Below are 57161 nucleotides of genomic sequence, written 5' to 3'. Positions count from 1 at the left end.
GTCGGGTTCCGGGTGGATGCGCAGGATCTTGCCGTTGAGGTTGTTGGTGTTGCCGGCGGTGCGGCGCGCGTCGGCGAAGGAGACCCCCTTGTAGTTGGGCTGCGGGTTGTTGCCGGAGTAACCGTCGCTGAAACCACTGGAGTTGTTGTCACCGGTCGCGATGTACAGGTTGTCCTGGGAGTCCCAGGCCATCCCGCCGCCCGCATGGCAGCAACTGTGGATCTGCACCGGCCACTTGAGCAGCACCTTCTCGCTGTCGAGGTCCAGCCTGTTGGTGGCGGGGTCGAGGGTGAAGCGGGAGACGCGGCGCTCGGCCATCCGGGTGTCGCGGTCGATCCGCGCGTGCGGCGTGTAGTGCAGATACACCCAGCCGTTCTGCTCGAAGCGCGGGTCGAGTTCGATACCGAGCAGGCCCTCCTCGACCTTCACCAGCTCGTCGCCGCCGCCCTTGTTGCCGAAGACCGTCAGCGCACCCGCCAGGGTGACCTTCTTGGTCGCCGGGTCGTAGACGTGGATCTCGCCCTTGCCCTTGCCGATGTCCGGGTTGTTCCAGTCGGTGATCACGGGCTGGGAGGAGTCGGCGCCGCCCCGGCCGATGTAGAGCACGCGGCCGTCGGGCGCGGTGACCAGGCCGTGCGGTTCGCCGATCTGGTCGTTCTGGCCCGGCTGGTTCGGCTGGGTGAGCCGCTCCGCCTTGTAGTTGCCGTTGATCGTCGCCTTGCAGTCCGCCCGCACCAGCCGGGTGGTCCACAGGAGCGCGCCGCGCAGATGCGCGCGGAAGTCCGTCTCGTCGTACGACGACACCGTGCCGCCCATGCCGGTGTAGAAGGAACGGCCGCCGTCGTAGTCCCGGCACCAACTGACCGGGTGGTCCCAGCCGTTGGCGCTCGCACCCGGCCGGTATGTCGACTCCCGTACACGGGCGACCGTATGCACGTCACCCGACGGGTTCTTCGCCCAGTTGAGCCACTGGTCGGGGCGCTTCCACTGGAGCGGCAGGTCCTTGGTGGCCGGGTGCTGCCGGTCGCCGACCTCAACGGTCGCCCGCTGTACGGTCGTTGGACTGGAGGCGGCCGGACGGGCGCCGACGAGGCCGGTGAACCAGTCCGAGTACGGCTCCGCGCGGGCGGCGTCATGGATGCCGAGGAATCCGCCGTCGGCCTCCATGTAGGCCTCCAGGCCCGCTTCCTGCTCGGGGTCGAGCACGTCGCCGCCACCGGTCAGGAAGACGATCGCGTTGTAGCGGCCGAGCTTGGTCTCGTCGGTGAAGACCGAGGAGTCGTCCGTGGCCTCGACCTTGAAGCGCTGGTTCGCCGGTCCGGACAGGCCGATCCGCTCGATCGCACCGATCCCGGCGTTGACGACCGGCGACTCGTCCCCGGCCGCCGCGGACCCGTAGAAGATCAGCACCCGCACGTTCGCGCCGCCCGGCGGCGACTTGACGGACATCGTTGTCGGCGAGGGCTCCGGCGCCGGGCGGGCGGTGGCGGCGGGACCCGACAGCAGCCCTGCGGCGACGATCCCGGCGACCACGGTGGCCGCCCAGGCCCGTCTTCTCGTTCTTCTCGTGCTTCTTGCGCTCAACCCTCGTAAGTGCATGGGCACCTCCTCGGTCACGGCAACAGCGCCAAGGAAGCTAGACCCCTTTGCATGACTCGCCAATACCTATGACCGCAATGACGCTAACTTTGTCCTGAGCGTGGATAAACGGGCGCGGGGCCGGTACCGTCTCACCGGTTCATCACAGGTACGTCTCCGCAAATTCCGTATCAGGGTGGGGAGTTCCGCATGGACAGACGCGGATTCAACCGGCGGGTGCTGCTGGGCGGCGCGGCCGTCGCGACCTCGTTGTCCCTGGCCCCCGAGGCCGTCGGCGCCGACACACCGGCGAAGACGGCACGGGCCGGCGGCGAGGTCAAACGCATCAAGCTCTACGCCGAGCGGCTCGCCGACGGGCAGATGGGCTACGGCCTGGAGAAGGGGAAGGCGACGATCCCCGGACCGCTGATCGAACTCGACGAGGGAGACACCCTGCACGTCGAGTTCGAGAACACGACGGAGGTCGCGGTGAGCCTGCACGTGCACGGACTGGACTACGAAATCTCCAGCGACGGCACGAAGTCGACCAAGAGCGACGTCGAGCCCGGCGGCACCCGCACCTACACCTGGCGCACCCACGCCCCCGGTCGCCGCAAGGACGGCACCTGGCGGGCGGGCAGCGCGGGCTACTGGCACTACCACGACCACGTCGTCGGCACGGAACACGGCACGGGCGGCCTCCGCAAGGGACTGTACGGCCCGGTGATCGTCCGGCGCGCGGGCGACATCCTGCCGGAGAGGACGTACACGATCGTCTTCAACGACATGACGATCAACAACAAGCCCGCGCACAGCGGCCCCGACTTCGAGGCGACGACGGGCGAGCGCGTCGAGTTCGTGATGATCACGCACGGCGAGTACTACCACACCTTCCATCTGCACGGTCACCGTTGGGCGGACAACCGCACGGGCATGCTCACCGGGCCCGACGACCCCAGCCAGGTCATCGACAACAAGATCACGGGGCCGGCCGACTCCTTCGGCTTCCAGGTGATCGCGGGGGAGGGCGTCGGGGCGGGCGCGTGGATGTACCACTGCCATGTGCAGAGCCACTCCGACATGGGGATGGTGGGGCTGTTCCTGGTGAAGAAGCCGGACGGGACGATCCCGGGGTACGAGCCGCACGAGCACGATCACTGACCGATCATGGGCGGGTGACTCTTCTCCTCACCCGCGGTGACCTGGAAGCCGTACTGGACCCCGTGGACTGCCTGGCCGCGCTGCGCGACGGCTTCCGCGCGGCGGACGCCGTACCGGTCGCCGGGCAACGGGTGCGGACCGACCTGCCGTTCCCCGGCACCGCCACGGCGCTGATCCCCGGCCTGCTGCCCGGCATCGAGGCGTACACGGTGAAGGTCAACGCCAAGTTCCCGGGCGCCCGGCCCGCCCTGCGCGGGGTGATCTGCCTGCACAGCGGCCGGGACGGGGAACTGCTCGCACTGCTGGACTCGGCGACGGTCACGGCGTGGCGCACGGGACTGGCCGCCGCACTGGGCACCCAGGTGCTCGCCGGACCGGGGACCGTGCTGGGGGTGATCGGCGCGGGCGCCCAGGCCGAACTCATGGTGCGCGGACTGGGCGTACTGCGGCAGCACCGCGCGCTCGTCGTCCACGACACGGACGGCGACCGGGCCGCGGCGTTCGCAGCGCGGCACGGCGGGCGGGCGGTGGCCTCGCCGACGGAGGTCGCCGCAGCCGCCGACATCGTCCTGCTGGCCACCTGGTCCCGCGCGCCGCTGCTGTCCCTGGCCGACACCCGGGAGGGGCAGCACTTCACCAGCCTGGGCGCCGACGAGCCCGGCAAGCGGGAGCTGGCCGCCGACCTGCTCGCCGCGTCGCTCCTCGTCGTGGACGACCGTCAACTGGCCGCCACCATGGGAGCTTTGACGCCCGCAGGCCTCGACGCCGATGCCACCTTGGGCGAGATCCTGCGTGGCGAACACCCGGGGCGGGTGAGCGCCGGGACCCGTTCCGTCTACGCCCCCGTCGGCCTGCCCTGGCAGGACCTGGCGCTCGCGTGGCGGGCGTATCGGCGGGCGGAGCGGGAGGGGGTGGGGCGGCGGGTGGATCTGCTGGGGTGAGGGGGCGTCGTCCGGTCCTGGTGTGTTGTGTGGCGGAGGCCGGGTTGCGGGTGTGGGCCGTCATCGCCCAGCTCTGGTGTGCTGTGTGGCGGAGGCCGGGTTGCGGGTGTGGGCCGTCATCGCCCAGCTCTGGTGTGCTGTGTGGCGGAGGCCGGGCCGCGGGTGTGCGCCGTCATCGCCCAGCTCTGGTGTGCTGCCCTGCAGAAGCCGGACTACCGGCGTGACCCGTCATCGCCCGCTCCGCGCCCACTGCCGTGCCAGAAGCCGGATTTCGATGACCCGAGAGCGCTCTCATCCTCGCTCTCCGCCCACGGCTATCCTGATCCGCACCCGCCGGTGAGGAGCCCCGAAGTGACCGAGACAGCGTCGCGTCCCACGCTGGAGGCCGTGGCCGCGCGCGCCGGGGTCTCGCGGGCCACCGCCTCCCGGGTGGTCAACGGCGGGGACGGTGTGCGCGAAGCTCTCGTCGAGCGGGTCCGGCGGGCGGTGGAGGAGCTCGGGTACGTGCCCAACCAGGCCGCCCGCAGCCTCGTGACGAGGCGGCACGACGCCGTCGCCGTCGTGGTCGCCGAACCGGAGACCCGGGTCTTCGCCGACCCCTTCTTCGCCCTGCAACTTAGGGGAATCAGCAAGGAGTTGACGGCCCACGACAACCAACTCGTGCTGCTGCTCACCGAAGGCCGCGACGACCACGCCCGAGTCGGCCGCTATCTCGCCGGCGGACACGTCGACGGAGCGCTCGTCTTCTCGCTGCATCTCGACGACCCGCTGCCCGGACTGATCCGGCGCGCCGGAGTCCCGACCGTCTTCGGCGGACGCCCCGGCTGGGACGACGGCCACAGCGGCGACGTGGTGTACGTCGACAGCGACAACCGCGGCGGCGCCCGCCAGGCCGTACGCCACCTCGTGGGCCTCGGCCGCAGCCGCGTCGCGCACATCACCGGCCCGCTCGACCAGACCTCGGCGGCGGACCGGCTCGACGGGTACCGGGACGTCATGACCGACGCCGGCCCGAGGCTGGTCGTCCAGGGCGACTTCACCCCGGCCGGCGGCGAGCGGGCGATGCGCGAACTCCTCGACCGGTGCCCCGACATGGACGCCGTGTTCGCCGCCAACGACCTCAGCGCCGCCGGCGCCCTGCGGGTGCTGCGCGAGCGGGGGCGGCGCGTGCCCGAGGACGTCGCGGTGATCGGCTTCGACGACATGCTGCCCGTCGCCGAACAGACCGATCCACCGCTCACGACGGTCCGTCAGGACATCGAGGAAATGGGCAGGTTGATGGCCCGCCTGCTGCTGCGCGGCCCGGACCGGGGCACCACAGCAGAAGAGGGAGTGACCCCCTCGGGCGTCGTCCTGCCGACGACACTGGTCCGCCGCGCCTCGGCGTGACCCCAGTCTTTATGAGTCTTTATGTCTGCGGCATGAGTCTTTATGTCTGTGGCGGCGCGCTCTTGATCACCGCGAAGCGGGCGCCGTACGGATCGGCGAGTTCGGCGATCCGGCCGACGTTCTCCAAGTCCGTCGCCGGCAGGCGCACGGTGCCGCCCCTTTCCTGGGCCGCGCCGACCACCGCGTCCGCGTCCGGAACCTCGAAGTACGGCAGCCAGGCGCCGGCTTCCGCCTTGGTCGGATCGTCCTCCAGCGGGACCATGCCGCCGAACATGGCATCCGGCTCGGTCCCCAATGGGTGGACGGTGGTGTACGTCTCCCCGGCGAACGTGACCGCGGAAGTCTCCCAGCCGAACACCGCGTTGTAGAACCCGGCGGCCGCGGGAAGGTCCGGCGTGTACAGCTCCAGCCAGCACAGCGAGCCCGGTTCCCGCACGACGTCGAGGCCCTTGTTGGCGCCGGGCTGCCAGATGCCGAAGGACACCCCCGCCTGGTCGGCGAGGATCGCCATCCGGCCCAGTTCCATGACGTCCATCGGCTGCATGAGCACCGAGCCGTGCGCCTGTTCGGCGGCCTTCGCCGTGGCGTCCGCGTCCGGGGTCTGGAAGTACACGGTCCAGGAGGGCGGGCCCTGTTCCGGGGTGGTCTGCATGCCGCCCGCCGCGGTCCTGCCCTCGAGCTGGAACAAGCCATAGCCGCCCACCTCGGGCCCGCCCGGCTGGAACTGCCAGCCGAAGAGCCCGCCGTAGAAGGAGGCGGCTCCGTCGATGTCGGGTGTGCCTAGATCCAGCCAGTTCGGAGCGCCGGTGACATAACGGGTGGTGAGCATCTCTGCCCTCCTTTGAGGGGTCCCGTTGCCTGCACTGCCGAGTCTCGCACCGCCCACTGACAATCGCGCGGGGTTGGACCAACTGATCGGATAACCCTGGGTGATCGGCCGCATTCATTTTGTCGTACGGCGTTCCGCGTGCCGTCGTGCGCTCGGGCGCCCGCCGCGTCATCATCGGATGGCCGGAGGCCTTTGGCCACGGCGTTGATCCCGCGTTGATGGAATGTTTTTCGCGGCCCGGCAGGATCTCGGTCATGCACATAGAAACGATCACCCCGGCCGACCTCGCCTGGCAGGCCCAGGCACTGTGTGCGCAGACCGGGGCGGACTTCTTCTTTCCCGAACCGGGCAGCTCGGTGCGTGAGGCGAAGCGCATCTGCGGCATGTGCGAGATGCGCTCCGCCTGCCTGGAGTACGCCCTGGACAACGACGAGCGCTTCGGCGTCTGGGGCGGCCTGTCCGAGAAGGAACGGCTCCACCTCAGGCGTACGACCGACTAGGTCTCTTGCCCTGCCGCCGACCAGGTCTACTGCGCTGCCGCGCGAGCCGCCATCCGCTCCTTGCGCGCCGCCAGCTTCTCGTCGAACTTCGAGGCCTCCGTGTCCAGGCCGCCCATGTACAGGCCGAGTTCCTCCTGGGCCTTGAGGCCCTCCGGGCCGAGGCCGTCGATCTCCAGGACCTTCAGGAAGCGCAGGACGGGCTGGATGACGTCGTCGTGGTGGATGCGCATGTTGTAGATCTCGCCGATCGCCATCTGCGCGGCGGCCCGCTCGAAGCCGGGCATGCCGTGGCCGGGCATCCGGAAGTTGACGATCACGTCGCGCACCGCCTGCATCGTCATGTCGGGCGCGAGGTCGAAGGCCGCCTTCAGCAGGTTCCGGTAGAAGACCATGTGCAGGTTCTCGTCGGTCGCGATGCGCGCCAGCATGCGGTCGCAGACCGGGTCGCCGGACTGGTGGCCGGTGTTGCGGTGCGAGACGCGGGTCGCCAGCTCCTGGAAGGCGACGTAGGCCACCGAGTGCAGCATGGAGTGGCGGTTGTCCGACTCGAAGCCCTCGCTCATGTGGGACATGCGGAACTGCTCCAGCTGGTCCGGGTCGACCGCGCGCGAGGTGAGCAGGTAGTCGCGCATCACGATGCCGTGCCGGCCCTCCTCCGCGGTCCAGCGGTGCACCCAGGTGCCCCAGGCGCCGTCACGGCCGAAGAGCGAGGCGATCTCGTGGTGGTAACTCGGGAGATTGTCCTCGGTCAGCAGGTTCACGACCAGCGCGATCCGACCGATCTCGGTGACCTTGGACTGCTCCTTGCCCCACGCCTCGCCGTCCTCGAAGATGCCCGGGAAATTGCGGCCGTCGCTGAACGGTACGTACTCATGGGGCATCCAGTCCTTGGCGACCTTCAAGTGCCGGTTGAGCTCCTGCTCGACGACTTCCTCCAGCGCGTACAGCAGCCGGGCGTCGGTCCAGGCGGAGGACGCGCTGCCGAGGTGAGGGGAAGTGATCGTCACGGGTACTCCAGGGGGCGCGGAAACATAGGAAGAGGCGCCGGCGAGCGGTGCCGGGCCGGTACCTACGGAATCGTAGGCTACGTCTCCGTAGGTTACGAGACCGTAGGTTAAGCGAGGTGTAAAGATCCCTGATCAGCCGTGTTCCCCGAGCATGACAAGCCATTCCAGGAACCGCAGGTCGCGGCCGAAACGGAAAAGTTCGCGTCCGCTCAGGCGTACAGCTCCCGCATCCGCACCGAGAGGCATGTCACACAGCCTTCGAGCTTCTCGAACTCGCTGATGTCGACCAGGACGGGCTCGTGGCCGAGGTCGGCGAGCAGGTCCGCCGTCTTGGGCGCGCTCGCCGCCATCAGCAGCTTGGCGCCGCCGAGCAGCACCACGTGCGCTCCGGAGTCCTCCGGCACCGGCAGGAAACGCGGGAAGAGCGAGGGCGCGTCCAACTGCGGGATGCGGCCGAGGACCGTCCCGTCGGGCAGCGCGGTGACCGCCGTCTTCAGGTGCAGCACTTTGCTCACCGGTACGGCGACCACCCGCGCCCCGAGCGGCTCGAAGGCGGCCCGCAGCTGCTGGACGCCCGCCGCGTTGGTCCGCCCGCCGCGGCCGACGTAGATCGTGTCGCCGATCTTCAGCACGTCGCCGCCGTCCAGCGTGCCCGGCTCCCATATCCAGTTCACCGAGCAGCCCAGGCGCGCTACGGCCTCCTCGACCCCGATGGTCTCCTCACGCCGGGACTCGGCGCCGGGCCGGGTGATCAGCGCGACGTTCTTGTACATGACGACCGTGTCCTCGACGAACACGGAGTCCGGGCAGTCGTCGGCCGGGTCGACCTCGACCGTCTCCCAGCCGTGCGTCTGCAAAGCCTCGACGTACTCCTCCCACTGGTCGAGCGCGAGATCGACGTCGACCTTCTCTCGCTCGATGTGCGTGACCAGACCTTCGGCGAGGAGCGGGCTGGGGCGGCGGACGAGGGCCTTCTGGCTGGGCACGAGGGAACTCCGTATCGGCGTGACGGTGTCGGCGGCCCCAAAAGGCGCCGATGAGCCATCATGCAGCGCAGGTCGGCGCGGGCAAAACCCCCGTTGTCAGGCTGTGGCCCTCCTGAGACGCTCCGCGGTGCCGGAGTCCCGGGCGGCGAGGAGCCGCCCAGGGGGTCACTCGAAGATCGCTAGGCGGGATCCTCGACGGCTTCCGACGTGGTTTCCCTCAGTTCTCCTTCCTCGAGAAGCAGCCAACGCGTGATGCCGATCGACTCCAGGAACGGCAGGTCGTGGCTGGCCACGATCAGTGCCCCCTCGTACGACTCCAGCGCGTTCGTCAGCTGCCGCACGCTCGCCATGTCGAGGTTGTTCGTCGGCTCGTCCAGCATCAGCAGCTGCGGCGCGGGCTCGGCCAGCATCAGCGCGGCCAGCGTCGCCCGGAAGCGTTCGCCGCCGGACAGCGTCGCCGCCTTCTGGTCGGCGCGGGCGCCCCGGAACAGGAAGCGGGCCAGGCGGGCCCGGACCCGGTTGTTGGTGGAGTCCGGCGCGAACCGGGCCACGTTCTCGGCGACGGACAGCTCGCCGTCGAGCACGTCCAGCCGCTGCGGCAGGAACCGGAGCGGGACATGCGCCTTCACCTCGCCGGAGACCGGCTCCAACTCCCCGGCGATCGTCCGCAACAGCGTCGTCTTGCCCGCGCCGTTGCGCCCGATCAGCGCGATGCGCTCGGGACCGCGCAGGTCGAAACCGCCCGCCACGCGCGCGCCGTACGCGATCTCCAGGTCCAGGAGGGTGAGGACGGTACGGCCCGGAGGTACGGCCGTATAGGGCAGGTCGACGCGGATCTCGTCGTCGTCCCGTACGGCCTCCACCGCCTCGTCGAGCCGCTCCTTGGCCTCGGTGAGCCTCTCCTCGTGCATGATGCGGTGCTTGCCCGCGGACTCCTGCGCCGCGCGCTTGCGCGCCCCCATGATGATCTTCGGCTCGCGCTTCTGGTCCCACATCTTCTGCCCGTACCGCTTACGGCGGGCCAACTTGACCTGGGCGTCGGCCAGTTCGCGCTTCTGTTTGCGGAAGTCGGACTCGGCGACGCGCACCATGCGCTCGGCCGCCTCCTGCTCGGTGGCGAGCGCCTCCTCGTACGCCGAGAAGTTGCCGCCGTACCAGGTGACCTCCCCGGAGTGCAGATCGGCGATCTGGTCGACCAGTTCGAGGAGTTCACGGTCGTGACTGACCACGACCATGACCCCCGGCCAGGCCTCGACGGCCGCGTACAGCCGCCTGCGCGCGTACAGGTCGAGATTGTTCGTGGGCTCGTCGAGCAGCAGCACGTCCGGCCGGCTCAGCAGCAGCGCGGCCAGGCGCAGGAGCACCGACTCGCCGCCCGACACCTCGCCGATCGTGCGGTCCAGCTCGATGTGACCGAGCCCGAGTTCGCCGAGGGTGGCGAGGGCTCGTTCTTCCACGTCCCAGTCGTCGCCGACCGTCTCGAAGTGGGCCTCGGCCACGTCACCCGCCTCGATCGCGTGCAGCGCGGCCCGCCGCGCGGAGATGCCGAGCGCCTCGTCGACCTTCAGGGCGGTGTCCAGGGTGACGTTCTGCGGGAGGTAGCCGACCTCGCCCGCGACCCGGACGGCGCCGTCGGCCGGGGTGAGTTCCCCGGCGATCAGCTTCAACAGGGTCGACTTTCCCGACCCGTTGACACCGACCAGGCCGGTTCGGCCGGGGCCGAAGGAGACGTCGAGGCCCTCGAAGACGGGGGTGCCGTCGCGCCAGGCGAAGGCGAGGGACGTACAGGTGATGGATGTAGGCATACGGGGTCTCCGCGGTTGCTTGAGGCGGTCGAGGGGCAAACGCGTATCGAGACACCTGCGACCAAGGGGGAGAGGCCCCGGGGGCATGGGAAAGGCCCTGCTCCGGAGGACGGCTCGAACGCCGAGGTCGCACGCAACGCACACACCTCATGTGTGTGACGCGGTGTCTCAGGACCTCAGACGAGCAACGTCCTTCTCCAATCGACGGCAACAGGACCGCTCTACACCGTATGAGCGGCCTTGGGGACTGTCAACGAATTAACTGAGCCCCGATCGCACCGTCCGAAGGAGACCCCGTGTCCCATGACTCGCTCCCGCTCTCGCTCCCGGCCCGGCTGTGCCTGCTCGCCTGGGACAGCACGGACGGGGACGTCACCGGCGCCCCGCTGGCCCTTGTGGTCCGGACCGGTGCCCTCGTCGAGCTGGCCCAGCGCGGCCTGCTCATCGACGAGGACGGCATCGCCACGCCGGCCGACATGGACGCCGAGACGGGGGACCCCGTCCTCGACGGTCTTCTCGAGCTGGTCCGCGAGTCCCGGCCGCACGGGTGGCGGACCTGGGTGAACCTGCGGGCGCGGATCACCTTGGACGCCGTACGGGAACAGCTGGCCGCCGGGGGCCACTTGCACGCGGACAAGCGACGGGTCCTCGGGGTTTTCCCCACCGTGGAGTACGCCTTGGCGGGCGTCGCCGCGGTGGACGCGCTGCGCGAGGCGGCGCGGGCGGTTGTGCTGGGGCCGGCCCCGGTCGCGGAGGTCTCCGAGCGGGACGCGGCACTCGCCGTGCTCGCGGACGCCGCGGGGGTGGTCGCCGACGACGAGCATGACCAGGGCCGTCTCGAAGAGCTCACCGAGCGCGGCGGGGCCGCGGCACCCGTGCTGCGGACGGCCGCCCGAGAGGTGCGGGCGGCGCGGGCGGCCGCGTCCGCCGTCGGTTGAGCCTCCTCAGGTCCATGTCGGATTCCTGCCAGACCGCGCCGGGCGTGGGCTGATGGAGTGAGCCGTATGACGAACCAGGACAACCTCCGCGACCGCGCCCTCGTCTTCCGCTCTCTGCACGTGCCGGGAAGCCCGCTCGTCCTGCCCAACGCCTGGGACACCGCGAGCGCGTGCGTCGTCGCGGACGCCGGCGCCGCCGCGGTAGCCACCACGAGCGCGGGGCTCGCCTGGGCCCTGGGTGCGGCGGACGGCGACCGGCTGGACCGCGACCGTGCCCTCGATGCGGTCGCCCGCATCGCCGCTTGCGTTGACGTGCCCGTCAGCGCCGATGTCGAGAGCGGCTACGCGAAGGACCCGGCGGGCGTCGCCGACACCGTCCGGGCGGTGCTCGCGGCGGGCGCGGTCGGTGTGAACATCGAGGACGCGTTGTACGAGGGCGACGGCGGGCCGCTGCGGCCGGTCGCCGAACAGGCCGAGCGCATTGCCGCCGCCCGGGAGGCCGCCGACGCGGAGGGCGTGCCGTTGTTCGTCAACGCACGTATCGACACGTTCCTGCGGGGCGCCGGGGGAGTGGACCTCACGCTGGAGCGGGCCGCCGCCTTCCGCGCCGCGGGCGCCGACGGGATCTTCGTCCCCGGGGCCGTCGATCCGGGGACCGTGAAACCGCTCGTCGACGGGATCGACGGCCCGCTGAACGTCCTGGCCGGTCCCGGCGCGCCGCCGATCGCCGAGCTGGCGGCGCTCGGCGTCGCACGGGTGAGTGTCGGCTCGGGCATCGCCCTGGCCGTACATGCCCTGGTCCGCCGCGCCGCTCGGGAACTGCTGGACGCGGGGACGTACGAGTCGCTGACGGGCGGGCTCGACTACGGCGAAGTCAACGCGCTGCTGGGGTGAACGCGCCCGTTCAGCACGCGTCCCGCATCAGCTCCGCCAGGTCGTGGTCCAGATCGAGTTGCAGATGCTCCAGACCGACGGGCACCAGCTCGCTCGTCGCCTGGAGGAACTGCCCCAGCTCGTCCGAGCGGACGTGCACGACGGCGGTGCCCTCGGGGGCGTGGAACTCCAGGACGGTGCGGCCGTACCCGTACGGGCGTACCCGTACGTCGCCGTGGCCCTCGGGCCCCTTGACGCCGGCCGAAAGCAGCTCGCGGCTGAAGGTCCAGCAGACCTCCACGCCCTCCAGAGTGGCCGGAGCGGGGAAGGTCATGCGGACGGCGAACGGATCCCGCCGGTCGTAGTGCAGCGTGGCGGGAATGCTCGGCATCCGCGGGGCGGCGGCGACGAGACGGGCCTCGACGGGCTGCTCGATGACGATGTTCAACGCCTTGCTCCCTTGTGACGGCCGGACGGACTTCCGGGGATGAGGCCCGGCATTGGAAGAGACGACGGAATGAGCCAATCCGTGCACACGAATGGCGAGTGACCTCTGTCACCGCGTTCATTCACGGGAGTGGCGCAGCTCTCCTTCCGGGCCAGGACGGGCACTTGGGGCGACCGTCGCCACCGCCCGAGGTGAATCGCCGTGCTCTGGACGGCATCTGGCCCGTGAGCTAGCTTCGCCCGCCATGAGGCGCTTGGGGAACACGCGAGGAACGAGACGAACGCCACGGACCAGACGTACGAGCCGGACGGGCCGGGTGAGCCGGACGCTCGCCGCGGGCGCGGCCTGCGCGGCGGCCCTGGCCGCCCTGACGGCCGTGCCCGCGCAGGCGCATCCGCCGGAGCACGGGACACCGCACTGGGAGCTCAAGGACAGCGGCAGCCCCGACGTACGGTTCCGGGGCCTCGCGGCCGTCAGCCGGAACACCGCGTGGGTCTCCGGTACGCAGGGCACCGTGCTGCGTACCACGGACGGCGGGGCGAACTGGCGGAACGTCTCCCCGCCGGGCGCCGCCGAACTCCAGTTCCGGGACATCGAGGCGTTCGACGCGCGCCGCGCCGTGGTGCTGGCCATCGGCGAGGGCGAGGCGTCCCGCGTGTACCGCACCGACGACGGCGGCGAGACCTGGACCGAGTCCTTCCGCAACACCGACGCGAGGGCCTTCTACGACTGCCTCACCTTCTTCGACCGCCGCCACGGCCTCGCGATGAGCGACCCGGTGGACGGAAAGTTCCGCATTCTGTCCACCGGTGACGGCGGCCGTACCTGGAAGGTGCTGCCGAGCGCCGGTATGCCGGCCGCGCTGGAGGGCGAGGCCGGGTTCGCGGCGAGCGGCCAGTGCCTGGTCTCGTCCGGCCCGCGGGACGTCTGGCTGGCCACCGGCGGCGCCGCACGCGCGCGCGTGCTGCACTCCGCCGACCGCGGACTGACCTGGACGGCCTCCGACACGCCGATTCCGGCGGGCGACCCGGCCCGTGGAGTCTTCGCGCTCGCCTTCCGCGACCGTACGCACGGTCTGGCGGTCGGCGGCGACTACCGCCCGGACCAGACCTCACCGCGGCCGGCGGCCCGCACCGCCGACGGCGGCCGCGGCTGGCAGCCCGCCGCCGGGCCGCCGCCCGCCTACCGCTCCGGCGTGGCCTGGCTCCCGCACAGCCGCACGGCCGCCCTAGCGGTCGGCCCGACCGGCACGGACCTGACGACGGACGGCGGCCGCACCTGGCGGACGGTGGACACCGGCTCGTACGACACCGTGGACTGCACGCCCGACCTGGGGTGCTGGGCGGCCGGGGAGCAGGGCCGGGTGGCCCGCCTGGAAACCTGATGGCATGCGGTATGCCGTATTTGCCGGAATGCGGGTACCCGTTCGGCGAACGCGAGAGGAGTGATCGGACATGCCACGTGGTTCCAGCCCCAAGCGGGAACGCCAGTACGAGCACATCAAGGAGAGCGCGGAGGACCGGGGCGAGAGCACCGGTCGCGCGAAGGAGATCGCCTCGCGGACCGTGAACAAGGAACGCGCCCGGTCCGGCGAGTCGAAGAGCGCCAGCCGCGTCTCGACCCAGGACATGTCCTCCGGCAAGCGAGGCGGCCAGCGGTCCGGCAAGGGCTCCCAGGGGCCGACCCGCGACCAGCTGTACGAGGAGGCGAAGCGCCGGGGCATCCAGGGCCGTTCGGACATGAACAAGAGCCAGCTGGAGCGCGCGCTGGGCAAGAGCTGACCCGATGCCTCAGCGCGTCGGCCGGGGACCGTAGGCTCGCCGGCACCATGACGACCGTACGCATTCCCGCCGGCTGGCCGGCGACCGAGGAGCAGGCCCGCGCCGTCCAGGACGAGTTGCGGGAGCGCGTGGTGCTCGACGAGCCGGGACCGCCGCCCGGTACGGGCCATGTGACCGGCGTCGACGTGGCGTACGACGACGCGCGGGACGTCGTCGCCGCCGCGGCCGTCGTCCTGGACGCCGCGAGCCTCGCCGTCGTCGCCGAGGCCACGGCCGTCGGCCGGATCACCTTCCCGTACGTGCCCGGCCTGCTCGCCTTCCGCGAGATCCCCACGGTCCTCGCCGCCCTGGACGCGCTGCCCTGCCCGCCCGGCCTGATCGTCTGCGACGGCTACGGACTGGCCCACCCGCGCCGCTTCGGCCTCGCCAGCCATCTCGGCGTCCTCACCGGCCTGCCCACGATCGGCGTCGCCAAGAACCCCTTCACCTTCGCCTGCGACGACCCGGACGCCCCGCGCGGCAGTACGTCCCCGCTCCTCGCCGGCACCGAGGAGGTCGGCCGCGCCCTGCGCACACGGGACGGCGTGAAGCCGGTCTTCGTCTCCGTCGGCCACCGCGTGAGCCTGGACAACGCCTGCGCCCACACCCTCGCGCTGACGCCGCGCTACCGCCTGCCGGAGACGACCCGCAGGGCCGACAGCCTGTGCCGCGCGGCACTGCGGAACGCGACGTCCTGAATACCTCGGGACGCGACTTCCTGAGTACCTCGTCTGAGTACCTGTACGGATGTGGCGGTGCCGCCGTGATCGGCAGGCTGGTCCCCATGACGACGCACCGTGCTTCCAAGCCCCTCGCCGACCAGCCCCGGCCCGTAGAGCGTGCCGTGACGGCCGCGCTGATCCTCGCCGTGACGGCGGGGGTCGCCTGGATCGGCGGGATGATCTACACCGTGCTGGGGTGGTCCCTGTAAACCCTTGAACCCGGCTGTGGTCCCGGTGAAGCCGGCTAGTGCCGCGGCACTAGCGACTCGCCGCGACCCGGAAGGTGATCCCCGCCCGGCGCAGCCGTTCGGTCAGCGCGTCGCCCATCGCGACCGCCGTCGTGACCTGGCCGGCGCTCGGCGGAAGGTCGTCGAAGGCCAGGGACAGCGCCGACTCGGCGAAGATCTTCGCCGTCTCGCCGTACCCAGGGTCGCCGCCCGCGACCTCGGTGAACACCCGCCGGCCGCCGCCCTCGCCGACGAAGCGGACGGAGAACCAGCTCCTCGCGCGCTTCTCGGGGCCCGGCCCCTCCCCGGCCCTGAACCGGTCGGACAACCAGCGGCGTGCGGGCGGCAGTTGGGCGGCGGCGAGGAGCGCGCCCACGGCCGCGACCCCGCCCACCGCGACGGGCAGGCGCCGTACCGCGGCGTACTCGCGGTAGCGGAAGTCGGGGCCGTACCGCTCCAGGGCCCGCGCGGACCGCCGTACGATCCGCGCGTCGATGGTCGGCAGGGGCAGCGCCCAGGCGCCGACCTCCCGGGCGAACCGCGGTGCGCCGGTCGAAGCGGAGGCCTGTCGTCCCACCAGCCGCGGCTCGTGCCGCCCGCGGTCCCGTGCGGCGGCCAGGAGCCGGCGCCCGCGTGCGAACTGATTCAGCGCCGAGGCGAGGGTGCCGCCCGAGAACGAGGCGTCCGCGGTCACGAACCCGTCGACCGTCAGCGGTACCCCCTCCGGCAACTGCCGGACGGTGAAGTACACACCCAGGTCGTGCGGCACCGAGTCGAAACCGCAGGCGTGCACCAGCCGCGCACCCGTCTCACGCGCGCGTGCGTCGTGACGGACGTACATCAGGTCCACGAACTCGGGCTCACCCGAGAGGTCGAGATAGTCCGCGCCCGTGTCCGCACAGGCGGCGACGAGTTCCTCCCCGTACGTCACATAGGGACCCACCGTGGTGGCCACCACGCGCGCGTGCTCGGCGAGTGCGCGCAACGAGGCCGGATCGGACACGTCGGCCCGCAGCACCCCGATCTCCGAGCCGCCGGGCAGCCGCTCGCGCAACGCCTCCAGCTTCTCCGCGCCGCGGCCGGCGATGGCCCAGCGCAGGCCTTCGGGCGCGTGCGCGGCGAGGTACTCCGCGGTGAGCGTGCCCACGAAGCCGGTGGCCCCGAAAAGCACGATGTCGAACGGACGATCCGCTCTGTTCAGCCTGCTCATGACACTCCTGGGTCCTGCCGCGCGCCGTTGTCGGTGGCCGAGGCTAGCGTGAGGAGTGGGAAAGTGCGCGCCGAGGCGGGGTCACTCGCCAAGCGCGTGCTCGCCCACCTCTTGTGTCCACCGCTCCACGTTCTTGGCTCGCTGGTGTTACATCAGTTGTGTCATACCAGTTGTGTCATACCGGTTGTGTCCCATCACTTCACTGGGGGCTGAATGGCAACGACGCCAGGGCAGGGCCCGCTCACCGGCGTGCGGGTGGTCGAGTTGGCCGGCATCGGGCCCGGCCCGTTCGCCGCCATGCTCCTCGCCGACCTGGGCGCCGACGTCGTCCGGGTGGACCGCCCCGGCGGATCCGGGCTCGCCATCGACCCGGAGTACGACGTCACCAACCGCAACAAACGTTCGGTGCTCATCGATCTGAAGTCGCCGGACGGCCCCGCCCGCGTCCTCGATCTGGCCGCACGCGCCGACGTCCTCATCGAGGGCTACCGCCCCGGCGTCGCCGAACGCCTCGGCGTCGGCCCCGAGGCCTGCCACGCCCGCAACCCCGGGCTCGTCTACGGCCGGATGACCGGCTGGGGCCAGGAGGGCCCGCTCGCCCAGCGCGCCGGCCACGACGTGGCGTACATCGCGCTCACCGGCACCCTCGGCATGATCGGCGGCCCGGACGAGCCGCCGGCCGTCCCCGCCAACCTCCTCGGCGACTACGCGGGCGGCTCGCTCTACCTCGTCGTCGGGGTCCTCGCGGCCCTGCACCACGCGCGCGCCACCGGCACCGGCCAGGTCGTCGACGCCGCCATCGTCGACGGCACCGCCCACCTCTCCGCGGCGATCCACGGCATGCTCGCGGCGGGCGGCTGGCAGGACCGGCGCGCCGCCAACCTCCTCGACGGCGGCTGCCCCTACTACGGGACGTACGAGACCGCCGACGGCAAGCACATGGCGGTGGGCGCCCTGGAGCCGCAGTTCTACGACGAGTTCGTGCGCCTCCTCGGCATCGAGGACCAGGCCCCGGCCCGCAAGGACTGGACCCGCTGGGGCGAACTGCGCGCGGTGGTCACGGCCCGCTTCAAGTCCCGTACGAGGGAGGAGTGGACGGCCGTCTTCGCGGGCTCCGACGCCTGCGTGGCGCCCGTACTGTCGCTGCGGGAGGCCCCGCACGACCCGCACCTCGCCGCCCGCGGCACCTTCACCGACCACGGCGGCATCACCCAGCCCGCCCCCGCGCCCCGCTTCTCCGCGACCCCGACCGAAGTCCGCACCGCCCCGGCCCAGCCGGGTGCCGACACGACCGAGGTGGCCCGCGACTGGGAAGTACCCGGCCTCATGAAAGGCCCCGAATCCGGCCCCGAAAAAAGCTCCGAATCCGGCTCCGAATCCTCATGAAAGGCCCTGCATGAAGCGGCAGATCTTCGCCCTCGAGCACGACGCGTTCCGCGCGACCGTGCGCAGCTTCCTGGCCAGGGAGGTGCTGCCGTACTACGAGCAGTGGGAGAAGGACGGCGTCGTCGCGCGCGAGGCGTGGCGCGCGGCCGGCAAGCAGGGCCTGCTCGGGCTCGCCGTGCCCGAGGAGTACGGCGGAGGCGGCACCGCCGACTTCCGCTACAGCGCGGTCCTCGCCGAGGAGTTCACCCGCGCGGGCACCCCCGGACTCGCCCTCGGCCTGCACAACGACATCATCGGCCCGTATCTGACCGGCCTGGCCACCGAGGAGCAGAGGCGACGCTGGCTGCCCGGCTTCTGCGACGGCACGCTGATCACCGCCATCGCCATGACCGAGCCCGGCGCCGGATCCGACCTCCAGGGCATCCGGACCCGCGCCGAGGACAAGGGCGACCACTGGCTGCTGAACGGCTCCAAGACGTTCATCTCCAACGGCATCCTGGCCGACCTGGTGATCGTCGTGGCGAAGACGACCCCGGAGGGCGGCGCGCACGGTCTGTCGCTGCTCGTCGTCGAGCGGGGCTCGGCGGGCTTCGAACGCGGCCGCAACCTCGACAAGATCGGTCAGAAGGCCCAGGACACGGCTGAGTTGTTCTTCCACGACGTCCGGGTGCCCAAGGAGAATCTCCTCGGCGAACTGAACGGTGCCTTCGGGCACCTGATGACGAACCTGGCCCAGGAGCGCCTGAGCATCGCCGTCTCCGCGATCGCCGCCGCTGAGAACCTGCTGGAGATCACCACGGAGTACGTGAAGGAACGCGAGGCCTTCGGCCGGCCGCTCGCGACACAGCAGCACATCCGTTTCGAGATAGCCGAGATGGCCACCGAGTGCGCCGTCACCCGCGCCTTCCTCGACCGCTGCGTCGAGGCCCATGGAGAAAGCGGGGACGGCGGACTCGACGCCGAGCACGCCTCCATGGCCAAGTGGTGGGCGACCGAACTTCAGAAGCGGGTCGCCGACCGCTGCCTCCAACTGCACGGCGGCTACGGCTACATGACCGAGCACCCCATCGCCCGGGCCTTCACCGACGGCCGGATCCAGACCATCTACGGCGGAACCACCGAGATCATGAAGGAGATCATCGGGCGTTCCCTCCTCGGCTGACCCTGCGAGAAAGGCTTTCCAGTGAGCACCGAAGCGTACGTGTACGACGCGATCCGCACCCCGCGCGGCCGCGGCAAGGCGAACGGCGCCCTGCACGGCACGAAGCCCATCGACCTGGTCGTCGGCCTCATTAACGAGATCCGCGACCGCTTCCCGAGCCTGGACCCGGCCGCCGTCGACGACATCGTCCTCGGCGTCGTCGGCCCGGTCGGCGACCAGGGCTCGGACATCGCCCGGATCGCCGCCGTCGCCGCCGGACTGCCGGACACGGTGGCCGGCGTGCAGGAGAACCGCTTCTGTGCGTCGGGCCTGGAGGCCGTCAACATGGCCGCCGCCAAGGTGCGTTCGGGCTGGGAGGATCTCGTCCTCGCGGGCGGTGTCGAGTCGATGTCCCGGGTGCCGATGGCCTCGGACGGGGGCGCCTGGTTCAACGACCCGATGACCAACCTCGCCGTCAACTTCGTGCCGCAGGGCATCGGCGCCGACCTGATCGCCACCATCGAGGGCTTCACGCGGCGCGACGTCGACGAGTACGCGGCCCTCTCGCAGGAGCGGGCGGCCACGGCCTGGAAGGAGGGCCGCTTCGACCGGTCCGTCGTCCCGGTGAAGGACCGCGGCGGGCTCGTCGTCCTCGACCACGACGAGCACCTGCGCCCGGGGACGACCGCCGACTCGCTCGCGGGGCTCAAGCCTTCCTTCGCGGACATCGGTGACCTGGGCGGCTTCGACGCCGTGGCGCTTCAGAAGTACCACTGGGTCGAGAAGATCGACCACGTCCACCACGCGGGCAACTCCTCCGGCATCGTGGACGGCGCCTCCCTGGTCGCGATCGGCTCCCAAGAGGTCGGCGAGCGCTACGGGCTCACCCCGCGCGCGCGGATCGTCTCCGCCGCCGTCTCCGGCTCCGAGCCCACCATCATGCTCACCGGCCCCGCGCCCGCCACCCGCAAGGCGCTCGCCAAGGCCGGGCTGACCATCGACGACATCGATCTCGTCGAGATCAACGAGGCCTTCGCGGCGGTCGTGCTCCGCTTCGTGAAGGACATGGGCCTGTCCCTGGACAAGGTCAACGTCAACGGCGGCGCCATCGCCCTCGGTCACCCCCTCGGCGCGACCGGCGCGATGATCCTCGGCTCGCTCCTCGACGAACTGGAGCGCCAGGACAAGCGGTACGGCCTCGTCACCCTGTGCGTGGGTGGCGGCATGGGCATCGCGACGATCGTCGAGCGCGTCTGAATCCCGGCGGAACCGGATCCGAGAGACCTCTGCGCACAAGAGACCTCTGCGGATCCAAGAGACCTCTACGGAGACCCTGTCATGACACAGAGCACCACCATCCGCTGGGAACAGGACCGCACCGGCGTCGTCACCCTCGTCCTCGACGACCCGAACCAGTCCGCCAACACCATGAACAAGGCGTTCCGCGACTCCCTCGCGGTGATCACCGACCGCCTGGAGGCCGAGCAGGACACCATCCGCGGCATCATCATCACCTCCGCCAAGAAGACCTTCTTCGCCGGCGGCGACCTGCGCGACCTGATCCGGGTCACGCCCGAGACCGCGCGGGAACTGTTCGACGCCGGCATGGCGATCAAGCGCGACCTGCGCCGCATCGAGACCCTGGGCAAGCCGGTCGTCGCGGCGATGAACGGCGCGGCCCTGGGTGGCGGTTACGAGATCGCGCTCGCCTGCCACCACCGCATCGCCCTGGACGCGCCCGGCTCGAAGATCGGCTGCCCCGAGGTCACCCTCGGCCTGCTCCCCGGAGGCGGCGGCGTCGTCCGCACGGTACGCCTGCTCGGCATCGCCGACGCGCTGCTGAAGGTCCTCCTCCAGGGCACCCAGTACAGCCCGCGGCGCGCCCTGGACAACGGCCTCGTCCACGAACTGGCCGCCACCCATGAGGAGTTGCTCGCCAAGGCCCGTGCCTTCATCGAGGCCACCCCGGACTCGCGACAGCCCTGGGACAAGCCGGGCTACCGGATCCCGGGCGGTACGCCCGCCAACCCCAAGTTCGCGGCGAACCTGCCCGCCTTCCCGGCCACCCTGCGCAAGCAGACGGGCGGCGCCCCCTACCCGGCCCCCCGCAACATCCTCGCGGCCGCCGTCGAGGGCTCCCAGGTCGACTTCGAGACCGCGCAGGTCATCGAGTCCCGCTACTTCGCGGAGCTGGCCGCCGGGCAGACCTCGAAGAACATGATCCAGGCCTTCTTCTTCGACCTCCAGGCGGTCAACTCCGGAGCCAACCGCCCCAAGGGCATCGAGCCGCGCCAGGTCCGCAAGGTCGCCGTCCTGGGCGCCGGGATGATGGGCGCCGGCATCGCCTACTCGTGCGCCCGCGCGGGGATCGACGTCGTCCTCAAGGACGTCGCCCTGGAAGCGGCCGTCAGGGGCAAGGGCTACTCCGAGAAACTGTGCGCCAAGGCCGTCTCCCGGGGCCGTATCACCCAGGACAAGGCGGACGCGCTGCTCGCGCGCATCACGCCCACGGCGGACCCGCAGGACCTGGCGGGCTGCGACGCCGTCATCGAGGCCGTCTTCGAGGACTCGGCGCTCAAGCACAAGGTGTTCCAGGAGATCCAGCACGTCGTCGAGCCGGACGCGCTGCTGTGCTCCAACACCTCCACGCTGCCGATCACCGCGCTGGCCGAGGGAGTCGAACGTCCCGTCGACTTCATCGGGCTGCACTTCTTCTCGCCGGTCGACAAGATGCCCCTCGTCGAGATCATCAAGGGCGAGCGCACGGGCGACGAGGCCCTTGCCCGTGCCTTCGACCTGGTCCGGCAGATCAAGAAGACACCGATCGTCGTCAACGACTCCCGAGGCTTCTTCACCTCGCGCGTCATCGGTCACTTCCTCAACGAGGGCGTGGCGATGGTCGGCGAGGGCATCGAGCCCGCGTCGGTCGAACAGGCGGCGGCGCAGGCGGGCTACCCGGCCAAGGTGCTGTCCCTGATGGACGAGCTGACGCTCACGCTCCCGCGCAAGATCCGGGACGAGACGAAGCGGGCTGTGGAGGAGGCGGGCGGCACGCGGACCTCTCACCCCGCCGATGCCGTCATCGACCGCATGGTCGACGAGTTCGGCCGCACCGGGCGCAGTGGGGGAGCGGGCTTCTACGACTACGGGGAAGACGGCAAGCGGACGGGGCTGTGGCCGGGACTGCGCGAGCACTTCACCCGGCCGGGGCATGAGATCCCCTTGGAGACTGTGCCCTTCAAAGACATGCAGGAACGCATGCTCTTCTCCGAGGCGCTCGACACGGTGAGGCTCCTGGAGGAGGGCGTCCTGACGTCCGTGGCGGACGCCAACATCGGTTCGATCTTCGGCATCGGCTTCCCGGGATGGACGGGGGGTGTCCTGCAGTACATCAACGGCTACGAGGGCGGGTTGCCGGGCTTCGTGGCACGCGCGCGTGAGCTGGCCGAGCGGTACGGGGAGCGGTTTGCGCCGCCCGCGCTGCTGGTGGAGAAGGCGGAGAAGGGGGAGCGGTTCGGGGACAGCTGAGGTCGGCGGGGGTGCACGTCCCTGGGGGCTCGGCCCCCAGATCCCCGGCCTTGCCCAGCCACATCACAGTTCCCGTCAGGCGGCCCGGAACGCCCGCACCAGACACTCGGTGAGGCGGGCCGCGATGCTCCCGTCCGGGTCCAGCCGGGGATTGAAGATCGTGACCTCGAAGCCGACCGCTCCGGGGCAGGACAGCGCGGTCCGCAGCACGGTCTCCAGTTCCCGCCAGGTCAGCCCATCGGGCATGCGATAGTCGACCGCGGGCATGATCGCGTCGTCCAGCACGTCGGCGTCGAGGTGGATCCAGTAGCCGTCGGCACCGCCCGGACGGTCCGCCGCGAGCAGGTCGACCGCACTGCCCGCCGCCCGGTCCACGCCGAGGGCACGCACGTCGTACAGGTCCATCGCGTGCAGCTCGGCCGGCAGCGGCTGCATCCCGGCCGCCGCGGACTCCTCCTCGTCCCGGAAGCCGAGGGCGACCACGTCCTCGTCCCGCACCAGTGGCCCCCGGCCCTCCAGATCGGCGAGGACGTCCGGCCCGCGGCCGGTGGCCAGGGCGAGCTCCATGGAGGCCACTTCGCCGGTCGGCTCCGCCGCGGGCTGGTAGAAGTCGGTGTGCCCGTCGAGGAAGAGCAGACCGTTCCGGCCGCCCCGGCGGCGCAGCGCCAGCAGACTGCCGAGCAGGACACTGCAGTCACCGCCCAGGACCACCGGGAACCGGCCGTGATCGAGGACACCGCCCACCGCGTCGGCCAGCGCGGGGGAGTACGCCGCGATGCCGTCCGGGTTGAGGACCCCGGTGTCAGGGTCCCGCCGCGAGTCGTACGCGGGCGGCTCGACCCGGCCCGCTCGCACCGCTCCCAGCCTCTCGGCCAGCCCGGCCCCGAGCAGCGCCCGCGGCGACTCCTCGACACCGGTCGGCCGCAGCCCCAGCACGGACGGCGCCTCGATGACCGCCACGTCCCGCACGTCCGACACCTCCGTCAGCCCGGCGGCGCCGGCCGGCTCACGCGTCCGGCGCATGAGCCAACCGTAGACCGCCGGGCAGAACAGCGCCCCTCAGTGAGCGTGCTCGTGCACATCGTTCGTCGCCGCGATCTTCTTCCACGACCGCGGCTGCACGGGAGCCGCCGCGGACCGGGCCAGGGAGGCGTCCCGTGCCGCGGGCGCCGCCGGCTTCACCGGCTGGAACAACCATGTGTCGAACAACGCGGCCAACGGCTTGCCGGACACCTGTTCGGCGTACTTCTGGAAGTCGGCGACCGACGCGTTGCCGTACGCGTACTCCTGCGGCCACCCCTTCAGGATCGCGAAGAACGCCTCGTCGCCGATCTCGTTGCGCAAGGCCTGGAGGGTCAGCGCACCCCGGTCGTAGACGGCGAGGTGGAACTGGTTCTCCGGCCCCGGATCCCCGGGCTTCACCGTCCAGAACGGGTCGTCGGCCGGGTGCGAGGCGTACACGTAGTCGGCGAGTTCCTGTGCCGTCCCCTCGCCCTCGTGCTCGGACCACAGCCACTGGGCGTACCGCGCGAAGCCCTCGTTGACCCAGATGTCCTTCCAGTCGGCGACGGACACGAGGTCGCCGTACCACTGGTGGGCGAGTTCGTGCACGACCACGGAGGTGTTCGTCCCGGCCGCGAACTGGCGCGGGCTGTAGAAGGGGCGGGTCTGTGTTTCCAGGGCGTACCCGGTGTCGGTGTTCGGCACGTACCCGCCGAGCGCGTTGAACGGATACGTCCCGAAGTAGTCGGTCAGCCAGTCCGCGATCTCCCCGGTCCGCTCGATGCTCGCCCGGGCCGCGCCGTAGTTGTCGCCGAGGTCCTTGCTGTAGGCGTTGACGACCGGGATGCCGCTCTCGGTCGTGCCGCTCGTGACGTCGAACCTGCCGACCGCCAGCGTCGCGAGATAGGTGGCCTGCGGCTTGTTCGACCGCCAGTTGTAGCGGGTCCAGCCGGCGCGTGAACTCGTCGACTGGAGCGTGCCGTTGGAGATGGCCTGCGTGCCGTCCGGCACCAGCACGGACACGTCGTAGGTGGCCTTGTCGAGCGGGTGGTCGTTGCTGGGGAACCACCACCAGGCCGCTTCGGGCTCGTTCGCCGCGACACCGCCGTCCGGCGTGCGGTGCCAGCTGGTGAAGCCGTACGCCTGCTTCGACGACGGCACACCGCTGTAGCGCACCACGACGGTGATGTCGGTGCCCTTCGCGAGCGGGGTCTTCGGGGTGATCTCCAGCTCGTGCTCGCCGGAGGTCGCCAGCGACGCCTTCGCGCCGTTGACCCGCACCTCGCTCACGTCCAGCAGGAAGTCCAGATTGAACCGGGAGAGATCCTGGGTGGTGCGGGCCAGCAGGGTCGCCGTGCCCTCCAGCTCGTCGGTCGACGGCTGGTACTTCAGCCGCAGGTCGTAGTGGGAGACGTCGTATCCGCCGTTGCCGTAGTCCGGGTAGTAGGGGTCGCCGATGCCCGGCGCACCAGGGGAGTGACTTGCGGCCGATGCCGGGATCGCCAGCAACAGGGTGGCCGCCGCGAGTGCGCCCGGCGCGGTGATTCTGCGGTGCACAAAAGCTCCAAGTCGTAGGAGTACGAAGTCTGTTCGGAGCCTATTGATTCCCTGTGGACCCGAGTCTGTCCACGGCCCCCGCTGTCACATGAATGCCATTCGGCCGTCATGAAGCCACGGCTCCAGAGGCCTCATGCGCCCCGCACGCGTCCGATTGCCCTCTTCTGCACGCGAGTTGACCCATGTACCGTCCCGCGCATGCCGACACGCATGCGCTTCACGACCTGGAGACCGCTCGCCGCCGCTGCCGTCGCCACCCTGATGGCAGCCTTCTTGACGCCGATGGCCGCGCACGCCACCCCACAGGAGAGCAAGCCGGTCTACTCGTACGAGAACGCCGTCCGCGAAGCCGTCTGGGTGGACACCCGACTCGACGGCGACAGCGACGGGAAGAGCGACCGCGTCGCCGTCGACATCGTCCGGCCGCGCGAACCCGCCCAGCAGGGCCGCAAGGTACCCGTGATCATGGACGCCAGCCCGTACTACTCCTGCTGCGGGCGCGGCAACGAGAGCCAGTTGAAGACCTACGACGCGAACGGCGACGTCGTCCAGATGCCGCTGTTCTACGACAACTACTTCGTGCCCCGCGGCTACGCCTTCGTCGGCGTCGACCTCGCCGGCACCAACCGCTCCGACGGCTGCGTGGACGTCGGCGGGCGCTCCGACATCCAGTCCGCCAAGGCCGTCGTCGACTGGCTGAACGGCCGGGCCAAGGCCTACACCAGCCGCACCGGCACCACCACCGCCAAGGCGACCTGGACCAACGGAAAAACCGGCATGATCGGCAAGAGCTGGGACGGCACCATCGCCAACGGCGTCGCCGCCACCGGGGTCGAGGGCCTGAAGACCATCGTCCCGATCAGCGCCATCTCCACCTGGTACGACTACTACTTCTCCAAGGGCGCCCCGCTCTACGACTCCGGCCCCGACTGGCTGTCCGACTACGTCGACAGCCCCGACGCGCGCGCCAAGTGCGCCGCCGTCCAGCAGGAACTCGTCGACGGAGCGCCGCGCACCGGGGACTGGACCCCGCTGTGGAGCGGGCGCGACTACGTCAAGGCCGCGAGCAAGGTGAAGGCGAGCGTCTTCCTGATCCACGGCATGCAGGACCTCAACGTCCGTATGCAGCACGTCGGTCCGTGGTGGGACGCGCTCGCGAAGAACGGCGTCGAGCGTAAGATCTGGCTCTCCCAGACCGGCCACGTCGACCCCTTCGACTTCCGCCGCGCCACCTGGGTCGACACCCTGCACCGCTGGTTCGACCACGAACTCCTCGGCTACGACAACGGCGTCGACCGCGAGCCGATGGCCGACATCGAGCGCCACCCCGACCAGTGGGTCACCTCGCAGGCCTGGCCGCCGCGCGGCACCGGCACCACGACCCTGCGCCCCGCCGAAGGCACCCAGGAGGGCGTCGGCACCCTCGGCCTGCGCAAGGGCACCGGCACCGAGACCTTCACCGACAACCCGCAGTTGAGCGAGACCGACTGGGCCGCGCAGATCGACACGGCCACGCCCGACAAGGCGGGCTTCGCGACCGGCGCGCTCACCCGCGACGTGCGGCTGGCCGGCTCCTCCAAGGTCACCGTCACCGCCACCCCGACCACCTCGACGGCCCATCTGTCCGCCGTCCTGGTCGACCTCGGCCCCGACACCATCCGTGACTACGGCGCGAGCGGCGAGGGCATCACCACGCTCACCGACCGCACCTGCTGGGGCGTGAGCACCACCGGCGACAGCGCCTGCTTCAAGGAGACGCGGGCCAAGACCGCCGACGTCGACTACACGGTCGTCAGCCGCGGCTGGGCCGACCTCGGCAACCACGCCTCCGACCAGGGCGCTGCGCTCACCCCGGGCAAGGCGTACACCATCACCCTCGACCTCGGGGCCACCGACCACGTCGTCCCGGCCGGCCACCGTCTCGCGCTGATCGTCGCGGGCACGGACAAGGACCTCATCGACCCGCCGTCGAGCAAGCCCACGCTGGCCCTCGACCTGTCCCGTACGTCCGCCCGCGTCCCGCTGCTCGGCGGCGCGACCGCGTTCGCGCGCGCCACCGCCGGCTCCAAGTCCGCCACGCCCGAGGCCACGACACTCGACGGAGTCGAGGCCCCGCGCACCGTCCAGCGCGTTCCGGAGGGAGGCCGGTGATCCGCGCCCTGACCCTCACGACGGCGGCCCTGGCCGCGACCCTCGTCGCCGCACCGGCCGAGGCCGCTCAGACCCCGCCCCGCACCGGCTTCGAGGAGTCGGACGGCGCCCGCTGGACCGGGGAGGTGGAGGAACAGGACTTCCTGGCGGCCGTCGACAAGGCAAGCGCCCGGGTCCTGGTCGACCGCATCGGTACGACGAAGCAGGGCCGCCCGCTCCAACTCGCCCGGGTCGGCGCCCGGCACGCCCCGAACAAGGTGCTGCTCGTGTGCAGCCAGCACGGCGACGAACCGTCCGGCCGCGAGGCCTGCCTCACCACGATCCGCGACCTGGCGTACGCGAAGGACGGACAGACCCGCCGCTTCCTGGACCGCACCACCGTGCTCGTCGTACCCACGGCCAACCCCGACGGCCGGGCCGCCGACACCCGGGGCAACAGCGACGGTGTCGACATCAACCGCGACCACCTCGCCCTGCAGACCGCCGAGGGACGCACCATGGCCGCGCTCGTCCGGGACCAACACCCGGACGTGGTCTACGACTTGCACGAGTACGGCGCCACACCCCCGTACTACGACAAGGACCTCTTCGACCTGTGGCCGCGCAACCTCAACACGGCCGCCGCAGTCCACGACGAGGCCGAGACCCTGTCCCAGGCCCACGTGCGCCCCGCCGCGCGGAGCGCCGGGTACTCGACCGGCACGTACGGCATCTGGACCGACCCCGTCACCGGGGAGCCGATCCGGCAGGTCGCCGGCGACGGCCAGGAACGCATCCTGCGGAACATGTCCGGCGTCAAGCACACGGTCGGCCTGCTCATCGAGAGCCGCGTGGAGCCGCTCACCCAGGTCGACGAGGCAACCAACAACAGACGCCGAGTCGACTCTCAACTGGGCGCCCTGGAGGGCCTGTTCGGCTTCGCCGACGAGCGTCGCGCACAGGTCGAGGCGGCGACGAGCGCAGCCCGGCGCGCGGGCTACGCCGACACCGGCCCCGTCTACGTCGGCGGCGCCGACAACGACCCCGCCGAACCGTCCGAGGTGATCCAGGACCCGCCCTGCGGCTACCGGCTCACCACCGACCAGTACACGGAGGTGAAGGACGAACTCGCCCTGCACGGAGTGACGACCAGGGGCACCTACGTCCCGCTGCGCCAGTCCCTGCGCGCCCTCGTCCCGTTGCTCCTGGACGAACGTGCCCCGTACCACCTCACGGCCGGTGAACCCGTCACCGACTGCTAGGTCCTGTCGTCAAATTCCCGCCTGCCGCGCGACGCCATGCACGCACTCTCGCCGCACCGGGCGCAGACCCACGTACAACCAGTACGAGGGCCTGCGCCCGGCACGCCGAGAGCACGCACCTGACGCCGCGCGGCCCGCCCTTCGGGCGGACGACGGGAATTTGACGACAGGACCTAGGCGGTCGAGGTCCACGGCACCTGTGGTAGGCCAGAACATTGCAATTAGTTGGCGTACCCATGGCTTTACAGGGGAAGGTGCCGCGGATGACAGAAGACCTGAAGAAGAGAGGTGGCCAGGAGGGTCCCGCGGACGTTCCTGGCCGCCCTCGCCACGAGACCGACCGGGTGGTGTTCGGCGTCACCGCCGCCATCACCGTGGCATTTGTGATCTGGGGCGCGTTCGCGACCGACTCACTGGAGAGCGCCTCCGGGAAGATGCTTGAGGGCCTGATCCACAACGGCGGTTGGGCCTTCGTCCTGGCCGCCTCCGCCTTCGTGGTCTTCGCCCTGTGGCTGGCGGTCAGCCGCTACGGCAGTATCCACCTCGGCACCGAGGGCGAGCAGCCCGAGTTCCGCACCGTGTCGTGGGTCGCGATGATGTTCAGCGCCGGCATGGGAATCGGCCTGATGTTCTACGGCGTGAGCGAGCCGCTCTCGCACTACACGACCCCTCCGCCCGGCACCAGCCCCGCCGACTCCGCCGGCCGCATGGAGACGGCGATGGCCACCACGCTCTTCCACTGGGCACTGCACCCGTGGGCGATCTACGCGGTGGTCGGCCTCGCCATCGCCTACAGCACCTTCCGCAAACGCCGGCGCCAGACCATCAGCGCGGTCTTCACGCCGCTCATCGGCGAGAAGCACGCGAACGGCGCCTGGGGCCGGGTGATCGACATCCTCGCGATCATCGCCACCGTGTTCGGCTCCGCGGCCTCGCTGGGCCTGGGCGCGCTCCAGATCGGCTCCGGTTTCCAGGAGCTGGACTGGATGGACGACGTGAGCACCGGCCTGCTCGTCTCCATCATCGCCGTGCTGACCCTGGCCTTCGTCGCCTCGGCCGTCTCCGGCGTCGAGCGGGGCATCCAGTGGCTGTCCAACATCAACATGGTGCTCGCCCTGCTGCTCGCGGTCTTCGTCTTCGTCGTGGGCCCGACGGTCATCGTCCTCGACCTGCTGCCGACGTCGATCTTCTCCTACCTCGGTGACCTGCCGCAGCTCGCAGGCCGCACCGAGGCCAGCGGCGGCGAGGGCGTCGCGGAATGGCTCAGCGGCTGGACCGTCTTCTACTGGGCCTGGTGGATCTCCTGGACGCCCTTCGTCGGCATGTTCATCGCCCGCATCAGCCGGGGCCGCACCATCCGGCAGTTCGTCGGCGGCGTCATCCTCGTGCCCAGCACCGTCAGCCTCGTCTGGTTCGCGGTCTTCGGCGGTACGGCGATGAAGGTCAAGGAGGGTGGCGCGCTCGGCGGCGAATCGACCCCCGAAGGGCAACTCTTCGGTGTGCTACAGGAGTTCCCCATCGCGACCGTCACCAGTCTGCTCGTGATGATCCTGGTCGGCATCTTCTTCGTCTCGGGTGCCGACGCCGCGTCCATCGTGATGGGCACGCTCTCCCAGAAGGGCGCCCTGGAACCCGGCCGCTTCGTCGTCGTGTTCTGGGGGATGGTGACCGGAGCCGTCGCCGCGATCATGCTGCTCGTCGGCAGCGGCCAGGGCGACGCGCTCACCGGCCTGCGAAACCTCACGATCCTGGCCGCCGCGCCCTTCGTCCTCGTGATGATCGGTATGTGCGTCGCCCTCATGCGCGATCTGCGCAGCGATCCGGTCATCGTGCGCGGCCAAATGGGATCCGAGGCCGTCGGACTCGCCGTGATCGAGGGGCACAAGAAGTACGACGGCGAGTTCGAGATCAGGGTCGGTCCCGGCCCCGGCACGGACACGGAGGGCGACCCAGTGGGCCACGACCACGGCTGAGCACCGGCCATCGCCTGTCGATGCGGCTATCGATCGTCGTCGTCCACCGGCCGGCGGACAGACTCACCGCGGTTGGCATCCGCTCGTGCCTGTCCGTCGGCGGCTGTGCCTCGATGCGCGGCCGGTTTCTGCGTGGCGGAGGCGAGGAGTGCCAGTTTGTCGGCGCTGTCCGTGCCGGGGTCCGGGTGGAAGACGACGAGCGCCTGGCCTGCCGTGCCGCTGATGCCCAGCCTCTCCCGGTTCAGCCGCAGGCCACCGACCTGCGGGTGGTCGATGTACTTGGGCCTGCCTTCGCACGCGTCCACGTCGTGGCGGGCCCAGAGCTGACTGAACCGGGGGCTGGCGAGGGCGAGTTCGCCCACGAGCTCGATGAATCGGGGGTCGTCCGTGTCGGTGCCGACGGACTCGCGGAAGCCGGCGACCATGCTGACGGCGGCGTCCTCCCAGTCCGGGTGGAGGGCCTGCTCGGCGGGGTCGAGGAACAGATCCCGCAGGCGGTTGGCTCCCGCCACCAGGCGTGGCGACAGAGCGGTCGCCAAGGCGTTGGCGGCGAGGACGTCGAGGTAGCGGCCCTCGACCAACGCGGGGAGCGGGAGCGTGGCGACGAGCTGGGCGATGCCCGAAGGGACGGTCTCCTTCGGGCGTCGGCGCCGGTGCCGTCGGGGTCTGGGGGCGCCGAGGCGCAGCAGGTGCGCTGTCGCGTCGTCGTCGAGCCGCAGCACCCGGGCGATGGCCTCGAGGACCTGCACCGAGGGGTTGCGGTCGCGGCCCTGTTCCAGGCGCAGGTAGTAGTCGGCGCTGATGCCCGCGAGCATCGCGACCTCTTCCCGGCGCAGACCCGGCACGCGCCGTACCCCCACAGCGGGGATCCCGACCTGTTCAGGGGTGACGAGCTCACGGCGGGCGCGCACGAACTCGCCCAGCGGATTCGGTTCGTGGGTCATCTCCGCACTGTAATTTCCGCGGCCGCGCGCGTGCCTGGTCCTGTCACCCCCAGGATCGCGGGGACCCTGGCTCGGCCGGAATCCGGATGGCAGCGTGCTCAGCGGTCCACCGACCCGACGCAAAGGAGCGAAACCATGTCGACGTATCTGCTGGTACACGGTGCCTGGCACAGCGGACAGTGCTGGGAGCGGGTGGTCCCGTTACTGGAGTCGGCCGGACATCGGGTCCTCGCGCCGTCGCTGACCGGCCACGGCGACAAGGCGCATCTGCTCAGCCGCGAGGTGGGGCTCGACACACACGTCGACGACATCGTCGGGCTGATCACCGAGGAGGACCTCACCGAGGTGATCCTCGTGGGACACAGCTACGCCGGGCTGGTCATCTCGTCCGCGGCCCACCAGGTCCCGGACCGGATCGCACATCTGGTCTACCTCGACGCGATGGTCCCTCAGGACGGCGAGAGCGCGGCCGATGTCCTCCCCGCGACCCAGGTCCTGATCGACCTCGCCGCGAAGTCCGACATCGGCTGGCGGGTTCCGCCGCCCCTCGAGATACCCGGGGCCCCGGGTCTGTTCGGGGTCACCGACCCGGCGGACGCCGCCTGGCTGCGCGCGATGCTGTCGGACCAGTCGGTGCGCTGCCTCCAGCAACCGGTCCGACTGGACAACCCGGCCGTGAACACCATCCCGCGGACGCACATCCACTGCGTTGCCGGCGGGCAGGAACGTTTTCCCCGGCGACCCGTCCCCGCGATACAGCCCAACGGCAGCCCAGCGCAGGTGTGGGAATTGGCGACCGGCCACGACTGCATGATCACCATGCCGGTCGAGCTCACCGAACTCCTGCTCAAGCTCGGCCTCGGCTGACCGAAGCAGTGCGGGGCCACCGCCCCGCACTGCGCTCACCCGCCGGGCGGCACGTCGCCGGAGACGAGCCCGGCCGCCTCCTCCGCGCACCCCCAGGCCACCGTCACCCCCGCCCCGCCGTGACCGTAGTTGTGCACCAACACCCGCCCGTCAGCGAGGAGTTCCCGCTCCAGCCGGACCGCGTCCCGGGCGGGCCTGAGCCCCACCCGGTGCTCCAGCACCCGCGCCCCGGCGATCTCGGGCCGCAATGCGGCACACCGCCGTACGATCGCCTCCGCCACGGCCGGATCCGGCTCCAGTGACCAGTCGTCCTCGTCCGCCGTGCCGCCGAGCAGGAGCCGGCCGGGCTGCGGGAAGAAGTACGACGTCTCCCCGGAGGTCTCGGAGACCAGCCAGGTGCGGATGCCGGGGTTCTCCACGACGACCAGCTGCCCGCGCACGGGCCGCACGGAGGGATCCGGTACGAGTGCGCGGGCGCCGAGGCCGGTGCAGTTGACCACGACCGGCGCTTCGACTTCGCTCAGGTCCGAGACCGTACGCGTCTCGATCGAACCGCCCGCCGCGAGGAACCGTTCCCGCAGCCACGGCAGATGAGTCGACATGTCGATGAGCGGCAGCCGGGCCCACATCCCCGTCCCGGTGTACTCCGCGTCCGTCGACGCCCGCAGCCCCGGCACCCGGGCCCGAGCCCACGCCTCAGCCCCGTCCGGATCCGCCTCGCCCATCACCCCCTCGACCAGGCGTACGCCGGTCAGTTCGGGCCGTGCCGCCAACTCCTCGTAGAGGTCCAGTGACCGCAGCGCCCACCCGCGCGCGAGCGCGGCCGGCTCGATCGCGTACGGCCACCACAGCGCCCCGGCAACCGCCGAGGTGGTCCGCTCGGCCGGATCCCGCGTCCACACCCGCACCCGCCTGCCCCGCTCGGCGAGCACGACGGCCGTCGTCAGTCCGATGACACCGCCGCCGACCACGACGACGGCGTCCTTGCGTTCACTCTCCACGCGGGGACCGTAGCGGAATGTGCCATGCCGTGCTCAATCGTCCCCGCGCTGGGGATACTCACAGCATGTCTGCCGCATACGCGACCTTCGGCCTGGCACCGGCGATGCGTGCCGGTGGAGTCCTCGCCAACGGTGACTACCAGGTACACCGGGACTTCGTGGACTTCGTCGTCGACGGCCGCCCGCTCCTCTTCCAGCTCTCCGACCTCGACGCCGTCTCCCCGCTCGCCTCCGACGTCCCGCCCGCGATCTTCACCGCCCAGGTCCGCAGCCTGCTCCGGGAGACGCCGGCGCCGCTGCCCGGCGGCCGCTACGTCATCTACGGCTGCCCCGAGTGCGAGGACCTGGGCTGCGGCGCCGTCACCGCGGTGATCGACCGCGACGGCGACGACTTCATCTGGCGGGACTTCGCCTGGCAGACCGACGAACACGCCGACCTGGAGCTCAACGGCTACCACGGCATCGGGCCCTTCCGTTTCCAGGGCGGCGCGTACCGGCAAGCCCTGGCCTCCCTGCTGGACGGCTCCGTCGGCACGCGCCGCCGCGTCCTGCTGATCGGCGCCCGCGTCGCCGTCCTGGCCAAGCTCGCCGCCGCGCTGCGCACCATCGGCATCGGCGCCGACATCACCCATGACGCGCGGGACGTCCCCGCCGAGGAACTGCGCGCCTACGGCGCCGTCGCCTTCGGCCGCGCGATCACCCAGGAGGAACGTGCCTCCGTGCGCGGATCCTTCGAACGCGCCGGCGTCGAGGTGGCCTACGTCGACGGTCTCGCCCCGATCGTCCCGCTCCTCGTCGCCCAGATCGAACACGCCCTGGACCGCAGCCCGCTCGAACAGCGCCGTCTCACCCACCTGGTCGCCGCGAACGGCGAGGCGGGCATCGAAGTCACCTCGCCGTGCCGGGTCCGCCTCACGGCGTACCGCCTCGACCGCCTCTACCGCACCCACACCCACGAGCTCTTCGACGGCATCCTGGAACCGGGCCGGCACCGCATCGCCCTGGACGCCAAGGCGGTGAAGGGGGAGTCCTTCGTGGTGGCGCGGACGGCGGGGAGTGTGCTGGTCGAGGCGATGGCGCACTGAAAAACCCGGACGCGGACCGCCGAGAAAGGCCACTATCATCGGCGGTCTGATGACTGCCACCCTCGTCGCCAAGAACCTCGCCGCCGGCCACGCCGACCGCTCCCTGTTCACCGGGCTCGACCTCGTCGTCGCGCCCGGCGATGTGATCGGACTGGTCGGAGCCAACGGCGCGGGCAAGTCCACCCTGCTCAGGATGCTCGCCGGCCTCACCGCCCCGGAGGAGGGCGAGCTGCGGCTGTCCCCGCCGAGCGCGACCGTCGGCCATCTGCCGCAGGAGCCCGAGCGGCGGCCCGGCGAGACCGTCCGGGATTTCCTCGCCCGCCGCACCGGCGTCGCCGAGGCCCAGCGGACGATGGACGAGGCGACGCAGGCGCTGGTCGACGGGGCACCGGGCGCCGACGACGCGTACGCCACCAGCCTGGAGCGATGGCTCGGCCTGGGCGGAGCCGACCTCGACGAGCGGGCGGAGGAGGTCACCGACACGCTGGGCCTGGCCGTCGACCTGGACCAGCCGATGACCTCCCTGTCGGGCGGCCAGGCGGCACGCGCCGGCCTCGCCTCCCTCCTCCTGTCCCGCTACGACGTCTTCCTGCTGGACGAGCCGACCAACGACCTCGACCTGGACGGCCTGGAGCGCCTCGAACGCTTCGTGAGCGGCCTGCGCGCCGGCACGGTCGTCGTCAGCCACGACCGCGAGTTCCTCACCCGCACCGTCACCAAGGTCCTCGAACTCGACCTGGCCCAGCAGCAGATCACCCTCTACGGCGGCGGCTACGAGGCCTACCTGGAAGAGCGGGAGGTCGCCCGCCGGCATGCCCGCGGCGACTACGAGGAGTACGCCGACAAGAAGGCCGCCCTCCAGGACCGGGCCCAGATGCAGCGCTCCTGGATGGACAAGGGCGTGAAGAACGCGCGCCGCAAGGCGAACAACGACAACGACAAGATCGGCCGCAAGTTCCGCAGCGAGGCCAGCGAGAAGCAGGCCGCGAAGGCCCGCCAGACCCAGCGCATGATCGAACGCCTCGACACCGTCGAGGAACCGCGCAAGGAGTGGGAGCTGCGCATGGAGATCGCGTCGGCCCCGCGCTCCGGCGCGGTCGTCGCGACCCTCCGGGACGCCGAGGTATGGCGCGACGGCTTCGTCCTCGGCCCGGTGACCCTCCAGATCGACTGGGCGGACCGGGTCGCGGTGACCGGAGCGAACGGCTCGGGCAAGTCGACCCTCCTCGGCGCCCTGCTGGGCCGCGTCCCGCTGGATGCGGGCAGCGCCGCCCTCGGCTCCGGCGTCCTGGTCGGCGAGGTCGACCAGGCCCGCAAGCTGTTCCACGGCTCACAAGCGCTGCTGGACGCGTTCTGCGCGGCCGTCCCGGACACCGAGCCGGCCGAGGTCCGCACCCTCCTCGCCAAGTTCGGCCTGAAGGCGGACCATGTCCTGCGCCCGGCGTCCACCCTCTCCCCGGGCGAACGCACGAGGGCGGCCCTAGCCCTGCTCCAGGGCAAGGGCGTCAACCTGCTCGTCCTCGACGAGCCGACCAACCACCTCGACCTGCCGGCCATCGAGCAGCTGGAGTCGGCCCTCGACGCCTACGAGGGCACGCTCCTGCTGGTCACCCACGACCGGCGCATGCTGGACGCGGTCCATGTGACACGCCGCTTCGAGGTGACGGACGGCAAGGTGACGGAGCGCTAGGCGCTGCCGTCACCTCGGCCGTCTCGCGGGGCCTCAGCGCCCCTTGGGATCCGCCAGCCCCGCCCGCCGCAGCGCATCGGCCATCGCGCTGTTGGCGGGAGGCGGTGCTGCCTGGCGCGAGCCTCCACCGTCACGCCGCCCCTGGCGTGGCTGCTGCCGCTGCTGAGGAGCACGTCCCCCACGCTGGGGCCGCCCGCCCCCGCCCTGCCGCTGCTCCGGCTCGGTCGCCTCGTCGTCCAGCCGCAGCGTCAGCGAGACCCGCTTGCGCGGGATGTCGACGTCCAGCACCTTCACCTTGACGATGTCGCCGGACTTCACCACGTCCCGCGGGTCCTTGACGAACGTCTTCGACATGGCGGAGACGTGCACCAGACCGTCCTGGTGCACCCCGACGTCCACGAACGCCCCGAAGGCCGCCACATTCGTGACCACGCCCTCCAGGATCATCCCGGGCGCCAGGTCGGAGATCTTCTCGACGCCCTCCTTGAAGGTGGCCGTCTTGAACGCGGGCCGCGGGTCGCGCCCGGGCTTCTCCAGCTCCTTGAGGATGTCCGTCACCGTCGGCAGACCGAAGGTGTCGTCCACGAAGTCCTGCGGCTTCAGCGAGCGCAGCACCCCGGTGTTGCCGATGAGCGAGCCGACCTCCTGCCCGGCCGTGTTCACCATCCGCCGGACCACCGGATACGCCTCGGGGTGCACGCTGGACGCGTCGAGCGGGTCGTCGCCCGCGCGGATCCGCAGGAAGCCCGCACACTGCTCGTACGCCTTCGGGCCGAGCCGGGCCACGCCCTTGAGCTGCGTGCGCGACTTGAAGGGGCCGTTGGCGTCGCGGTGCGCCACGATGTTCTCGGCGAGGCCGGAGGTGATGCCGGAGACCCGGGAGAGCAGCGGCGCGGACGCGGTGTTCACGTCGACACCGACGCCGTTCACACAGTCCTCCACCACCGCGTCCAGCGAACGCGACAGCTTCACCTCGGACAGGTCGTGCTGGTACTGGCCGACGCCGATCGACTTCGGGTCGATCTTCACCAGCTCGGCCAGCGGGTCCTGGAGCCGGCGCGCGATCGACACGGCGCCGCGCAGCGACACGTCCATGTCGGGCAGCTCCTGCGAGGCGAAGGCGGAGGCCGAGTACACGGAGGCGCCCGCCTCCGACACCATCACCTTGGTCAGCTTCAACTCGGGGTGCTTGGTGATCAGTTCACCGGCGAGCTTGTCGGTCTCGCGGGACGCCGTGCCGTTGCCGATCGAGATCAGCTCGACCGCGTGCTCCTTCGCCAGCCGGGCCAGCTTGGCCAGGGCCTCGTCCCACTTGTTGGCCGGGACGTGCGGGTAGATGACGTCCGTGGCGACGACCTTGCCGGTCGCGTCGACCACGGCCACCTTCACCCCCGTACGGAAACCGGGGTCCAGCCCCAGCGTCGCGCGCGTGCCGGCCGGGGCCGCGAGCAGCAGGTCCCGCAGGTTCGTCGCGAAGACGTTGACCGCCTCGTCCTCGGCGGCCGTACGCAGGCGCATCCGCATGTCGATGCCGAGGTGCACCAGGAGGCGGGTGCGCCAGGCCCAACGGACCGTGTCCTGAAGCCACTTGTCGCCCGGCCGGCCCCGGTCGGCGATCCCGAACCGGTGCGCCACGATCGCCTCGTACGACGAAGGAACCGACGAGGACTCAGCCGGCTCCTCCGGCTCCAGGACGAGATCGAGGACCTCCTCCTTCTCGCCGCGCAGCATCGCGAGGATCCGGTGCGAGGGAAGATCGGTGAACGCCTCGGTGAAGTCGAAGTAGTCGGCGAACTTGGCGCCCGCCTCCTCCTTGCCCTCGCGCACCTTGGCGGCCAGCCGCCCGCGCACCCACATGCGCTCGCGCAGCTCGCCGATCAGGTCGGCGTCCTCCGAGAACCGCTCGGTGAGGATCGCCCGGGCGCCGTCGAGCGCGGCCTGCGGATCGGCGACCCCCTTGTCCGCGTCGACGAACGCGGCGGCCGCGGCGAGGGGATCCACGCTCGGGTCGCCGAGCAGCCCCTGAGCCAGCGGCTCCAGACCGGCCTCGCGCGCGATCTGCGCCTTCGTACGCCGCTTGGGCTTGTACGGCAGGTAGATGTCCTCCAGGCGCGCCTTGGTCTCCGCGTCCCGGATCCGAGCCTCCAGTTCCTCGGTGAGCTTGCCCTGCTCACGCACCGAGTCGAGGATCGCCGTCCGCCGCTCCTCCAGCTCCCGCAGATAGCGCAGCCGCTCCTCGAGGGTGCGCAGCTGCGCATCGTCGAGCATCTCGGTCGCTTCCTTGCGGTAGCGGGCGATGAAGGGAACCGTAGAACCGGCGTCGAGCAGTTCCACGGCAGCCCTGACCTGCCGCTCCCGTACGCCGAGTTCCTCGGCGATCCTGCCTTCGATGGACCCTACGAGGGGTGTCGTCACGTTCCCGTACCGCCTTCTCACTGAGGTTGCGCGGCAATTGTGGCAGGTGGCACCGACAAACGGGGCTCAGGGCGGCAACCGGCGGGCCGGGTGTGACTGGGCGAGACAGTCTGGAGCCGGTCAGGAATCTCGCAGGTCGCGGATGACCTGGGCATCTCGCGGGAGACGGTACGCATGTGGCGGGCCCGCTTCGTCAGGGACCGGCTGGAGGGTCTGACGGACAGGCCGCGTCCGGGGCCGCCGCGGAAGGTCACGGACGAGCAGATCGAGGCCCTGGTGACCAAGACCCTGGACGAGAAGCCGCCGTCGGGGGATTCCGACTGGCCGACGCGGTCGATGGCCCACGGCCGATGCTGCCCATGGCGCCGACGACGCCGGCGAAGATGACGCACGACTACGTGCGCCACGGCACGACCAGTCTGTTCGCGACCCTTGACATCGCCTCCGGGTCGGTCATAGCGCAGCACTTGCACCTGGTGCTCGACAACTACGCCACGCACAAGACCGAGGCGGTGAAGAAGTGGCTGTGGCCACCCAGCACCGCCCTGGGGCACTGGAAGCGCGCAAGTTCGCGGAGCCCTGAAGACGCGAATTCGGGAACTCGGACAGCGGCTGCTCCACGCTCCTGATCGGCAGTCGTTTGGGCAGTTCAGAGGCATTTTATGGGGTTCCGTGGGGCAACCCTGAAAGATTATAGGTTCCTCTGCGTGCATGCCTCACCGACGATGGATCTCGCAATTCTTCCTACCTTGGCGGCTATTCGTTTTCGGGCCTCAAGGATGCCTCCGTCGGCAAATCCACGGTGGCATTTCGGTTCTTGATCGCTGGGATTTCCCTGTGATCCAACAGAATCCCTCCGCCGGAGCGGAGGGCCCACGGCGGTGGCGTCCGTCGCCGCCGTGACCCGGCACCATCCATACAGAGAGGAAGAGCATGACCGAGAAACTGGTCGAGCGGGCCCCGGAGGCGGCGGTACGTGCCGCGCTGATCCAGAACGGCAACTCCCCCCTGCCCTTCAGCGAGAACGGCATCGGGCTGGTCGAGCGGGCGCCGGAGGCGGCGGTGCGTGCCGCGCTGATCCAGAACGGCAACTCCCCCCTGCCCTTCAGCGAGAACGGCATCGCCTGACCTGATCCGCAGCCGTGCCGGGTGCCTCACCGGGCCCCGGCACGGCCTGCCGGACTCCGGCTCTCAGAGTCCCTGAAGAGAAGTGGAACCGGTGTGACCTCGAACTTGCTTTCCGACACCCAGACCTACGTCCCCGACCCCACCCTCCTTGTCTACCCGACCGTGATCAACGGCGAGCGGCTCCTGGTCGCTGAGACCGACTCCGCCCGGCCGCCGTTGATCCTGCGTGACATCCGGGTCGCCCTGGCGATCAGCAGGCTGCCGGACCGTGGTTCCCGCACCGAGATCGTCGCCCGCTGGCGGGCGGAGCGTGCCCTGGTCCCCATAGCCGAGGACCTGTTCGAGGTCCTGACCGCCGAAGGTGTCCTCCTCACCGCGGACGAGGAGCCCGCACAGGCCGTCGCCTGGCGCCGGTACGGCTGGGGGGAGGCGTACCGCTACCACGCCTCCACTCGGGACTATCCCTTCCTCCAGATGGACGAGGAAGGAGCCTTCTCCCTCGACGACGCGCGCATGGAGGAGTACGTCCAGCAGAGCGCGCCGCCCGCGATCACGATGGAGCTGCCCACGGCCGACCGGTCGGTGCAGCTGCGCAAGATCGGTGCGGACGAGTCGGCGGACGCCCTGCTGGCCGAGCTGTCTGCTGAACAGAAGCGCGGAGTCGAGGGCCTGTCCGTGCTGATGGACGTCGTGTTCGGCGAGCGCGCCCGGCGCCCGTTCGCCGTCCAGGGCGACTTCCTGCGCAAGGCCGTTCCCTCCGGCGGTGCCCGGCATCCCACGGAGGCGTTCTTGGTGACCTTCCCCAAAGCGCCCGTCCCGCCCGGGGTCCACCACTACAACGTGGAGCACCACCGGCTCGACGTGGTCCGCCCGGGCGACCACTCGGCCGCGTTCCGTCGGGCGAGCTTCGACCTGTTCGACAAGTACCACCAGGAGCCCTTCGGCCTGCTGGTGTTCTGCTCGCTGGTGGAACGCGCCATGTGGCGCTACCGCGACGCCCGTTCCGCTCGCGCGCCGTTCATCGACGTCGGCCACACGCTCATGGCCTACCGCACCGTGATCGCTCGGCTAGGAGTCAGCGGCTACACGTACCAGAAGTTCGACGACGCAGGGATCGCCGAGCTGCTCGGCATCGACGTCAACCGTATGAGCCCTCTCTTCCTCGGGACCCTCGTATGACCACCTCCGCACCCACACCGCCCCGCACCGACACTCAGCTGGTCACCTCGCCGCTGTTCTTCGCGCACGAGCAGCGCGAGGGCACTGTCTGCGCGCTGGGCCTGTCCCAGCGGACGCGGCTGCGCGCCCTGGGCCTCAGGGCCTGGGAGCTGCTGCACTTCTACCTCGAACCGCGCACCCGGCAAGGCGCCGAGGCCGCCGGCTACACGGCCGCGGAGGAGGACGAGGCCGTCCGGGCCGGACTGCTGGTCGACGCGCGCACAGCCGCTCACATGTTCCGCTGGGAGCAACGGCGTTGGTCCCGGGCGGCCTATCTGCTGTACTCGCAGATGGATCTGCCCTACGTCGAACCGGTCGGCGAGGGACGGACCCTGAGCAGCCTCTCGCAGTTCCGCCGGGAGCAGATCTCCGGATTTCAGGGCACGGAGCTTTACCCCCAGCGGTTCCGGGTCGAGCCGCTGCGGGTGCACCGGCTGCCCTCACCGGACACTCCCCTCACCCCCAGCCTCGACTCGATGCTCGCCCGGCGCAGCGTCCGGAAGTTCTCCGACCTGCCCGTCGGCGAGGAGGTACTGGGCGCTCTGCTGCACCACGCGACCGCCAACGTACGCATCGCCGAGGACTCCAAGGCGAGCGGTGACCCGTACTACCTGCTCAACTCCTTCTACTCCTGGCTGCACCTCTACGTGGTCGTTCAGGGCGTCGAAGGCGTCCCCAACGGCGTGTACCAGTACGACTTCTTCGACAACGCACTGCTCTTCACCGGGCGGGAGCCCTCCGTCACTGAGATCGCCGGGACCATACAGGGGCAGAACTGGATCGGCGGCGGAGGCGTCAGCCTGTTCATCACGGTCCAGTGGAACCGCTACCAGTGGCTGTACCGGCACTCCCGCGCCTACCTCAACCTCCTCATCCAGCTGGGCGAGTTCGCGCAGGAGCTGCTGCAGGTCGGCTATCAGCTCGGGCTGGTCGGCTGGCTGACCCCCGCGATCTCCGAGAGCCGGGCCGGCGCCCTGCTGGGCCTGGACTCCGTGGGCACCGAGGCCGACGCCATGTACTACGTGAAGCTGGGGCACGGTCGATGACCGGGGTCGCGCGGGAGGTCCTGTGGTCCTCGGCCGGGGGGCAGGGCGAACCCGGTGCCGTGACGTTCCGCTACGACGGGGAGACGGCCGGCGAGAGCCTGCCGACCGTGATCGAGTCCCTGGTCGGTGCCCCGCTGGCCGTCCAGCGGGACCTGGTCATCGGCATGCGGGGCGACGGCACCGAACTCGCGGCACAGCCAGGTGACTTCTGGTTTCACACCGATGCCACGTTTCTGCCCGTCCCGCCCCGCTGGATGGTGATCCTGGTCCAGGAGGCGGACTCGGGGGGCGCCTTGGACCTGCTGCCGGCCGAGTGCCTGGACAGCGGGCCGCTGACGGCACCCGTCGGTTTCCGCACGGCCGAGGGCGTGCTCACGGCCCCGGTCCTGGAACCGGTGGCCGGCCTTGCGCCGGGCCGGCTGCGCTACCGTCGGGACCGGATGACCGAGGCCGGTGATGCCGGGGACCTGGAGAAGGCCCACGCCGCGATCAGCGCGGCCGCCGCGCACAGCACGGTGTCCGTGGGCGAACTCCGGGCAGGCTACGGTCTGTTGCTCGACAACTGGACCGTGCTGCATCGCCGTCACGCCTTCACCGGACGGCGTGTCATCCGACGTCTGTGGCTGGACCCCGAGGACGACGTGTGACGTCGAGCGCCGACTCCGACGTGCATCCGACGGGCCGGTCCAACGACGAGGGCTTCCTGGCGCCGCTGAGACTCCGCGCCTTCCGGTCCATCGCCGTGGGCCAGCTGGTCTCCAGCCTGGGCACGTCCATGGCGAAGGTGGCGCAGTCCTGGCTGCTCCTCGAAACCACCGGCGCGAAGGGGTCGTTGCTCGGGCTGCTGGCCACCTTCCAGCTCGCGCCGATGCTGCTCTTCAGCGCCTGGGGCGGCTGGCTCGCCGACCGGCTGCCCCGGCGGCGGGTCATGCTCGTCACACAGAGCGTCCAGGCCCTGCTGTCCGCGGTCACGGCGGTGCTGGCCTTCTCCGGTGCCGTGCGGGCCTGGCATGTGTACCTGCTGGCGTTCCTGACCGGACTCGTCACCGTCGTGACCCACCCCGCCCGGCAGCGGCTCCTCGCCGACCTCGTCGGCGAGACCCGGCTGTCCCGTGCGATCGGCCTCTACACGGCGCTGTTCAACACCGGGCAGATCGCCGGGCCGCTGCTCGCCGGCCTGCTCATCGGGCGGGCGAGCCTCGGCTGGGTGTACGTCGTCGACTCGCTCAGTTTCCTTGCCGTCGTGGCCGTGCTGCTGCGCATCCGCGTGCCCTCCCGACGCACCCCGGCCGGTGCGGCGTCGCGCGCCTTTCTGCCCGGCCTGACAGCCGTGCGGGCCAACGGGCACCTCCTGGCTGTGGTGGCCGTGTCCGCGGTGGTCGGCTCGGTGGGCGTGCAGTTCACAGTGACCAACGCACTCATGGCCACGGAGATCTTCGGCCTCGGCCCCGCCGAGTATGGTCTGCTTCCCGCGATGGTCACCGTGGGCTGTCTGCTGGGCGCACTGCTGACCGCCCGCTTCCCCGACCCGGGCGGTGGGACGGTCGTGGCCCTCGGTGCCTGCACGGGGCTGACCGGGGCGATCACCGCGTTCGCTCCCGGCTACCTCGCCTTCGCCCTGCTGCTCGTCCCGGCCGGCGCCACCTCCATGCTCTGCACCACGGTGTCCGCGGTCGCTCTGCAACTTCGGTCGGAGCCCCACGTACGGGGCCGAGTGCTTGCCGTGCAGAACTCCGTCTTCTACGGCAGCGGCCCGGTCGGCGCCCTCCTGATCGGTGCCCTCGCCGAGTGGGCGGGCACGCGCACAGCCCTGCTCACCGGTGGCGTGCTCACCCTGCTGCTCTCGGGAGCGATCACCCTGTGGCTGCGCGCGCGATGGGGTCCGAACGCCGCACACGACCCACTCCGGGCGGGATCGGGCTGAGAAGCACCGCGTCGCGCTCCGGAAGCCACTCGAACAGCGGGGAACGGACAGGAACCTTGGCGACGACCTTGCCGGGGCGGTCGATCAGCACAGATCCGTCATCGAGTGACAACAATCTCGACCAGCCACACCGGGAAAGAGCGGAATCAGCCCCTGCGGCCTGAGATTCCGCGGCTTCAGACCCGTCGACTGCGGGTCGAGTCCGAGGCGCCGCCGAAGAGCCGGGCCAGTGCCCGGAAGGGCAGTGTCACGACGGTGGCGACGGCCCCACCGATCTGGCGCAGTACGTCTGCGATCGCACGGAACACGAGTCTCACCTTTCCTCTCCCGGCCACCACGACCGGGCGAGGACCGAGTACCTCGGCAAGGGCCCGACATGCTCCGCAGTACCGGGCCGCGCTGTCTCGCCCAGCCCCTCAGCGCTTGCCGAGCAGGTCGGCCGGGAAGGCGCCGGCGCCGAGCGCGGTGCGGACGAACACCGTGGCGAGCTCCGTCAGGCGCGTGACGCCGTCCGCACCCAGGTGCTCGTACGGGGCCCGGTCCAGCCGGTCCGTCTCCCGCTCGATCTCCTCCCGCAGCGCGCGGCCCTGCTCCGTCAGCTCACCGGCCTCGTCCAGCAGCCCGCGCTCCCGCAGCCGCCCGACCGCGGCGTCCCAGTCCTCCTGGGTCCAGCCGCGGGTGGTGAACACCCACTTCGGCGTCATGCCCTTGCCGGTCGCCGTATGGGTCACCATGGCCTCCAGACCGTCGAGCCCCGCCGCCATCAGCACGGCGAGATGTCCGTCGCCCCGGTGCTCGCGCAGCAGCGTGGCGGCGTGCCAGAACGCCAGGTGCGGTTCTTCGGGGACCGGCAGATCGGCGTGGGCGGAGTGCAGCGGCCGGGCACTGCGCGAGCAGGCCTCGACGGCGCGCAGGGCCAGGCGCGCGGCTTCGGTCATCTCCGCGGACGCGACCGTCTCCTCGCCCAGCAGGCGGCGCAGCGTCGCGTCGACGGCACGCGCGCGTGCAACCAGGATCTGCTCGGGCGTGGCGCTCGCCCACACGGCGGGCACGTGCCGGGCCACGAGCTCGTGCTTGTATTTGTAGAACGTCGCCGTCACCGTGCCGGCCCCGACCGGCCCGAGCGCGGCCGCCCGCACCGCGAAGTTGACGGCCCGGGGGTGCGCGACGCCGAGCGCGCCCAGTTCCCGGCCCAGGTCGGGCGAGAAGTAGTGCGTCGAGTGCAGGGAGTTGAGCGCGTTGTGGCAGCGGCGGTGCGCGCGGGCGTCGAGGGCGGCAGAAGTCATGACCAGTACATTACCGACCAGTCGGTATTGGCTCGGTCGGTCCTCCGCCCGATGGCGGAAAAGGTGGGGAACTCGGCATTGCGGCCATCGCCTCGCTCGCCAAGAATCGGACCCATGGCGCGGCGGACCGTCCTCGTCGTCCTCTTCGACGGCGTCCAGAGCCTCGATGTCACCGGCCCGCTGGAGGTCTTCGCCGGGTCCGAGCCCCACACCCCGGGTTCCTGCCGCATCCGTACGGCCTCGCCGCACGGGCCCCGTGCGCACCTCCAGCGGCCTGACTCTCGTACCGGACCACTCCCTCGCCGACGCGCCCGGCCCGCACACCCTCCTCGTCCCGGTCGGCCAGGGCACCCGGCACCTCGACCCGCACCTGACGGCCTGGCTGCGTGAGCACGGCCCGCATGCAAGGCGCCTGGTCTCCGTCCGCACCGGCGCGATCCGGCGGTGGAGAACGAAACGCTCCTGGACGCCGTCCGTGTGCACCGGCTCGCTGCTGCTCGCCGCCGCCGGATGAAGCGGTTCGGGGCCGAACCGGCTCCCCGCACAAGGCCCCGGCGCCCCTCGTCGAAGAGTTGCGCGGCAAGAGCCGTTTCATCCTGACGTAGTCCAGGTGAAGCGCGGCTGCCTGCGCTCCAGGAAAGCGGCGACCCCCTCCGCGGTGTCGCCGCTGCCGTGCGCCTGTTGCGCCCAGTACGCGTCCCGGTCCGTGCGCCCGTTCGCGAACTCCTTGGCCGCGGCCTGGGTCAGCTCCGAGCGCGAGGCCAGGATCCGGGTGAACTCCGTGACCCGCTTGGCGAGTTCGCCCTCGGGCAGCACCTCGTCCACCAGACCCGTGCGCAGCGCCCGCTCCGCGTCGATCAACTCACCGGAGAACAATAGGTACTTGGCGGTCGCGGGCCCGACCAGTGACACCAACCGCCGGGTGGAGGAGGCCGCGTACACGATGCCGAGCTTCGCCGGAGTCACCCCGAACAGCGAACCCTCCTCGGCGAACCGCAGATCGCAGGCCGCCGCGAGCTGTGACCCGCCGCCCACACAGTGACCGCGGATCGCCGCCAGCGTCGGCTTGGGGAAGGCGGCCAGCGCCTCCTCGGCGCGCCCGGCGAGCCCCTGCGCCTCCTCGGGCGATTCCCGCAGCGTGGAGATGTCGGCCCCGGCGCAGAACGTGCCGCCCTCACCGGTCAGCACCACTGCCCGGACACTCGGATCGGCCGCCAGCGTGTCGAGCAGCGGTGGCAGCGCCCGCCACATCGCGGCCGTCATGGCGTTGCGCTTGGCCGGATGGTGGATGACGACGGTGGCGACCGAGTCGGCGACCTCGTGCAGCAGCTGCGGCTCCATGGCCGGATGCTATCCGCCCCGGCCGAAGGACCGATCAAGGAGCCCCTGGAGGCCGCACCCCAAACCCGTACAACCCGAAGAGTTCGTGAAGGCGGCGCGAGGGGGACAGGAGCGGTCCCACAACTGACCCTGTCATACGCCAACGGGTCAGAAGCGCTCGATACCCGCTGACTTCTGTTCAGTTCTCCGGCATGGAGCGCCTGATTACCAACACTCGATGCGTGGCGACAATCGAGCGCAAGGGTGGCGACCGGACGATGGAAGACCATGGGCGCGGGTCCGGCCCACGCCCAGCAGGCGGCAGGGACGAGCCCCTCGACCCGGGGCCGCCGGATTCCGACCCCAGCCCGCCGGATCCGCTGCCGTACGAAGGCGTGTGGCGCTTCACCGCTCCCGCCGTGGACGCCTCCGTCCCGCAGGCGCGACACGCCGTACGGGATCTGCTGCACCGCCAGGCGGTGCCCATCTCGGACGATCTGGCCCAGGGCCTGCTGCTGATCGTCTCGGAGCTGGTCACGAACGCCGTACGGCACGCGGCGCTGCTTTCGCCGACGCTCGCCGTGGAGATCGCCGTCGGCGCGGACTGGGTGCGGGTGTCCGTGGAGGACAACCACCCCTACCGCCCGACCGCCCTGGAGGCCGACCACGGCCGGACCGGAGGCCGCGGACTGCTTCTGGTCACGGAGATCACCCGGGAGGCGGGCGGGGTCTGCGACGTCGAGCACACGGCGAGCGGCGGCAAGGTGATCTGGGCCGTCCTGCCGCTCAAACCCGCGCAGGTTCCGTAAGCCCGTTCACCAGCCGGCCGACGGGCCCGTCAGTTCCCTGACCGCGGGACGGGACGCGTCCAGAACGGTCATGAACCAGGACGAGAAGGTGTCCTTCGCGTGCCGTTCGGCCAGCTCGGCGGGCGTCACGAAGGCCGTCGCGCCGACCTCCTCCGGGTCCGGCCGCGGCGGGGACTGCACCATCCCGACGAAGAGGTGGTTGTACTCCTGCTCGACCAGTCCCGAGGCCGGGTCCGGGTGGTTGTAGCGGACCGTGCCCGCCTCCGCGAGCAGCGAGGGGGAGACACCCAACTCCTCGTACGTCCGCCGGGCGGCCGCCGCGAAGGGGGCCTCGCCGGGGTAGGGGTGGCCGCAGCAGGTGTTGGACCAGACGCCGGGGGAGTGGTACTTGCCCGGCGCGCGCTGCTGGAGCAGCAGCCGGCCCTGCTCGTCGAAGAGGAAGACGGAGAAGGCGCGGTGCAACTGCCCCGGCGGCTGATGCGCGGCGAGCTTCTCCGCGGTGCCGATCGTCACACCGTTCTCATCGACCAGTTCCAGCAAGATCGCGTCTGCGGTGCCGTTCGACGGACTGTGCGTCGCGGTGGCAGGTGTGATCGGCATACCCATCCTTCACATCGGTCTTCGCGCCCCAAGTGTGCCGCACGAATCCGGCACTCCCGGCTGTTCATCGTGCCCGGCGCGGCGGACGCGGAACCGTCGGGAACGGGGCTGTGAGCATGAGGACGCAACCGTGCGCCGGATCGCTGCATTCCGCGCGGGGCGCGCGTCAGCGACCGCGCGCCCGTGTCAGTGACAGAGCCGCGCCTCGTGCTCCGCGTGCCCGCTCGGCTCCAGCTGGAAGGTGCAGTGCCCCACGTCGAAGTGGTCGCCCAGGCAGCCCTGGAGCTCGTGGAGCATCTTCTCGTGGCCGATCGCGCTGAGGACGTCGGAGCGCACGACCACATGCGCGGACAGGACCGGCATGCCGGAGGTGATGGTCCAGGCGTGCAGGTCGTGGACGTCCTCGACGCCCTCCAGGGCCAGTATGTGGGCGCGCACCTGCGCCATGTCGACGCCCTTGGGCGCCGCCTCCAGCAGGACGTCCAGGGTCTCGCGCAGCAGCTTCCAGGTGCGCGGCACGATCATCACGGCGATGACCAGGGAGGCGATCGGGTCGGCGGCCTGCCAGCCGGTGGTCAGGATCACCGTCGCCGAGATCAGCACCGCGACCGAGCCCAGGGCGTCCGCGGCCACCTCCAGGAACGCGCCGCGCACGTTCAGGCTGTCCTTCTGCCCGCGCATCAGCAGCGTGAGCGAGATCATGTTCGCCACCAGGCCGATCAGGCCGAACACGACGGTGAGGCCGCCCTCGGTGTCGGGCGGCGTGACGAACCGCTGGATCGCCTCGTACAGGACATAGCCGCCCACCCCGAACAGCAGCAGGCAGTTGGCGAGGGCGGCGAGGATCTCCGCCCGGGCGTAGCCGAAGGTGCGCCGGTCGGTCGGCGGGCGGCTCGCGAAGTGGATCGCGAGAAGCGCCATACCCAGACCCAGCGCGTCCGTCGCCATGTGCGCCGCGTCGGCCACCAGCGCGAGCGAGTCGGCGACCACGCCACCGATGATCTCGATCACCATCACGGTGAGCGTGATCGACAGAGCGACCCGCAGCCTCCCGCGGTACGCCCCGGTCGCGGTACCGCCGGTCGGTGCGCCGTGCGCGTGCCCGTGATCGTGCCCAGCCCCCATGAAAACGTCCTCCTGTTGTCCGCCCGGATCACAGTGAACTACGGGTGGGGGGTACTGGCAACGCGGCACTGAACACCGTTGTCATGTGCCCTGACCTGCGTAAACGTTATGCAGGTCAGGGTGGGTGCGTGAGCGGTGGCCGATCGGTGGCGACCGGGAGGCCGTCCGGCGCGAGGACGTGTTCCCCGGCTCCGACGCCCCCGCGCGATGTCCCCAATGCCCGGTCTGGGGGCGCAAGTTTGTGGGCGGGGCCCGGGATCGCACATGATGATCGTGGCAAAGACCGGTGGAGACGGTGCTGATCGGCCCATGAACGGGCGGTGAACGCAGCCTTCCATGTATCCGATAACCTCTGCCGACATGCCGCCCGCCTGGCGCAGCCAAGCCACGCCACAGGGCGCCCCCACCATGCACATGACCGGCGCCCGCGCGTCGGCACCCAGGGAGTGAGTTCGGTTGTCGACCGCCATCCTCACCGGTCAACCGGTCCCCGGATCGTCGATCGAGGACGATCTGCGCTCCCTCGGCTTCGACGTCCGGATCGCCGCCGACGCCGCCGACACGGAGACGCTCCTCGCCCAGGTTCCCGGCGGACTGCGGGTCGCCGTGGTCGACGCCCGCTTCGTGGGCCACGTCCACGCGCTGCGCCTCGGCCTCACCGACCCCCGCTTCCCGCTCGCCGCGATACCGGGCGCCGTGACGGCCCAGCCGGCCGGACGGCAGGCCCTGACCCGAGCGGTGGCCCGCGAGAACTCGGCGGGCGGCGGCACCGCGGTCGCCGTGGACAGCCTCGCCGACCGCATCGTCACCGCCCTCGCCGCCGACGGCACCGATGTGCACCGGCCCGAGCTCGGCAGCCTGGTCGCCGAGGTCCCGGCCGACCCGCAGGCCCGCAACGAGGCACGGCAGTCCGTCGCCGCCGTCGACGACGAGGCCGTACGCCTGAAGTCGGCCGTGAAGGCCCGCGACGGCTTCTTCACCACCTACTGCGTCAGCCCCTACTCCCGCTACATCGCCCGCTGGTGCGCCCGCCGGGGCCTGACCCCGAACCAGGTCACCACCGCCTCCCTGATCACCGCGCTGATCGCGGCGGGCTGCGCGGCCACCGGCACCCGCGGCGGCTTCATCGCCGCCGGCCTCCTGCTGATCGCCTCGTTCGTCCTGGACTGCACCGACGGACAGCTCGCCCGCTACTCCCTTCAGTACTCGACGCTCGGCGCCTGGCTGGACGCCACCTTCGACCGGGCCAAGGAGTACGCCTACTACGCGGGCCTCGCCCTAGGGGCCGCCCGCGGCGGCGACGACGTATGGGCCCTGGCGTTGGGCGCGATGGTCCTGCAGACCTGCCGCCACGTCGTGGACTTCTCCTTCAACGAGGCCAACCACGACGCCACCGCCAACACCAGCCCCACGGCCGCCCTTTCGGACAAGTTGGACAGCGTGGGCTGGACGGTCTGGGTGCGCCGCATGATCGTCCTGCCCATCGGCGAGCGCTGGGCGATGATCGCGATCCTCACGGCGGCCACGACTCCTCGTATCACCTTCTACGCGCTGCTCATCGGGTGCGCCTTCGCGGCGGTCTACACCACGGCTGGCCGCGTGCTGCGCTCCCTGACGCGCAAGGCCACGCGGACCGACCGGGCGGCACAGGCGCTGGCGGACCTCGCGGACAACGGGCCGCTCGCCTCCCTCGTAGCGCGTGCCACCCGCGCCCGCCTCGGCTCCCCGCTGCTGGTGGCGCTCGCCGGCACGGCCGTCCTCACCGTGGCCCTGTTCTCCGGCGTGACCTGGGCGCCGGTCGTGGGTGCCGTCGTGTACACCGTCACCGCCGGCCAGGCGCTGTACCGCCCCCTCAAGGGCGCCCTCGACTGGCTGGTCCCCCCGCTGTTCCGGGCCGCCGAATACGGCACCGTCCTGGTACTGGCGGCCAAAGCGGACGTGAACGGAGCGCTTCCCGCGGCTTTCGGCCTGGTGGGGGCCGTCGCCTACCATCACTACGACACGGTGTACCGCATCCGCGGCAACGCCGGAGCGTCCCCGGCCTGGCTGGTGCGCGCCATCGCGGGGCACGAAGGGCGGACGCTGATCGTCGTCGTCCTGGCCGCGGTGCTCACCGCCTCGCAGTTCACGGTCGCGCTCACGGTTCTCGCCGTGGCCGTCGCCCTGGTGGTGCTCGTCGAGAGCATCCGCTTCTGGGTGTCCGCAGGGGCGCCCGCCGTACACGACGAAGGAGAACCCGCATGATCGGCCTCGTGCTGGCGGCCGGCGCCGGTCGGCGTCTGCGCCCCCACACCGACAGCCTTCCCAAGGCTCTGGTGCCGGTGGGGCCGGCGGGTATAGAGGACAGCATCACGGTGCTCGACCTCACCCTCGGCAACTTCGCCGAGATCGGCCTGACCGAGGTCGCGATCATCGTCGGCTACCGCAAGGAGGCCGTCTACGAGCGCAAGGCGGCCCTGGAGCAGAAGTACGGCCTCAAGCTGATCCTCATCGACAACGACAAGGCCGAGGAGTGGAACAACGCCTACTCCCTGTGGTGCGGCCGTGACGCCCTCAAAGACGGTGTGATCCTCGCCAATGGCGACACCGTGCACCCGGTCTCCGTCGAGAAGACGCTGCTCGCCGCCCGCGGCGACGGCAAGAAGATCATCCTCGCCCTCGACACCGTGAAGTCCCTCGCGGACGAGGAGATGAAGGTCGTCGTGGACCCCGAGAAGGGCATGACGAAGATCACCAAGCTGATGGATCCCGCCGAGGCGACCGGCGAGTACATCGGCGTCACCCTCATCGAGGGCGACGCCGCCCCCGAACTGGCCGACGCGCTCAAGACGGTCTGGGAGGCGGACCCGCAGCAGTTCTACGAGCACGGTTACCAGGAACTCGTGGGCCGCGGCTTCAGGATCGACGTGGCGCCGATCGGCGACGTCAAATGGGTCGAGATCGACAATCACGACGATCTCGCCCGTGGACGGGAGATCGCGTGCCAGTACTGACCCGGCTCATCCCCTCGCCGGTCGTCGTCGACATCCGCCCCGGCGCCCTCGACGACCTGGCCGGTGTGCTCGACGACGAGCGCATCTCGCACTCCGGCAAGCTGGCCATCGCGGTCAGCGGTGGTTCCGGAGCCCGGCTGCGCGAGCGCATCGCCCCTTCGCTTCCGGGGGCCACCTGGTACGAGGTGGGCGGCGGCACCATCGACGACGCGATCCGGCTGGCGGGCGACATCAGGGCCGGCCACTACGACGCGGTCGTGGGTCTCGGCGGCGGAAAGATCATCGACTGCGCCAAGTTCGCGGCGGCGCGCGTCGGCCTCCCGCTGGTGGCCGTCGCCACCAACCTCGCGCACGACGGCCTGTGCTCCCCGGTCGCCACCCTCGACAACGACGCGGGCCGCGGCTCCTACGGTGTGCCGAACCCGATCGCGGTCGTCATCGACCTCAACGTGATCCGTGAGGCCCCCGCGCGCTTCGTGCGCTCCGGCATCGGCGACGCCATCTCCAACCTCTCCGCGGTCGCCGACTGGGAGCTCGCCAACCGCGTCAAGGGCGAGAAGGTCGACGGCCTCGCCGCGGCGATGGCCCGCCAGGCCGGCGAGGCGGTGCTGCGCCACCCGGGCGGCATCGGGGACAACGGCTTCCTCCAGGTGCTCGCCGAGGCCTTGGTCCTCAGCGGTATCGCCATGTCGGTCTCCGGTGACACGAGGCCGTGCTCCGGGGCCTGCCACGAGATCCACCACGCCTTCGACGTGCTCTACCCCAAGCGCGCCCCCGCCCACGGCGAGGGGTGCGGCCTGGGCGCGGCCTTCGCGATGTACCTCCGGGGCGCGCACGAGGAGTCGGCCTACATGGCCGAGGTGCTGCGCCGGCACGGACTGCCGGTCCTGCCGGAGGAGATCGGCTTCACCGCGGACGAGTTCGTCCGGGTCGTGGAGTACGCCCCTCAGACCCGGCCCGGCCGCTACACGATCCTCGAACACCTCGACCTCAAGACCGACCAGATCAAGGACATCTACGCCGACTATGTCAAGGCCATCGGTAGCTGAACTCCGCCCGGTCGTCCACCCCGCGGGGGTGAAGGACCGGCGCAGCGGTGAGCACTGGATGGGGCGCCTCTACATGCGTGAGGTGTCCCTGCGGGTCGACCGCTACCTGGTGAACACCCAGGTCACGCCCAACCAGCTCACGTACCTGATGACCGTCTTCGGGGTCCTCGCGGCCCCGGCGCTCCTGGTGCCGGGGATCCCGGGGGCCGTGCTCGGCGTGGTGTGCGTCCAGCTCTACCTGCTGCTCGACTGCGTCGACGGCGAGATCGCCCGCTGGAAGCAGCAGTTCTCCCTCGGCGGGGTCTACCTGGACCGGGTCGGCGCCTATCTCACCGACGCCGCCGTGCTCGTCGGCTTCGGCCTGCGCGCCGCGGATCTGTGGGGCTCCGGGCGGATCGACTGGCTCTGGGCCTTCCTCGGCACGCTGGCCGCCCTCGGCGCGATCCTGATCAAGGCCGAGACCGACCTGGTCGGCGTCGCCCGCCACCAGGGCGGCCTGCCACCGGTCAAGGAGGCGGCGTCCGAGCCGCGCTCGTCCGGCATGGCGCTGGCCCGCAAGGCCGCCGGGGCGCTCAAGTTCCACCGGCTGGTCCTCGGCATCGAGGCTTCCTTGCTGATCCTCGTCCTCGCGGTCCTGGACGCGGCCCGGGACGACCTCTTCTTCTCCCGGCTCGGCGTCGCGGTGCTGGCCGGCATCGCGCTCCTGCAGACCCTGCTGCACCTCGTCTCCATCCTCGCCTCGAGCAGGCTCCGATGAGCCCCGGCAGGAAGGTCGGCGCGGTCGTCATCACCATGGGCAACCGCCCGGACGAACTGCGGGCCCTGCTCGACTCGATCGCCAAGCAGGACGGCGACCACGTCGAGGTGGTCGTCGTCGGCAACGGCTCGCCCGTCCCGGACGTCCCCGAAGGCGTACGGACCGTGGAACTGCCGGAGAACCTCGGCATCCCCGGTGGCCGCAACGTCGGCATCGAGGCCTTCGGGCCCAGCGGCCGCGATGTCGACATATTGCTCTTCCTGGACGACGACGGCCTGCTCGCGAGCCACGACACCGCCGAGCTGTGCCGCACGGCCTTCGAGACCGACCCGAAGCTCGGCATCATCAGCTTCCGCATCGCCGACCCGGACACCGGCATAACCCAGCGCCGCCACGTGCCCAGGCTGCGCGCCTCCGACCCCATGCGCTCCTCCCGGGTCACCACCTTCCTCGGCGGCGCCAACGCCGTACGCACCCAAGTGCTCGCCGAAGTCGGCGGCCTGCCGGAGGCGTTCTTCTACGCCCACGAGGAAACCGACCTCGCATGGCGGGCCCTCGACGCGGGCTGGATGATCGACTACCGGTCCGACATGGTGCTCTACCACCCGACGACCGCGCCCTCGCGGCACGCGGTCTACCACCGCATGGTCGCCCGCAACCGCGTGTGGCTCGCCCGCCGCAACCTGCCCGCGCTCCTCATCCCGGTCTACCTCGGCGTCTGGCTGCTGCTCACCTTGCTGCGCCGCCCCTCGCGGTCCGCTCTGCGGGCGTGGTTCGGCGGCTTCAGAGAAGGCTGGAGCACGCCGTGCGGACCGCGCCGGCCCATGAAGTGGCGTACGGTGTGGCGGCTGACTCGACTGGGCCGGCCCCCTGTCATCTGACAAGCTCGTATCCGGGAGCAACCGGGCCCTACCCTGATCCCCGGCTCCTGCCATGCCCCCACAGGCTGCGCATCTCGAAGACGAAAGTATCCACTAGTGAGTGAGACAACGCACGACGGTACGGTCGCGGTGAGCGCGCCCCTACCGCCCGACGAAGGCCTCACGGCGGCACGGCTCGCCGCCAAGTACGGGCTGACCGTGAGCGGCGCCCGCCCATCACTCATCGAGTACGTCCGCCAGCTCTGGGACCGGCGTCACTTCATCCTCGCCTTCTCGCGGGCGAAGCTGACCGCCCAGTACAGCCAGGCGAAGCTCGGCCAGCTGTGGCAGGTGGCCACCCCGTTGCTGAACGCGGCGGTGTACTTCTTCATCTTCGGCGTCATCCTGAACGCCGGCCGCGGCATGTCGAAGGACGTGTACATCCCGTTCCTGGTCACGGGCGTGTTCGTGTTCACCTTCACGCAGAGCTCGGTGATGGCGGGCGTCCGCGCGATCTCCGGCAATCTGGGTCTGGTCCGCGCGCTGCACTTCCCGCGCGCCTCGCTGCCGGTCTCCTTCGCGCTCCAGCAGCTCCAGCAGCTGCTGGCATCGATGCTCGTGGTGTTCGCCGTGGTGGTCGGTTTCGGCAGCTACCCGGACCTGTCCTGGCCGCTGATCCTCCCGGTGCTCGCCCTCCAGTTCCTCTTCAACACCGGCCTCGCCCTGATCGTGGCCCGGGCAGGTGCCAAGACCCCGGACCTCGCGCAGCTCATGCCGTTCGTGATGCGTACGTGGATGTACGGCTCCGGCGTGATGTTCTCCATCCCGATCATGCTCGAGGACAAGCCGCAGTGGATCGCGAACGTTCTCCAATGGAACCCGGCCGCGATCTACATGGACCTGATGCGCTTCGCCCTCATCGAGGGCTACGGCTCCGAGAACCTGCCCGACCACGTCTGGGCGGCCGCGGGCGGCTGGGCTCTGCTGTGCGCCCTGGGAGGCTTCGTGTACTTCTGGAAGGCGGAGGAGAGGTACGGCCGTGGCTGACCTGACCCCGCGCGACCAGATCCCCACCGTCATCGCGGACGAACTGCACATCGTCTACCGCGTCAACGGCACCAAGAGCGGCAAGGGCAGCGCGACCGCCGCGCTCAGCCGCATCGTGCGGCGCGGCGAGGAACGCGGTGTGCGCAAGGTGCACGCCGTCAAGGGCGTCTCCTTCGTCGCCTACCGAGGCGAGGCCATCGGTCTGATCGGCTCCAACGGCTCCGGCAAGTCGACCCTGCTGCGCGCCATCGCCGGTCTCCTCCCGGCCGAGAAGGGCAAGGTCTACACCGATGGCCAGCCCTCCCTCCTCGGCGTCAACGCGGCCCTGATGAACGACCTCACCGGCGAGCGGAACGTCATATTGGGCGGGCTCGCGATGGGCATGACCCGCGAGCAGATCAAGGAGCGCTACCAGGAGATCGTCGACTTCTCCGGCATCAACGAGAAGGGCGACTTCATCACCCTCCCCATGCGCACCTACTCCTCCGGCATGGCGGCCCGCCTGCGCTTCTCCATCGCCGCGGCCAAGGACCACGACGTCCTCATGATCGACGAAGCGCTGGCCACCGGCGACCGCAAGTTCCAGAAGCGCTCCGAGGAGCGCATCCGCGAGCTGCGCAAGGAGGCCGGCACCGTGTTTCTCGTCAGTCACAACAACAAGTCGATCCGTGACACCTGCGACCGCGTCCTGTGGCTGGAACGCGGCGAGCTGCGCATGGACGGCCCGACCGACGAGGTCCTCAAGGAGTACGAGAAGTTCACGGGCAAATAGTCCACCCGGACCTGGGCGAAAATCACCACCGCTTCCCAGGGCCCCCGCCGGAACTGCTCCGGCGGGGGCCGCGTCTGCAAAGGAAAAGTCAACTATGGCTTCTCTTAGGAATCTTGAAGCCAATCGGTGTGTTGTTGTGATGTGCAGGACACCCCAGCGCACCTCGATGCGTTGTACAACGTAAGCTGTACCGGTCCCGAATCGCGGCAAGTGGGGCGATAATGCACGACACCCCGCGCCGGGGCGGCTGCGCGGGCGGCCGGGCGGCGTGTCCGAAATAGTGTGCATTGGGTCGGCGGTGTAGAACGGGAGATGTGACGGCAATGGCTACGGAAACTCCCCAGATCCACGCAGCATGTGCCGTCCCCGCGTCGGGCAGCCGACGATGACGGGAACCGGCATGGCCCGCCCCGGTGAGACGGAGCGTGGCACGCTCGACAAGGCCGCGGCGGAGAACTTCCCCGTGGCCCCCTTCTTCCTGCCCCGGGACTGGCGCACCGACCTCATGGCCGTCTACGGCTTCGCCCGCCTCGTCGACGACATCGGCGACGGCGATCTGGCCCCCGGCGGCGCCGACGCCCGCCTGCTCGGCGTGCCGCCCCAGCAGGCCGAGGACCGCCTGGTGATGCTGGACGCCTTCGAGGCCGACCTCCACCGCGTCTTCGACGCGACCGGCTCGGGGCCGCGCCACCCGCTGCTGCGCCGCCTCCAGCCGACCGTCCGCCGCCGCGCGCTGACCCCCGAGCCCTTCCTCGGCCTGATCGCCGCCAACCGTCAGGACCAGCTCGTCACGCGCTACGAGACCTACGACG

General features: G+C 70.7%; 51 protein-coding genes and 2 pseudogenes (2 of these 53 only partly in view). 36 read left to right on the top strand and 17 right to left on the bottom strand.

All coding sequences use genetic code 11. The annotated features are described in order from the left end of the window. On the bottom strand, positions 1 to 1599 hold the 5' portion of the coding sequence (locus AB0I77_RS38645) for a ThuA domain-containing protein (RefSeq protein ID WP_363287478.1). The gene continues 900 nt to the left of window position 1, outside the view; only the first 1599 of its 2499 coding nucleotides appear in the window; it begins with the start codon at positions 1597 to 1599; the stop codon falls past the left edge of the window. Positions 1600 to 1788: 189 nt separating this feature from the next. On the opposite strand from AB0I77_RS38645, the gene AB0I77_RS38640 reads away from it, so the two are divergent. The 3 genes from AB0I77_RS38640 (at position 1789) to AB0I77_RS38630 (ending at position 5069) form a co-directional block, all read left to right on the top strand. Further along, the gene (locus tag AB0I77_RS38640; RefSeq protein WP_363287477.1) at positions 1789 to 2739 is read left to right on the top strand and encodes a multicopper oxidase domain-containing protein; all 951 of its coding nucleotides are present in this window, start codon (positions 1789 to 1791) and stop codon (positions 2737 to 2739) included. A gap of 14 nt (positions 2740 to 2753) precedes the next feature. Further along, positions 2754 to 3680 (top strand): NAD(P)-binding domain-containing protein, encoded by a 927-nt coding sequence (locus AB0I77_RS38635; RefSeq protein WP_363287476.1) that lies wholly within the window; start codon positions 2754 to 2756, stop codon positions 3678 to 3680. 351 nt (positions 3681 to 4031) lie between these two features. Continuing rightward, positions 4032 to 5069: a LacI family DNA-binding transcriptional regulator gene (locus AB0I77_RS38630; RefSeq protein ID WP_363287475.1), complete on the top strand. Its 1038-nt coding sequence runs from the start codon at positions 4032 to 4034 to the stop codon at positions 5067 to 5069. A 40-nt stretch (positions 5070 to 5109) separates the two neighbouring features. Here AB0I77_RS38630 and AB0I77_RS38625 read toward each other — a convergent pair whose 3' ends face one another. Beyond that, a complete protein-coding gene (locus AB0I77_RS38625; protein ID WP_363287474.1) occupies positions 5110 to 5898 on the bottom strand; it encodes a VOC family protein in 789 nt (262 codons plus the stop codon). Positions 5899 to 6152: 254 nt separating this feature from the next. On the opposite strand from AB0I77_RS38625, the gene AB0I77_RS38620 reads away from it, so the two are divergent. After that, complete coding sequence (locus AB0I77_RS38620) at positions 6153 to 6398, top strand: WhiB family transcriptional regulator (RefSeq protein WP_363287473.1); 246 nt, start codon at positions 6153 to 6155, stop codon at positions 6396 to 6398. A gap of 26 nt (positions 6399 to 6424) precedes the next feature. Here AB0I77_RS38620 and AB0I77_RS38615 read toward each other — a convergent pair whose 3' ends face one another. From AB0I77_RS38615 to AB0I77_RS38605, 3 genes are all read right to left on the bottom strand, one after another. Beyond that, positions 6425 to 7405 (bottom strand): acyl-ACP desaturase, encoded by a 981-nt coding sequence (locus AB0I77_RS38615; RefSeq protein WP_363287472.1) that lies wholly within the window; start codon positions 7403 to 7405, stop codon positions 6425 to 6427. Positions 7406 to 7614: 209 nt separating this feature from the next. Next, positions 7615 to 8391 (bottom strand): dimethylargininase, encoded by a 777-nt coding sequence (ddaH, locus tag AB0I77_RS38610; protein WP_363287471.1) that lies wholly within the window; start codon positions 8389 to 8391, stop codon positions 7615 to 7617. Between the two features lie 179 nt (positions 8392 to 8570). Continuing rightward, entirely contained in the window at positions 8571 to 10196 is a 1626-nt protein-coding gene (locus tag AB0I77_RS38605) for an ABC-F family ATP-binding cassette domain-containing protein (RefSeq protein ID WP_363287470.1), read from the bottom strand. 296 nt (positions 10197 to 10492) lie between these two features. On the opposite strand from AB0I77_RS38605, the gene AB0I77_RS38600 reads away from it, so the two are divergent. Continuing rightward, complete coding sequence (locus AB0I77_RS38600) at positions 10493 to 11134, top strand: GPP34 family phosphoprotein (protein ID WP_363287469.1); 642 nt, start codon at positions 10493 to 10495, stop codon at positions 11132 to 11134. A 66-nt stretch (positions 11135 to 11200) separates the two neighbouring features. Next, positions 11201 to 12028: an isocitrate lyase/phosphoenolpyruvate mutase family protein gene (locus tag AB0I77_RS38595; RefSeq protein WP_363287468.1), complete on the top strand. Its 828-nt coding sequence runs from the start codon at positions 11201 to 11203 to the stop codon at positions 12026 to 12028. 10 nt (positions 12029 to 12038) lie between these two features. Here AB0I77_RS38595 and AB0I77_RS38590 read toward each other — a convergent pair whose 3' ends face one another. Continuing rightward, a complete protein-coding gene (locus AB0I77_RS38590; RefSeq protein WP_363287467.1) occupies positions 12039 to 12455 on the bottom strand; it encodes an SsgA family sporulation/cell division regulator in 417 nt (138 codons plus the stop codon). A gap of 316 nt (positions 12456 to 12771) precedes the next feature. On the opposite strand from AB0I77_RS38590, the gene AB0I77_RS38585 reads away from it, so the two are divergent. The 4 genes from AB0I77_RS38585 to AB0I77_RS38570 all read left to right on the top strand — a co-directional run bounded on the left by AB0I77_RS38585 (position 12772) and on the right by AB0I77_RS38570 (position 15206). After that, entirely contained in the window at positions 12772 to 13839 is a 1068-nt protein-coding gene (locus tag AB0I77_RS38585; protein ID WP_363287466.1) for an oxidoreductase, read from the top strand. Positions 13840 to 13909: 70 nt separating this feature from the next. After that, positions 13910 to 14236, top strand: a complete 327-nt coding sequence (locus AB0I77_RS38580; protein WP_363287465.1) for a plasmid stabilization protein — start codon at positions 13910 to 13912, stop codon at positions 14234 to 14236. A 47-nt stretch (positions 14237 to 14283) separates the two neighbouring features. Beyond that, on the top strand, positions 14284 to 14973 hold the full coding sequence (locus AB0I77_RS38575; RefSeq protein ID WP_363287464.1) for an endonuclease V: 690 nt from the start codon (positions 14284 to 14286) through the stop codon (positions 14971 to 14973). An 86-nt stretch (positions 14974 to 15059) separates the two neighbouring features. Then, complete coding sequence (locus AB0I77_RS38570) at positions 15060 to 15206, top strand: hypothetical protein (RefSeq protein ID WP_363287463.1); 147 nt, start codon at positions 15060 to 15062, stop codon at positions 15204 to 15206. 49 nt (positions 15207 to 15255) lie between these two features. Here the strand turns inward: AB0I77_RS38570 and AB0I77_RS38565 are convergent, their stop codons facing one another. Beyond that, positions 15256 to 16434, bottom strand: a complete 1179-nt coding sequence (locus AB0I77_RS38565) for a saccharopine dehydrogenase NADP-binding domain-containing protein (protein WP_363287462.1) — start codon at positions 16432 to 16434, stop codon at positions 15256 to 15258. Positions 16435 to 16647: 213 nt separating this feature from the next. Here AB0I77_RS38565 and AB0I77_RS38560 point away from each other — a divergent pair, with 213 nt between their 5' ends. The 4 genes from AB0I77_RS38560 (at position 16648) to AB0I77_RS38545 (ending at position 22489) form a co-directional block, all read left to right on the top strand. Next, positions 16648 to 17820 carry a CaiB/BaiF CoA-transferase family protein gene (locus AB0I77_RS38560; protein ID WP_363287461.1) on the top strand — a complete coding sequence of 391 codons (1173 nt, stop codon included), beginning with the start codon at positions 16648 to 16650 and terminating at the stop codon, positions 17818 to 17820. Positions 17821 to 17830: 10 nt separating this feature from the next. Further along, positions 17831 to 18982 (top strand): acyl-CoA dehydrogenase family protein, encoded by a 1152-nt coding sequence (locus AB0I77_RS38555; RefSeq protein ID WP_363287460.1) that lies wholly within the window; start codon positions 17831 to 17833, stop codon positions 18980 to 18982. Positions 18983 to 19003: 21 nt separating this feature from the next. Next, positions 19004 to 20218 carry an acetyl-CoA C-acetyltransferase gene (locus tag AB0I77_RS38550; protein WP_363287459.1) on the top strand — a complete coding sequence of 405 codons (1215 nt, stop codon included), beginning with the start codon at positions 19004 to 19006 and terminating at the stop codon, positions 20216 to 20218. A gap of 81 nt (positions 20219 to 20299) precedes the next feature. Next, on the top strand, positions 20300 to 22489 hold the full coding sequence (locus tag AB0I77_RS38545) for a 3-hydroxyacyl-CoA dehydrogenase NAD-binding domain-containing protein (RefSeq protein ID WP_363287458.1): 2190 nt from the start codon (positions 20300 to 20302) through the stop codon (positions 22487 to 22489). A 75-nt stretch (positions 22490 to 22564) separates the two neighbouring features. On the opposite strand, the gene AB0I77_RS38540 is transcribed toward AB0I77_RS38545, so the two are convergent. Next, a complete protein-coding gene (locus AB0I77_RS38540) occupies positions 22565 to 23512 on the bottom strand; it encodes an arginase family protein (RefSeq protein ID WP_363287457.1) in 948 nt (315 codons plus the stop codon). A 36-nt stretch (positions 23513 to 23548) separates the two neighbouring features. Beyond that, a complete protein-coding gene (locus tag AB0I77_RS38535; protein WP_363287456.1) occupies positions 23549 to 25048 on the bottom strand; it encodes a M1 family metallopeptidase in 1500 nt (499 codons plus the stop codon). Positions 25049 to 25246: 198 nt separating this feature from the next. On the opposite strand from AB0I77_RS38535, the gene AB0I77_RS38530 reads away from it, so the two are divergent. The 3 genes from AB0I77_RS38530 (at position 25247) to AB0I77_RS38520 (ending at position 30413) form a co-directional block, all read left to right on the top strand. Beyond that, positions 25247 to 27199, top strand: a complete 1953-nt coding sequence (locus AB0I77_RS38530) for a Xaa-Pro dipeptidyl-peptidase (protein WP_363287455.1) — start codon at positions 25247 to 25249, stop codon at positions 27197 to 27199. Further along, complete coding sequence (locus AB0I77_RS38525) at positions 27196 to 28440, top strand: M14 family metallocarboxypeptidase (RefSeq protein ID WP_363287454.1); 1245 nt, start codon at positions 27196 to 27198, stop codon at positions 28438 to 28440. The genes AB0I77_RS38530 and AB0I77_RS38525 overlap by 4 nt, the downstream gene beginning before the upstream one ends. Before the next feature lie 263 nt (positions 28441 to 28703). After that, the gene (locus AB0I77_RS38520) at positions 28704 to 30413 is read left to right on the top strand and encodes a BCCT family transporter (RefSeq protein ID WP_363287453.1); all 1710 of its coding nucleotides are present in this window, start codon (positions 28704 to 28706) and stop codon (positions 30411 to 30413) included. A 26-nt stretch (positions 30414 to 30439) separates the two neighbouring features. Here AB0I77_RS38520 and AB0I77_RS38515 read toward each other — a convergent pair whose 3' ends face one another. After that, positions 30440 to 31357 carry a helix-turn-helix transcriptional regulator gene (locus AB0I77_RS38515; protein ID WP_363287452.1) on the bottom strand — a complete coding sequence of 306 codons (918 nt, stop codon included), beginning with the start codon at positions 31355 to 31357 and terminating at the stop codon, positions 30440 to 30442. Between the two features lie 135 nt (positions 31358 to 31492). On the opposite strand from AB0I77_RS38515, the gene AB0I77_RS38510 reads away from it, so the two are divergent. Then, positions 31493 to 32224, top strand: coding sequence for an alpha/beta hydrolase family protein (locus AB0I77_RS38510; RefSeq protein ID WP_363287451.1), 732 nt, complete (start codon positions 31493 to 31495; stop codon positions 32222 to 32224). Between the two features lie 35 nt (positions 32225 to 32259). Here AB0I77_RS38510 and AB0I77_RS38505 read toward each other — a convergent pair whose 3' ends face one another. Next, positions 32260 to 33225, bottom strand: coding sequence for an FAD-dependent oxidoreductase (locus AB0I77_RS38505; protein WP_363287450.1), 966 nt, complete (start codon positions 33223 to 33225; stop codon positions 32260 to 32262). A gap of 65 nt (positions 33226 to 33290) precedes the next feature. On the opposite strand from AB0I77_RS38505, the gene AB0I77_RS38500 reads away from it, so the two are divergent. Beyond that, entirely contained in the window at positions 33291 to 34310 is a 1020-nt protein-coding gene (locus AB0I77_RS38500; RefSeq protein WP_363287449.1) for an oxidoreductase, read from the top strand. A gap of 49 nt (positions 34311 to 34359) precedes the next feature. Beyond that, complete coding sequence (locus AB0I77_RS38495; protein WP_363287448.1) at positions 34360 to 36000, top strand: ABC-F family ATP-binding cassette domain-containing protein; 1641 nt, start codon at positions 34360 to 34362, stop codon at positions 35998 to 36000. Between the two features lie 33 nt (positions 36001 to 36033). Here the strand turns inward: AB0I77_RS38495 and AB0I77_RS38490 are convergent, their stop codons facing one another. Further along, the gene (locus AB0I77_RS38490) at positions 36034 to 38415 is read right to left on the bottom strand and encodes a Tex family protein (protein WP_363287447.1); all 2382 of its coding nucleotides are present in this window, start codon (positions 38413 to 38415) and stop codon (positions 36034 to 36036) included. Between the two features lie 135 nt (positions 38416 to 38550). Between AB0I77_RS38490 and AB0I77_RS38485 the strand changes: the two are divergent. From AB0I77_RS38485 to AB0I77_RS38460, 6 genes and pseudogenes are all read left to right on the top strand, one after another. Further along, a pseudogene (locus tag AB0I77_RS38485) lies at positions 38551 to 38942 on the top strand (helix-turn-helix domain-containing protein); the annotation flags it as partial. Positions 38943 to 39348: 406 nt separating this feature from the next. Further along, positions 39349 to 39543, top strand: coding sequence for a hypothetical protein (locus AB0I77_RS38480; protein WP_363287446.1), 195 nt, complete (start codon positions 39349 to 39351; stop codon positions 39541 to 39543). Positions 39544 to 39636: 93 nt separating this feature from the next. Continuing rightward, positions 39637 to 40722, top strand: coding sequence for a SagB/ThcOx family dehydrogenase (locus AB0I77_RS38475; protein WP_363287445.1), 1086 nt, complete (start codon positions 39637 to 39639; stop codon positions 40720 to 40722). Further along, entirely contained in the window at positions 40719 to 41807 is a 1089-nt protein-coding gene (locus tag AB0I77_RS38470; protein ID WP_363287444.1) for a hypothetical protein, read from the top strand. The genes AB0I77_RS38475 and AB0I77_RS38470 overlap by 4 nt, the downstream gene beginning before the upstream one ends. Next, entirely contained in the window at positions 41804 to 42454 is a 651-nt protein-coding gene (locus AB0I77_RS38465) for a hypothetical protein (protein WP_363287443.1), read from the top strand. The genes AB0I77_RS38470 and AB0I77_RS38465 overlap by 4 nt, the downstream gene beginning before the upstream one ends. Beyond that, positions 42451 to 43731, top strand: coding sequence for an MFS transporter (locus AB0I77_RS38460; RefSeq protein ID WP_363287442.1), 1281 nt, complete (start codon positions 42451 to 42453; stop codon positions 43729 to 43731). The genes AB0I77_RS38465 and AB0I77_RS38460 overlap by 4 nt, the downstream gene beginning before the upstream one ends. A 176-nt stretch (positions 43732 to 43907) precedes the next feature. Here the strand turns inward: AB0I77_RS38460 and AB0I77_RS38455 are convergent, their stop codons facing one another. Further along, complete coding sequence (locus tag AB0I77_RS38455) at positions 43908 to 44039, bottom strand: LPFR motif small protein (RefSeq protein WP_363287441.1); 132 nt, start codon at positions 44037 to 44039, stop codon at positions 43908 to 43910. A gap of 108 nt (positions 44040 to 44147) precedes the next feature. Next, on the bottom strand, positions 44148 to 45017 hold the full coding sequence (locus AB0I77_RS38450) for a hypothetical protein (protein WP_363287440.1): 870 nt from the start codon (positions 45015 to 45017) through the stop codon (positions 44148 to 44150). Positions 45018 to 45131: 114 nt separating this feature from the next. On the opposite strand from AB0I77_RS38450, the pseudogene AB0I77_RS38445 reads away from it, so the two are divergent. After that, positions 45132 to 45435 (top strand): annotated as a pseudogene (locus AB0I77_RS38445) (DJ-1/PfpI family protein); the annotation flags it as partial. Between the two features lie 173 nt (positions 45436 to 45608). On the opposite strand, the gene AB0I77_RS38440 reads toward AB0I77_RS38445, so the two are convergent. Continuing rightward, positions 45609 to 46358 (bottom strand): enoyl-CoA hydratase-related protein, encoded by a 750-nt coding sequence (locus AB0I77_RS38440; RefSeq protein WP_363287439.1) that lies wholly within the window; start codon positions 46356 to 46358, stop codon positions 45609 to 45611. 257 nt (positions 46359 to 46615) lie between these two features. Between AB0I77_RS38440 and AB0I77_RS38435 the strand changes: the two genes are divergently transcribed. After that, positions 46616 to 47146 (top strand): ATP-binding protein, encoded by a 531-nt coding sequence (locus AB0I77_RS38435; RefSeq protein ID WP_363287502.1) that lies wholly within the window; start codon positions 46616 to 46618, stop codon positions 47144 to 47146. 6 nt (positions 47147 to 47152) lie between these two features. Here AB0I77_RS38435 and idi read toward each other — a convergent pair whose 3' ends face one another. Then, positions 47153 to 47746: an isopentenyl-diphosphate Delta-isomerase gene (gene idi / locus AB0I77_RS38430; RefSeq protein WP_363287438.1), complete on the bottom strand. Its 594-nt coding sequence runs from the start codon at positions 47744 to 47746 to the stop codon at positions 47153 to 47155. A gap of 186 nt (positions 47747 to 47932) precedes the next feature. Beyond that, positions 47933 to 48871: a cation diffusion facilitator family transporter gene (locus tag AB0I77_RS38425; RefSeq protein ID WP_363287437.1), complete on the bottom strand. Its 939-nt coding sequence runs from the start codon at positions 48869 to 48871 to the stop codon at positions 47933 to 47935. A gap of 456 nt (positions 48872 to 49327) precedes the next feature. On the opposite strand from AB0I77_RS38425, the gene AB0I77_RS38420 reads away from it, so the two are divergent. The 8 genes from AB0I77_RS38420 to hpnC form a co-directional block, all read left to right on the top strand. Next, positions 49328 to 51115 carry a DUF5941 domain-containing protein gene (locus AB0I77_RS38420; protein WP_363287436.1) on the top strand — a complete coding sequence of 596 codons (1788 nt, stop codon included), beginning with the start codon at positions 49328 to 49330 and terminating at the stop codon, positions 51113 to 51115. Beyond that, the gene (locus AB0I77_RS38415) at positions 51112 to 51864 is read left to right on the top strand and encodes a phosphocholine cytidylyltransferase family protein (RefSeq protein ID WP_363287435.1); all 753 of its coding nucleotides are present in this window, start codon (positions 51112 to 51114) and stop codon (positions 51862 to 51864) included. Before AB0I77_RS38420 ends, AB0I77_RS38415 begins: the two co-directional genes overlap by 4 nt. Further along, a complete protein-coding gene (locus tag AB0I77_RS38410) occupies positions 51852 to 52913 on the top strand; it encodes an iron-containing alcohol dehydrogenase family protein (protein ID WP_363287434.1) in 1062 nt (353 codons plus the stop codon). Before AB0I77_RS38415 ends, AB0I77_RS38410 begins: the two co-directional genes overlap by 13 nt. Next, a complete protein-coding gene (locus tag AB0I77_RS38405) occupies positions 52891 to 53670 on the top strand; it encodes a CDP-alcohol phosphatidyltransferase family protein (RefSeq protein ID WP_363287433.1) in 780 nt (259 codons plus the stop codon). Before AB0I77_RS38410 ends, AB0I77_RS38405 begins: the two co-directional genes overlap by 23 nt. Next, positions 53667 to 54551, top strand: coding sequence for a glycosyltransferase (locus AB0I77_RS38400; protein ID WP_363287432.1), 885 nt, complete (start codon positions 53667 to 53669; stop codon positions 54549 to 54551). The genes AB0I77_RS38405 and AB0I77_RS38400 overlap by 4 nt, the downstream gene beginning before the upstream one ends. Positions 54552 to 54647: 96 nt before the next feature. Beyond that, a complete protein-coding gene (locus AB0I77_RS38395; protein WP_363287431.1) occupies positions 54648 to 55577 on the top strand; it encodes an ABC transporter permease in 930 nt (309 codons plus the stop codon). Beyond that, complete coding sequence (locus tag AB0I77_RS38390; RefSeq protein WP_363287430.1) at positions 55570 to 56349, top strand: ABC transporter ATP-binding protein; 780 nt, start codon at positions 55570 to 55572, stop codon at positions 56347 to 56349. Before AB0I77_RS38395 ends, AB0I77_RS38390 begins: the two co-directional genes overlap by 8 nt. A gap of 385 nt (positions 56350 to 56734) precedes the next feature. Then, positions 56735 to 57161, top strand: partial view of a squalene synthase HpnC gene (gene hpnC, locus AB0I77_RS38385; RefSeq protein WP_363287501.1) — the start only. 485 nt of this gene lie beyond the right edge of the window; the window shows 427 of its 912 coding nt (coding positions 1–427); the start codon lies at positions 56735 to 56737; its stop codon lies beyond the right edge, outside the window.

Source organism: Streptomyces sp. NPDC050619 (assembly GCF_040654815.1).
GTDB lineage: Bacteria > Actinomycetota > Actinomycetes > Streptomycetales > Streptomycetaceae > Streptomyces.
The sequence above is the reverse complement of the archived record's forward strand: the minus strand, read 5'-3'. Positions and strand labels throughout refer to the sequence as shown.

Bases quoted from the DNA above. Each gene is read 5' to 3' on its own strand.
- AB0I77_RS38640 (WP_363287477.1), top strand. From the start codon at position 1,789: ATGGACAGACGCGGATTCAACCGGCGGGTGCTGCTGGGCGGCGCGGCC.
- AB0I77_RS38625 (WP_363287474.1), bottom strand. From the start codon at position 5,898: ATGCTCACCACCCGTTATGTCACCGGCGCTCCGAACTGGCTGGATCTA.
- AB0I77_RS38620 (WP_363287473.1), top strand. From the start codon at position 6,153: ATGCACATAGAAACGATCACCCCGGCCGACCTCGCCTGGCAGGCCCAG.
- AB0I77_RS38605 (WP_363287470.1), bottom strand. From the start codon at position 10,196: ATGCCTACATCCATCACCTGTACGTCCCTCGCCTTCGCCTGGCGCGAC.
- AB0I77_RS38595 (WP_363287468.1), top strand. From the start codon at position 11,201: ATGACGAACCAGGACAACCTCCGCGACCGCGCCCTCGTCTTCCGCTCT.
- AB0I77_RS38580 (WP_363287465.1), top strand. From the start codon at position 13,910: ATGCCACGTGGTTCCAGCCCCAAGCGGGAACGCCAGTACGAGCACATC.
- AB0I77_RS38575 (WP_363287464.1), top strand. From the start codon at position 14,284: ATGACGACCGTACGCATTCCCGCCGGCTGGCCGGCGACCGAGGAGCAG.
- AB0I77_RS38570 (WP_363287463.1), top strand. From the start codon at position 15,060: ATGACGACGCACCGTGCTTCCAAGCCCCTCGCCGACCAGCCCCGGCCC.
- AB0I77_RS38565 (WP_363287462.1), bottom strand. From the start codon at position 16,434: ATGAGCAGGCTGAACAGAGCGGATCGTCCGTTCGACATCGTGCTTTTC.
- AB0I77_RS38560 (WP_363287461.1), top strand. From the start codon at position 16,648: ATGGCAACGACGCCAGGGCAGGGCCCGCTCACCGGCGTGCGGGTGGTC.
- AB0I77_RS38555 (WP_363287460.1), top strand. From the start codon at position 17,831: ATGAAGCGGCAGATCTTCGCCCTCGAGCACGACGCGTTCCGCGCGACC.
- AB0I77_RS38545 (WP_363287458.1), top strand. From the start codon at position 20,300: ATGACACAGAGCACCACCATCCGCTGGGAACAGGACCGCACCGGCGTC.
- AB0I77_RS38540 (WP_363287457.1), bottom strand. From the start codon at position 23,512: ATGCGCCGGACGCGTGAGCCGGCCGGCGCCGCCGGGCTGACGGAGGTG.
- AB0I77_RS38530 (WP_363287455.1), top strand. From the start codon at position 25,247: ATGCCGACACGCATGCGCTTCACGACCTGGAGACCGCTCGCCGCCGCT.
- AB0I77_RS38520 (WP_363287453.1), top strand. From the start codon at position 28,704: ATGACAGAAGACCTGAAGAAGAGAGGTGGCCAGGAGGGTCCCGCGGAC.
- AB0I77_RS38515 (WP_363287452.1), bottom strand. From the start codon at position 31,357: ATGACCCACGAACCGAATCCGCTGGGCGAGTTCGTGCGCGCCCGCCGT.
- AB0I77_RS38510 (WP_363287451.1), top strand. From the start codon at position 31,493: ATGTCGACGTATCTGCTGGTACACGGTGCCTGGCACAGCGGACAGTGC.
- AB0I77_RS38500 (WP_363287449.1), top strand. From the start codon at position 33,291: ATGTCTGCCGCATACGCGACCTTCGGCCTGGCACCGGCGATGCGTGCC.
- AB0I77_RS38495 (WP_363287448.1), top strand. From the start codon at position 34,360: ATGACTGCCACCCTCGTCGCCAAGAACCTCGCCGCCGGCCACGCCGAC.
- AB0I77_RS38480 (WP_363287446.1), top strand. From the start codon at position 39,349: ATGACCGAGAAACTGGTCGAGCGGGCCCCGGAGGCGGCGGTACGTGCC.
- AB0I77_RS38470 (WP_363287444.1), top strand. From the start codon at position 40,719: ATGACCACCTCCGCACCCACACCGCCCCGCACCGACACTCAGCTGGTC.
- AB0I77_RS38465 (WP_363287443.1), top strand. From the start codon at position 41,804: ATGACCGGGGTCGCGCGGGAGGTCCTGTGGTCCTCGGCCGGGGGGCAG.
- AB0I77_RS38450 (WP_363287440.1), bottom strand. From the start codon at position 45,017: ATGACTTCTGCCGCCCTCGACGCCCGCGCGCACCGCCGCTGCCACAAC.
- AB0I77_RS38440 (WP_363287439.1), bottom strand. From the start codon at position 46,358: ATGGAGCCGCAGCTGCTGCACGAGGTCGCCGACTCGGTCGCCACCGTC.
- AB0I77_RS38435 (WP_363287502.1), top strand. From the start codon at position 46,616: ATGGAAGACCATGGGCGCGGGTCCGGCCCACGCCCAGCAGGCGGCAGG.
- idi (WP_363287438.1), bottom strand. From the start codon at position 47,746: ATGCCGATCACACCTGCCACCGCGACGCACAGTCCGTCGAACGGCACC.
- AB0I77_RS38425 (WP_363287437.1), bottom strand. From the start codon at position 48,871: ATGGGGGCTGGGCACGATCACGGGCACGCGCACGGCGCACCGACCGGC.
- AB0I77_RS38415 (WP_363287435.1), top strand. From the start codon at position 51,112: ATGATCGGCCTCGTGCTGGCGGCCGGCGCCGGTCGGCGTCTGCGCCCC.
- AB0I77_RS38405 (WP_363287433.1), top strand. From the start codon at position 52,891: ATGTCAAGGCCATCGGTAGCTGAACTCCGCCCGGTCGTCCACCCCGCG.
- AB0I77_RS38400 (WP_363287432.1), top strand. From the start codon at position 53,667: ATGAGCCCCGGCAGGAAGGTCGGCGCGGTCGTCATCACCATGGGCAAC.